The 57,671-nt window shown below is 34.6% G+C and carries 44 protein-coding genes and 4 tRNA genes (1 of these 48 running past the window's edge); 40 read left to right on the forward strand and 8 right to left on the reverse strand.

Features of this window, described 5'->3' with window-relative positions:
• Positions 1–328: 328 nt before the first annotated feature.
• The 6 genes from gyrA to dnaA all read right to left on the reverse strand — a co-directional run bounded on the left by gyrA (position 329) and on the right by dnaA (position 9,324).
• Positions 329–2,836 carry a DNA gyrase subunit A gene (gene gyrA / locus CN601_RS15705; protein ID WP_179865575.1) on the reverse strand — a complete coding sequence of 836 codons (2,508 nt, stop codon included), beginning with the start codon at positions 2,834–2,836 and terminating at the stop codon, positions 329–331.
• A 237-nt stretch (positions 2,837–3,073) separates the two neighbouring features.
• The gene (gene gyrB / locus CN601_RS15710) at positions 3,074–4,993 is read right to left on the reverse strand and encodes a DNA topoisomerase (ATP-hydrolyzing) subunit B (protein ID WP_098119125.1); all 1,920 of its coding nucleotides are present in this window, start codon (positions 4,991–4,993) and stop codon (positions 3,074–3,076) included.
• A gap of 98 nt (positions 4,994–5,091) precedes the next feature.
• On the reverse strand, positions 5,092–6,213 hold the full coding sequence (recF, locus tag CN601_RS15715; RefSeq protein ID WP_098119094.1) for a DNA replication/repair protein RecF: 1,122 nt from the start codon (positions 6,211–6,213) through the stop codon (positions 5,092–5,094).
• Positions 6,214–6,230: 17 nt separating this feature from the next.
• Complete coding sequence (gene yaaA / locus CN601_RS15720) at positions 6,231–6,449, reverse strand: S4 domain-containing protein YaaA (protein WP_098119093.1); 219 nt, start codon at positions 6,447–6,449, stop codon at positions 6,231–6,233.
• Positions 6,450–6,675: 226 nt separating this feature from the next.
• Complete coding sequence (gene dnaN, locus CN601_RS15725; protein WP_098171591.1) at positions 6,676–7,821, reverse strand: DNA polymerase III subunit beta; 1,146 nt, start codon at positions 7,819–7,821, stop codon at positions 6,676–6,678.
• Positions 7,822–7,977: 156 nt separating this feature from the next.
• Positions 7,978–9,324, reverse strand: a complete 1,347-nt coding sequence (gene dnaA, locus CN601_RS15730; protein WP_098119091.1) for a chromosomal replication initiator protein DnaA — start codon at positions 9,322–9,324, stop codon at positions 7,978–7,980.
• A gap of 739 nt (positions 9,325–10,063) precedes the next feature.
• Here dnaA and rpmH point away from each other — a divergent pair.
• From rpmH to CN601_RS15780, 10 genes are all read left to right on the forward strand, one after another.
• Complete coding sequence (gene rpmH / locus CN601_RS15735; RefSeq protein ID WP_098119090.1) at positions 10,064–10,198, forward strand: 50S ribosomal protein L34; 135 nt, start codon at positions 10,064–10,066, stop codon at positions 10,196–10,198.
• A 141-nt stretch (positions 10,199–10,339) separates the two neighbouring features.
• Positions 10,340–10,720: a ribonuclease P protein component gene (gene rnpA / locus CN601_RS15740; protein WP_098119089.1), complete on the forward strand. Its 381-nt coding sequence runs from the start codon at positions 10,340–10,342 to the stop codon at positions 10,718–10,720.
• 60 nt (positions 10,721–10,780) lie between these two features.
• Positions 10,781–11,545 (forward strand): YidC family membrane integrase SpoIIIJ, encoded by a 765-nt coding sequence (gene spoIIIJ / locus CN601_RS15745; RefSeq protein ID WP_098119124.1) that lies wholly within the window; start codon positions 10,781–10,783, stop codon positions 11,543–11,545.
• Positions 11,542–12,177, forward strand: coding sequence for an RNA-binding cell elongation regulator Jag/EloR (gene jag / locus CN601_RS15750; protein WP_098119088.1), 636 nt, complete (start codon positions 11,542–11,544; stop codon positions 12,175–12,177). The genes spoIIIJ and jag overlap by 4 nt, the downstream gene beginning before the upstream one ends.
• Before the next feature lie 165 nt (positions 12,178–12,342).
• The gene (mnmE, locus tag CN601_RS15755; protein ID WP_098119087.1) at positions 12,343–13,719 is read left to right on the forward strand and encodes a tRNA uridine-5-carboxymethylaminomethyl(34) synthesis GTPase MnmE; all 1,377 of its coding nucleotides are present in this window, start codon (positions 12,343–12,345) and stop codon (positions 13,717–13,719) included.
• A gap of 20 nt (positions 13,720–13,739) precedes the next feature.
• Entirely contained in the window at positions 13,740–15,626 is a 1,887-nt protein-coding gene (gene mnmG, locus CN601_RS15760) for a tRNA uridine-5-carboxymethylaminomethyl(34) synthesis enzyme MnmG (RefSeq protein ID WP_098119086.1), read from the forward strand.
• A 21-nt stretch (positions 15,627–15,647) separates the two neighbouring features.
• Positions 15,648–16,367 (forward strand): 16S rRNA (guanine(527)-N(7))-methyltransferase RsmG, encoded by a 720-nt coding sequence (rsmG, locus tag CN601_RS15765; RefSeq protein ID WP_098171592.1) that lies wholly within the window; start codon positions 15,648–15,650, stop codon positions 16,365–16,367.
• A gap of 85 nt (positions 16,368–16,452) precedes the next feature.
• Complete coding sequence (gene noc, locus CN601_RS15770; RefSeq protein ID WP_098119084.1) at positions 16,453–17,310, forward strand: nucleoid occlusion protein; 858 nt, start codon at positions 16,453–16,455, stop codon at positions 17,308–17,310.
• 127 nt (positions 17,311–17,437) lie between these two features.
• A complete protein-coding gene (locus CN601_RS15775; protein ID WP_025568951.1) occupies positions 17,438–18,199 on the forward strand; it encodes a ParA family protein in 762 nt (253 codons plus the stop codon).
• Positions 18,192–19,028, forward strand: a complete 837-nt coding sequence (locus CN601_RS15780) for a ParB/RepB/Spo0J family partition protein (protein WP_098119083.1) — start codon at positions 18,192–18,194, stop codon at positions 19,026–19,028. Before CN601_RS15775 ends, CN601_RS15780 begins: the two co-directional genes overlap by 8 nt.
• Before the next feature lie 99 nt (positions 19,029–19,127).
• On the opposite strand, the gene yyaC is transcribed toward CN601_RS15780, so the two are convergent.
• Positions 19,128–19,715 carry a spore protease YyaC gene (yyaC, locus tag CN601_RS15785; protein WP_098119082.1) on the reverse strand — a complete coding sequence of 196 codons (588 nt, stop codon included), beginning with the start codon at positions 19,713–19,715 and terminating at the stop codon, positions 19,128–19,130.
• A 193-nt stretch (positions 19,716–19,908) separates the two neighbouring features.
• On the opposite strand from yyaC, the gene CN601_RS15790 reads away from it, so the two are divergent.
• The 25 genes from CN601_RS15790 to CN601_RS15910 all read left to right on the forward strand — a co-directional run bounded on the left by CN601_RS15790 (position 19,909) and on the right by CN601_RS15910 (position 41,133).
• Positions 19,909–20,805 (forward strand): mechanosensitive ion channel family protein, encoded by an 897-nt coding sequence (locus CN601_RS15790; protein ID WP_098171593.1) that lies wholly within the window; start codon positions 19,909–19,911, stop codon positions 20,803–20,805.
• Between the two features lie 37 nt (positions 20,806–20,842).
• Positions 20,843–21,040, forward strand: coding sequence for a DUF951 domain-containing protein (locus CN601_RS15795; RefSeq protein WP_098119080.1), 198 nt, complete (start codon positions 20,843–20,845; stop codon positions 21,038–21,040).
• 159 nt (positions 21,041–21,199) lie between these two features.
• Entirely contained in the window at positions 21,200–22,300 is a 1,101-nt protein-coding gene (gene ychF, locus CN601_RS15800; protein ID WP_098119079.1) for a redox-regulated ATPase YchF, read from the forward strand.
• A gap of 129 nt (positions 22,301–22,429) precedes the next feature.
• Entirely contained in the window at positions 22,430–22,720 is a 291-nt protein-coding gene (rpsF, locus tag CN601_RS15805) for a 30S ribosomal protein S6 (RefSeq protein ID WP_098171677.1), read from the forward strand.
• A gap of 33 nt (positions 22,721–22,753) precedes the next feature.
• Positions 22,754–23,239, forward strand: a complete 486-nt coding sequence (gene ssb, locus CN601_RS15810) for a single-stranded DNA-binding protein (protein WP_098171594.1) — start codon at positions 22,754–22,756, stop codon at positions 23,237–23,239.
• A gap of 81 nt (positions 23,240–23,320) precedes the next feature.
• Positions 23,321–23,554, forward strand: coding sequence for a 30S ribosomal protein S18 (gene rpsR, locus CN601_RS15815; RefSeq protein ID WP_056467298.1), 234 nt, complete (start codon positions 23,321–23,323; stop codon positions 23,552–23,554).
• A 131-nt stretch (positions 23,555–23,685) separates the two neighbouring features.
• Positions 23,686–24,612: a YybS family protein gene (locus CN601_RS15820; RefSeq protein WP_179865576.1), complete on the forward strand. Its 927-nt coding sequence runs from the start codon at positions 23,686–23,688 to the stop codon at positions 24,610–24,612.
• An 85-nt stretch (positions 24,613–24,697) separates the two neighbouring features.
• On the forward strand, positions 24,698–26,674 hold the full coding sequence (locus CN601_RS15825) for a DHH family phosphoesterase (protein ID WP_098119076.1): 1,977 nt from the start codon (positions 24,698–24,700) through the stop codon (positions 26,672–26,674).
• A complete protein-coding gene (gene rplI / locus CN601_RS15830; RefSeq protein WP_098119075.1) occupies positions 26,671–27,114 on the forward strand; it encodes a 50S ribosomal protein L9 in 444 nt (147 codons plus the stop codon). The genes CN601_RS15825 and rplI overlap by 4 nt, the downstream gene beginning before the upstream one ends.
• 27 nt (positions 27,115–27,141) lie before the next feature.
• Positions 27,142–28,503: a replicative DNA helicase gene (gene dnaB, locus CN601_RS15835; protein WP_098119074.1), complete on the forward strand. Its 1,362-nt coding sequence runs from the start codon at positions 27,142–27,144 to the stop codon at positions 28,501–28,503.
• Positions 28,504–28,723: 220 nt separating this feature from the next.
• Entirely contained in the window at positions 28,724–30,013 is a 1,290-nt protein-coding gene (locus CN601_RS15840; RefSeq protein ID WP_098119073.1) for an adenylosuccinate synthase, read from the forward strand.
• Between the two features lie 146 nt (positions 30,014–30,159).
• Positions 30,160–30,232, forward strand: a tRNA-Lys gene (locus CN601_RS15845).
• A gap of 17 nt (positions 30,233–30,249) precedes the next feature.
• Positions 30,250–30,321, forward strand: a tRNA-Glu gene (locus CN601_RS15850).
• Between the two features lie 21 nt (positions 30,322–30,342).
• Positions 30,343–30,418: transfer RNA gene (locus CN601_RS15855), tRNA-Asp, on the forward strand.
• A gap of 6 nt (positions 30,419–30,424) precedes the next feature.
• A tRNA-Phe gene (locus CN601_RS15860) sits at positions 30,425–30,497 on the forward strand.
• 355 nt (positions 30,498–30,852) lie between these two features.
• Positions 30,853–31,557, forward strand: a complete 705-nt coding sequence (yycF, locus tag CN601_RS15865) for a response regulator YycF (RefSeq protein WP_098119072.1) — start codon at positions 30,853–30,855, stop codon at positions 31,555–31,557.
• Positions 31,557–33,392, forward strand: coding sequence for a cell wall metabolism sensor histidine kinase WalK (gene walK, locus CN601_RS15870; RefSeq protein WP_098171596.1), 1,836 nt, complete (start codon positions 31,557–31,559; stop codon positions 33,390–33,392). The genes yycF and walK overlap by 1 nt, the downstream gene beginning before the upstream one ends.
• Entirely contained in the window at positions 33,389–34,741 is a 1,353-nt protein-coding gene (locus CN601_RS15875; RefSeq protein WP_098119070.1) for a YycH family regulatory protein, read from the forward strand. The genes walK and CN601_RS15875 overlap by 4 nt, the downstream gene beginning before the upstream one ends.
• Complete coding sequence (locus tag CN601_RS15880; RefSeq protein ID WP_098171597.1) at positions 34,728–35,528, forward strand: two-component system regulatory protein YycI; 801 nt, start codon at positions 34,728–34,730, stop codon at positions 35,526–35,528. Before CN601_RS15875 ends, CN601_RS15880 begins: the two co-directional genes overlap by 14 nt.
• On the forward strand, positions 35,528–36,322 hold the full coding sequence (locus CN601_RS15885) for an MBL fold metallo-hydrolase (RefSeq protein WP_098171598.1): 795 nt from the start codon (positions 35,528–35,530) through the stop codon (positions 36,320–36,322). The genes CN601_RS15880 and CN601_RS15885 overlap by 1 nt, the downstream gene beginning before the upstream one ends.
• A 69-nt stretch (positions 36,323–36,391) precedes the next feature.
• A complete protein-coding gene (locus tag CN601_RS15890) occupies positions 36,392–36,583 on the forward strand; it encodes a CxxH/CxxC protein (protein ID WP_373604984.1) in 192 nt (63 codons plus the stop codon).
• Between the two features lie 59 nt (positions 36,584–36,642).
• Positions 36,643–37,122 (forward strand): 23S rRNA (pseudouridine(1915)-N(3))-methyltransferase RlmH, encoded by a 480-nt coding sequence (rlmH, locus tag CN601_RS15895; RefSeq protein ID WP_098119067.1) that lies wholly within the window; start codon positions 36,643–36,645, stop codon positions 37,120–37,122.
• A 134-nt stretch (positions 37,123–37,256) separates the two neighbouring features.
• Positions 37,257–38,030 (forward strand): MurR/RpiR family transcriptional regulator, encoded by a 774-nt coding sequence (locus CN601_RS15900; RefSeq protein WP_098171599.1) that lies wholly within the window; start codon positions 37,257–37,259, stop codon positions 38,028–38,030.
• Positions 38,031–38,153: 123 nt separating this feature from the next.
• A complete protein-coding gene (locus CN601_RS15905) occupies positions 38,154–39,755 on the forward strand; it encodes a PTS transporter subunit EIIC (RefSeq protein WP_098171600.1) in 1,602 nt (533 codons plus the stop codon).
• A gap of 52 nt (positions 39,756–39,807) precedes the next feature.
• Complete coding sequence (locus CN601_RS15910) at positions 39,808–41,133, forward strand: 6-phospho-alpha-glucosidase (RefSeq protein WP_179865577.1); 1,326 nt, start codon at positions 39,808–39,810, stop codon at positions 41,131–41,133.
• 154 nt (positions 41,134–41,287) lie between these two features.
• On the opposite strand, the gene CN601_RS15915 is transcribed toward CN601_RS15910, so the two are convergent.
• Complete coding sequence (locus CN601_RS15915) at positions 41,288–42,775, reverse strand: DNA/RNA non-specific endonuclease (RefSeq protein ID WP_098171602.1); 1,488 nt, start codon at positions 42,773–42,775, stop codon at positions 41,288–41,290.
• Between the two features lie 850 nt (positions 42,776–43,625).
• On the opposite strand from CN601_RS15915, the gene CN601_RS15920 reads away from it, so the two are divergent.
• The 5 genes from CN601_RS15920 to CN601_RS15940 all read left to right on the forward strand — a co-directional run.
• Complete coding sequence (locus tag CN601_RS15920) at positions 43,626–44,312, forward strand: response regulator transcription factor (RefSeq protein ID WP_098119065.1); 687 nt, start codon at positions 43,626–43,628, stop codon at positions 44,310–44,312.
• Positions 44,287–46,365 (forward strand): HAMP domain-containing sensor histidine kinase, encoded by a 2,079-nt coding sequence (locus tag CN601_RS15925; protein ID WP_098171603.1) that lies wholly within the window; start codon positions 44,287–44,289, stop codon positions 46,363–46,365. The genes CN601_RS15920 and CN601_RS15925 overlap by 26 nt, the downstream gene beginning before the upstream one ends.
• 119 nt (positions 46,366–46,484) lie before the next feature.
• Positions 46,485–47,981, forward strand: coding sequence for a WD40/YVTN/BNR-like repeat-containing protein (locus CN601_RS15930; protein WP_098171604.1), 1,497 nt, complete (start codon positions 46,485–46,487; stop codon positions 47,979–47,981).
• Between the two features lie 459 nt (positions 47,982–48,440).
• On the forward strand, positions 48,441–56,690 hold the full coding sequence (locus CN601_RS15935) for a S8 family serine peptidase (RefSeq protein ID WP_098171605.1): 8,250 nt from the start codon (positions 48,441–48,443) through the stop codon (positions 56,688–56,690).
• A 569-nt stretch (positions 56,691–57,259) separates the two neighbouring features.
• On the forward strand, positions 57,260–57,671 hold the beginning of the coding sequence (locus tag CN601_RS15940; RefSeq protein WP_098171606.1) for a malate:quinone oxidoreductase. It continues 1,088 nt past the right edge of the window; only the first 412 of its 1,500 coding nucleotides appear in the window; its start codon is at positions 57,260–57,262; the stop codon falls past the right edge of the window.

The raw sequence follows: 57,671 nt of genomic DNA on the forward strand, positions 1-57,671 counted from the left end.
TAGTTTTCAAAGTTCATTTTGTCGCGATGTCTCTTGGCGACTTCTATATAATAACAAATCCACTAGCCTCGGTCAATAGTTTTTATAATATATTTTTAAAAAAAATTAAACTAATTTCATTTAAGCAAAAACCTTACTTAATATTCTTATTTTCCTAGCTTTAGATTTAATAGAACTAAGGAGTTAATACTCCCCATAAAGATTAAATGAACAAAACTGACAAACCTAAAATAAAACCCTACTATCTTCAATTCAAAGAAACATTAGTATCCTCACATAGAAAAAAAAGAGAGAACAAATATGTTCTCTCCTTAGCATTATTTAAAAACTACTCTTCAGTTGTTTCAGTAATATCTTCATCTTCCAGAATCGGCATTTCATCATCGTTTTCATCTTCTGACTCAATTTCCTCTTCTTTTGCTGCAATTGCAACTGTAGCAACATGACCTTCTTCGTCTAGTCTTATTAATTTAACACCTTGAGTAACTCGTCCTAGACGCGAGATTTGTTCAATTGGCATACGAATAATAACACCGGATTCAGTAATTAACATTAAATCCTCTTCGTCACTTACACATTTTAATGAAATCATTTTACCGTTTTTCTCTGTAACATTCAGTGTTTTTAATCCTTTACCACCACGACTTTGAATACGGTATTCTTCCTGTGCAGTTCGCTTACCATAACCAAGTTCCGTAACAACAAGAATATCTAAGTGCTCCTCCACAACTTCCATTCCTACAACATAGTCATCTTCAGAAAGTGTAATAGCTTTAACACCTGTTGCTGTTCTTCCCATTGATCTAACATCATCTTCATTAAAACGGATCATCATACCTTTTGAGGTACCGACAACAATATCTTTCGTTCCGTCTGTTAAACGTACTGAAATTACGTCATCATCCTCTTTTAAATTAATTGCAATTAATCCATTCGTTCGGATATTTGCAAATGCAGATAAAGGTACACGTTTCGCTATTCCTTGTTTCGTCGTAAAGAATAGGTACCAATTCTCTAAAAATTCACTTACTGGAATAATAGCGTTAATACTTTCACCTCTATCAATTTCAAGTAAGTTTACGATAGGTAGTCCTTTAGCTGTACGGCTAAACTCCGGAATCTCATAACCTTTTGATCGGTATACTTTCCCCTTATTCGTAAAGAATAAAATTGTATCATGAGTTGAAGGTGTCAATAAGTGTTCTAAGAAGTCATCATTATTAGTACCCATTCCCTGAATACCACGTCCACCTCTTCTTTGAGATCGATAAGTAGAGACCGGAAGACGTTTAATATATCCATTATGAGTTAAACTTACAATGATATTCTCAACTGGTATTAAATCTTCATCTTCAATGATTTCAACTCCACCAGGAACAATCGCTGTTCTTCGTTTATCATTATATTGCTCTTTTAACGCAGTTAACTCTTCACGAATAATTTCAAGTACTCGTTCCTCGTCTGCAAGAATTGCTCTTAGTTCTGCGATTAACTTGATTAGCTCTTGGTATTCTTCTTCAATTTTTTCACGCTCTAACCCAGTTAGGCGTTGTAATCTCATATCTAAAATTGCTTGAGCTTGCTTTTCAGATAAATTAAATGTTTCCATTAAGCCATTTTTAGCGACTTCTGCTGTTTGAGAAGCTCTAATTAAGCTAATAACCGCATCTAAATGATCAAGAGCAACTTTTAAGCCTTCTAATATATGTGCACGTGCTTCCGCTTTTTCCAATTCAAACTTTGTTCTACGTTTAATAACAACAATTTGGTGGTCTAAATAGTGTTTCAAGCAACTCTTTAGAGATAGCACTTTTGGTTCACCATTTACAAGTGCTAATAAATTGATACCAAAGCTCGTTTGAAGCGCGGTTTGTTTATAAAGATTATTTAAAAGTACATTTGCGTTTGCATCTCTTCTTACTTCAATAACAACACGCATACCGGTTCTGTCAGACTCATCACGCAAATCAGTTATGCCTTCAATCTTTTTATCTCGGACTAGTTCAGCAATTCGTTCAACAAGCTTAGCTTTGTTTACTTGATATGGTAATTCAGTAACTATAATCGTTTGTCTTCCATTTGCTTTTTCTTCAATTTCGACTTTAGCTCTAATAATGATAGACCCTTTACCAGTTTCATAAGCTTTACGAATACCACTTTTCCCTAGAATCATACCCGAAGTAGGGAAATCAGGTCCTTGAACATACTCCATTAACTCTTGGGTAGTAATCTCAGGATCTTTACTTAGTGCAAGTACACCATCAATTACCTCGCCTAATTGATGTGGAGGAATATTTGTAGCCATCCCTACCGCAATACCTGTTGCCCCATTTATTAACAAGTTAGGAAATCTTGCAGGAAGAACGATCGGCTCTCTTTCAGAACCGTCATAGTTATCTTGAAAATCAATCGTATTTTTATTAATATCGCGAATTAATTCCATCGATATTTTGGACATCCTAGCCTCTGTATAACGCATTGCCGCTGCAGCGTCTCCATCGACAGATCCAAAATTCCCATGGCCATCTACTAACATATATCTAAAGTTAAAGTCTTGAGCCATACGCACCATTGTTTCATATACAGCAGAGTCACCATGCGGATGGTACTTACCAATTACTTCACCAACGATACGCGCTGACTTCTTATAAGCTTTATCAGCTGTCATACCTAAATCATTCATTGCATATAAAATTCTTCTATGTACAGGCTTTAAGCCGTCTCGTACATCTGGTAACGCTCGAGAAACAATTACACTCATTGCATAATCTAGGAAGGAATTACGCATTTCATGACTAATATTAATTTCTTTGATTTGTTGATTTTCGCTCAACATCGGCACCTCCCTTTAGTTTTCGTATCATGTAAGAAAGGGAGCTAAAAAGCTCCTATCAGACTTTGACAAACGCTTAACTTCTCCGGTGTTTTACTTGATCAAGATTCAATAATAAATCCAATATCTCGACAAATTTCACACAAAAAAGAACAAACATTTTCTATTAGTCTAAATTTGTATCCGTTCAGACTACATCTATACACTGAAAGGAGCATAAAAGCTCCTTAATATTAACTATTAAATATCTAAATTCTTTACGTACTTAGCATTATCTTGGATAAAGTTACGTCTTGGTTCTACCTTTTCGCCCATTAACGTTTCAAACGTTTCATCTGCTTCAATAGCATCTTGAAGGTTAACTTGCAATAATGTTCTAGTTTCAGGATTCATTGTTGTTTCCCATAACTGTTCAGGGTTCATTTCACCTAGACCTTTATATCGTTGAATAACTGGTTTTGGTACAGCATTAATGGTCGACATAATTTCTTCCATTTGTCGATCATTGTAAGCATACTGTATTTTTTTACCTTGTTGAATCTTATATAAAGGTGGTTGAGCAATATAAATATAACCACTTTCTATGATTTGACGCATATAACGATATAGGAACGTCAACAATAACGTACGAATGTGAGCACCATCTACATCGGCATCTGTCATTAATATAATTTTATGATATCGGGCTTTCTCAATATCAAAGTCATCACCAATTCCAGTACCAAAGGCAGTAATCATCGAACGAACCTCATTGTTTGATAAAATCTTATCAAGTCGAGCTTTTTCTACGTTAATGATTTTTCCACGTAAAGGAAGGATTGCTTGGAAGTGACGATCACGACCTTGTTTAGCACTTCCACCCGCTGAGTCACCCTCAACGATGTAAATTTCACTAATTGAAGAATCTTTCGAAGAACAATCTGCTAATTTCCCAGGCAAACTTGATACTTCTAAAGCACTTTTTCTTCTTGTTAATTCACGAGCCTTTTTAGCAGCAACACGCGCTCTAGCTGCCATTAAACCTTTTTCAACGATTTTTTTAGCTTCAGTTGGATTTTCTAATAAAAACTTTTCAAGTTTCTCTCCAAAAACTTGCTCTGTAATCGTACGAACTTCACTATTACCTAGTTTAGTTTTTGTTTGTCCTTCAAACTGAGGATCTGGATGTTTAATAGAAACGATAGCTGTTAATCCTTCACGCACATCCTCACCAGATAAGTTACTATCTTGATCCTTAATTAACCCATTCTTACGACCATAATCATTAATAACACGAGTCAATGCTGTTTTGAACCCAACTTCATGAGTTCCACCTTCATGTGTATTAATATTATTTGTGAATGAGTATATATTACTTGTATAGCTCTCGTTATATTGAAGTGCAATTTCTACACTAATTCCATCTTTTTCACCAATCACAAAAATTGGCTCGTCATGAATTACTTCTTTTGAACGATTTAAGTGTTCAACATAAGATTTAATTCCACCTTCATAGTGGAACTCTTTCTTTTGCTTATTTTCTCTACGATCTTCTATTGTTAGGCGAATACCCCTGTTAAGGAATGCTAACTCTCTTAAACGATTTGCTAATGTATCAAAGTCATAGACTATTGTTTCAGTAAAAATCTCTCGATCAGGTTTAAAATGAGTAATTGTACCTGTAGTATCCGTTTCACCTTCGATACTCATATCTGCAACTGGTATACCTTTAGCAAATTGTTGGTAATAAATATTTCCATCACGATGAACATGAACTTCAAGTAAAGTAGATAATGCATTTACTACTGAAGCCCCTACACCATGTAGTCCACCAGATACTTTGTATCCGCCACCGCCAAATTTACCACCAGCATGGAGTACTGTCATAATTACTTCTAATGCCGGTCTACCCATTTTTTCATGAATACCTACCGGGATACCACGACCATTATCTTTAACTGTAATGCTATTATCTTCTTCAATAATTACATTAATCTCATCACAGTATCCAGCCAATGCCTCATCTATACTATTATCAACGATTTCCCATACTAAGTGATGTAATCCTTTTCCGCTTGTAGAACCGATATACATACCTGGTCTTTTACGTACAGCTTCTAAACCTTCAAGAACCTGTATCTGATTTTCATCATAATTATGTTCTTGCATCTTTTGATCCATTGTCATGAACACTCACCTACTTTTTTTATTTTACATAAAAGAATTAGTAAATTTCAGCTTTGCTTATTAGGCGGCGTAGTAGAAATTTCATAAATTATTTATTGAGAAGTGCTTATAATTGTTCCATGTGAAACATTTATAATATTAGCTTGCTTTATCGTTTCGTGCTGAATTCCGTCAACACTAGTCGTTGTAACAAACGTCTGTACTTTATTTTGAATTGCATTTAATAAATGTGTTTGACGATAGTCATCTAACTCTGAAAGAACATCATCTAATAAAAGTATAGGATATTCTCCAACTTCCTCTTTAATCAGTTCGATTTCTGCTAGTTTCAATGAAAGAGCTGTTGTCCGCTGCTGTCCTTGCGATCCAAATGTCTGAACGTTTTTATCATTGACCATAAAAACTAAGTCATCTCTATGCGGACCAAGCAATGTAGTACCTCTGGATACTTCACGCTCTTTTTCAGCTTCGAATTGTTTTATGTACTCATCTTCCATTTTCGTCAAATCTGTTAAATCTGATACATTAATGCTTGGTTTATATATAATTTCTAGTTTTTCGGTCTCTCTAGAAATTTGACTATGAATAGGCGAAGCCCAACTTTGTAATAATTTAATGAACGAAATTCGCTTTTCGATTATTTTTATTGCATGTTTCACTAGTTGAGATGTAAGGACTTCAAGCATTAAATAATTCCGATCACGACTAGTTTGTAATGTTCGTAGTAGTGAATTTCGCTGTTGGAGGATTCGTTGATACTGACTTAGCTCATGTAGGTAAACAGGCGAAACTTGTCCTAGTTCCATATCTAGAAATTTACGACGCACTTGTGGACTACCTTTTACTAAATGTAAGTCTTCTGGTGCGAACATAACGACATTCATCACGCCTATATATTGACTTAACTTCATCTGTTCTAGATGGTTCAGCTTTGCTTTTTTACCTTTCTTTGAGAGGATTAGCTGTAGTGTTACTTGCTGGTTTTTCTTTTGTAACGTACCTTTTATTGTACCATATTCTTCATCCCAACGTATCATTTCTTTGTCATTGCTTGTACGATGAGACTTTGTTAAAGCTAGCACATAAATGGATTCCATTAAATTTGTTTTACCTTGAGCATTTTCACCAATAATGACATTAACATTATTTTGAAAATTCAACTCAAGGTTTTCATAATTACGGTATTGTTTTAGTTGTAAATCTTTAATATACAATGGGATTCCCCCAAAACTTATGAAGTTATAATATACGAACCTATTCCAGTGATTGAAACTGTATCATTTAGAACTAATTTTTTTCCTCTTCTATTTTCAGGTTCATTGTTTACAAAGATTTCATGCTCCGCTAAAAACCATTTAGCCATTCCACCTGTATCAATCACTCCTGCAAGCTTTAAAAATTGACCTAATGTAATATATTCTGTTTTTATTTTAACTTTTTCGTTTTTCATTTTTTTACCACCCTCAAATATCCATTCCTTAATTGTACTAAACTTCTGTAAGAAAAAAAACAGTTAACCCTTATTTTGTCTATTAAGTAAAAAAAAGACTGACCTAAATGTACTATGCACTCCCCAAACAAAATTTGTAGAATAAATTTTTTATTTATTCTCTAGATCCATTGGAGATTGCTAGTACATTCTATTTAGGACAGCCCCTTTCTTTAGAATTTACTAATTAGTATGTGCGAACTGGTAAAATTAATTGCAATGTTCTTGAGTCATTTACCGTACGAATTAAAAACGGTCTCATTGCTCCAGTAAATTGAATATAAATTTCTGGACTCTCTATTGCTTTTAATGCATCCATTACATATTTAGCACTAAAAGAAATTTTTAGCTCTTCACCTTTAATATCCTCACAAACAATTTCATCTACTACTTTACCGATTTCTGGAGAATAAGAAGATATATTAACAGTTGAGCCGCCAACTGTTTCCAAGTGAACAACATTATTTCTTCCTTCTCTAGCTAATAATGAAGCACGATCAATTGCTTGTAAAAATTCTTTTGTCATTACAGTAAGCTCAGTTTTGCTCTCACTTGGAATTAATTTTGATGTATCTGGATAATTCCCTTCAAGTAAGCGTGTAAAGAATAGTATATGTTTTGTTTTAAATAAAGCTTGGTGTTCAGTTAAAACAATTTCTACTTTTTCACTATTATCATCAAGTATTTTGCTAAACTCGTTTAGGCTTTTACCAGGAATTACGACGCTAGCTTTAAAATCACTTGAAATTAAACCACCATCAATTTTAGCTTGTCTTAAAGCTAGTCGGTGGCTATCTGTTGCAATACATGTTAACTCGTCATTCTCGATCTTCCAGTTAACACCCGTTAATATTGGTCTAGTTTCTGAAGTTGATACTGCAAATACTGTTTGGCGAATCATAAACTTTAATAAGTCTGCAGAAATAGAAATCGTTTCATGTTCTTCAATTTGTGGAAGTAATGGATACTCTTCTGAATCAAAGCCATTTAGACTAAACTCAGTTTTTCCAGCTCTAATAGTCGTAACATAATTACTGTCGGATTCTAATTCGACAAAATCAGCAGGTAATTTTTTTACAATATCACTAAAATATCGAGCATTTAATACAATACTTCCAGGTCTTTTTACATCAACTAATTGTTGATCATCTAATACAGTTGGTAAATACGATTCTATTGAAATATCTGAATCACTACCTGTGAAAGTTAGTCCTTCGTTTGTAACTACTAATTTAATACCAGTTAAGATTGGAATTGTTGTTCTAGATGAAACAGCTCTCATAACATCTTGTACAGCTTTAACAAGATGATCTTTTTGTACAGTAAATTTCATAATTTGTACTCCTTATATATTTTATAAAATAATATAGTAATAGTAGTAGGGCCTGTGAATTTGTGGATAACTGTATTTTAGTAAAGAAAAATAAGTCTATCAACATGTGGATAGACTGTGTAAAAGGTTTGGTGAGTTATACACAAGTTAACGACTCTACTGATTTAATTTTTCATTAATCTCTTTAATTTGAGATTGCAGTTGTGAGTCAGTATCAACTAATTTTGAAATTTTTTCGTGTGCATGAATAACAGTTGTATGATCTCGTCCTCCAAACTCTTCTCCTATTTTAGGTAAAGAATGGTCTGTAAGCTCTCTTGATAGATACATTGCAACTTGTCTTGGGAATGCTACGGATTTCGTACGTTTTTTTGCTTTAAAATCCTCTAATTTAATATTATAAAATTCTCCAACCGTTCGTTGAATATCGTGTATTGATAATGTTTTAGGCTTCGTCGCTGTAATTAAGTTCTTAAGAGCTTCAGCGGCTACACTAGCGTTAATATCTTTATTAATTAACGATGAATAAGCGACTACACGAATAAGTGCTCCTTCTAACTCACGAATATTCGTATCAATTTGATTTGCTATATATAACATAACCTCATTTGGAATATCTAACCCTTCAGCCTTAGCCTTTTTGCGTAAAATCGCAATCCTAGTTTCCAAGTCTGGAGGTGTAATATCCGTAATAAGGCCCCATTCAAATCGCGAACGAAGTCGATCTTCTAATGTAGGAATTTCTTTAGGCGGTCGGTCACTTGAGATAATGATTTGTTTACTTTCTTCATGAAGAGTATTAAAAGTATGGAAAAATTCTTCTTGTGTTTGTTCTTTTCCAGCTAAGAACTGAATATCATCTATAAGTAGAACGTCTACATTTCGGTACTTATTTCTGAACTCTATCGCTTTATTGTCACGAATTGAGTTAATAAACTCATTTGTAAATTTTTCTGATGATAAATAAACTACCTTGGCATTCGGATTATGCTCTAGCACATAATGTCCGATTGCATGCATTAAGTGGGTCTTTCCTAATCCTACGCCTCCATATATAAACAATGGATTATAGGCCTTAGCAGGTGCCTCTGCAACAGCAAGTGAAGCTGCATGAGCAAAACGGTTACCTGAACCAATTACGAAAGTATCAAAAGTATATTTAGGGTTTAACATACTTTGGTTGAACTCTACTGGCTCCTCAAATTTAACTTTAGCTTTAACTGCTGGGATATTCATCTCTATTTCTTCTACGTGATTTTGAGGAAGGATAAATTTGATTTCTAGTTCCGCTCCAGTTATTTCTAAAACAGTATCCATTATTAATGATGAATACTTTGACTCAAGCCAATCACGGGCGAATTCATTTGGGGCAATTATTGTTAGCGTATCATTTTTTAACGAAAATGCCTTTGTTGATTTTAACCACGTTTCAAAGCTAGGTTTACTTATCTTTTTTTCTATTTCAGTCAGAACCCTAGACCACAGATCCCCTATATTCTCCAAACAAAAATCCCTCCTTACAAAGCTTGTTCAACTTTTGTACAAGCGTCTTTCTCGACTATTTATTTTTATTCATCTCATTGAATATGCTTATTTTTAAAAAGCTGCAAAAATCCACTTTATTTGACAGTATTCACCTATGTGGATAACTTTAAAATGGTACAAGTGTAAAACCTGTCCACAAGTTATTAACATCTGTGGACAATTAATAATAAAAAACAACTTGTCCAAAGTGGAAAACAAATTAATAATATCAAAAATCGTTAGCTATTTCAATGAGTAGTTAATGTTATCCACATGCTAATCCACTTGTTTAAAAAAATTGTCCACAGAAAAATAACTTGTGTAAAAATTGTCGATAACTGTTGTGGGTAAAAAAAGTACAGAAAAATCTTATCCACAGAGCCTTTAACAATTTCTTAAAAAAAGGGAGCAGCGGTTTTTAAACAATTTTCTTATTCATTTAAAAGTCGATAAAAAAAATCTTTCGACACCATCATTTTTAGTATGTGCTTAGCTGTTTATAAATTCGTTGGAAGGAAAAGATAGGAGTAAAATGATTACTATATTTAAATGAGTAACTCCATTTTTTATTTAGAAATCTTAATGGATCAGCTATTCTTCATAAAATGGAAATATTTAATGATTATGTTTTAACATCTTACATTGACATTCTTAGTAGTTATTCTTTATAATTTATAGGACTGTCTATTACAGTAATTCCTCAGGGAGGTGTCATATAATGAAAAGAACATTTCAACCAAACAAACGTAAGCGTAGCAAAGTACATGGTTTCCGTAGCCGTATGAGCACTGCAAATGGACGTAAAGTTCTAGCTGCTCGTCGTCAAAAAGGAAGAAAAGTATTATCTGCGTAGGCCACTGTCAACAGTGGTCTTTTTCACTAATAAGAAGGCCTTTTTTGCTTTTATGTCACAATTTGTAAGTAAAAAAGGCCTCATTTTTTATAAAAAAATTGTTATGATAATTGAAGGAATCATTTGAGGTGTCGGTGGAACATGAACAAGAAAAACAGAATAAAAAAGAATGCAGATTTTAGTCGCGTTTTTCGAGGGGGATCATCAACTGCAAACCGACAATTTGTAATCTATACTGTAAAAAAAGAAGACCAAACTTCCTTTCGTATAGGATTATCTGTCAGTAAGAAACTCGGTAATGCTGTTGTGAGAAATCATATAAAGCGATATATAAGACAAGCTCTTACTGAATTGAGTAATGATCTTCATTTAAATATGGATTATGTTGTTATTGCAAGAAAGCCCTGTACTGAGCTACCTTTTAATGAGTTTAAAAAGAGTTTAATTCACGTGTTGAAAAGGGCGGAAGCGCTTAAAATACGTGATTCAAAAAATAAATTAGATAAAAAACAAATTAAGTAATTACATATTTAAATGTAACATCTTAAAGGAGGAACTAGTTTGAAGACTAAGAAGTACCAAATGCTAGTTACAGTTCTTTTCTTAGTAGTCGTGTTAGCGGGATGTTCACAAACAAACCAACCGATTACTTCTGAAAGTACGGGGATTTGGAATGAGTATTTAGTTTATCCACTATCATGGTTAATCACAGCTGTGTCTAAAATTTTTGGTGGAAGCTATGGAATGGCGATTATTGTTGTAACACTTTTAATCCGTTTAGCTTTATTACCATTAATGATCAAACAAATTAGAAGCACTAAAGCAATGCAGTCAATTCAGCCTGAAATGAAGAAACTTAAAGAAAAGTATTCTTCTAAGGATCAAAAAACTGTTCAAAAATTAAATGAAGAAACAATGAAGTTGTATCAACAACATGGTGTGAATCCATTATCAGGTTGTTTACCAATTTTCATTCAAATGCCAATCTTAATTGCTTTCTACCATGCAATTATGAGAACAATGGCAATTAAAGCACATGATTTCCTATGGTTCCAATTAGGTCATCCGGATCCGATTTATCTTTTACCGATTATTGCTGGTATCACAACTTTCATTCAACAAAAAGTTTCAATGAGTACTGGTTCTATGGAAGGACCTGCAGCTCAACAAATGAAAATTATGCTTTATGTAATGCCAGTCATGATTTTAGTATTTGCTGTTAGATTACCATCTGCGTTAGCTTTATATTGGGTAGTTGGTAATACATTTATGATTCTTCAAACATTATTTGTTAATAAAGGTAGCAATACCGTAAAAAATAAAAATGTAGGAGGGGCTAGTAAGTGAGAGAAGTAACTGCTACTGGTCAAACAATCGAACAAGCAGTTCAAATAGCACTTCAGCAACTTAGTTCAACAGAAGAAGAAGTAGAAATTAAAGTGATCGAAGACGGCAAAAAAGGTTTTTTAGGATTTGGCGCTAAACCTGCAAAAGTATTAGTTGTAAAAAAGCAAACTTTAGTTGAAAAAGCTTTTGACTACCTTTCGAATATTGTTAAAAGTCTTGATGAGACTGCAGATGTTCTATATGAATCACAAGAAAAAGAACAAACCTTCTTATTTACAATAAAAGGTGAAAAGGTTGCTCTTATTATCGGAAAAAGGGGTAATACTTTAAATGCTCTTCAATTCTTAGTTCAAACATTTGTAAATCGTCATTCAAAACAGTTAATTCATGTTGTAGTTGACGCAGAGAACTATCGATTAAAGCGCAAGGAATCGCTTGAAATTCTTGCAAGGAAAACTGCTCAAACAGTTTTAAAAACAAGAAAAGCTGTTTCTTTAGAGCCAATGCCTTCATTTGAAAGAAAAATAATACATCACATACTGACAGATATGCCAAATATCTCTACAAAATCTGTAGGCCAAGATCCACATCGTAAATTAGTTATAGATATTAAGAAACCAATTAGGGGTTAATCCTTAATTGGTTTTTTTATGTCCTACATTCAAGTCATATGAGTTTACTTGTACTTTCGTACGGTTATAATATAAAAACATTCATTTATAAAATTCTTTATGCTATGCTATAGATTTAGAAGTAACATGTTGACTTTCGTTTAACATGCTCCGAGGTGATTTTTTATGGAATTCGATACAATTACAGCAATATCGACGCCAAAAGGCGAAGGTGCTATTGCCATCGTTCGTCTAAGTGGTGACGAAGCTGTTCAAATAGCAAATAAGTTATTCAAAGAAAAAGATTTAAATATAGTTGACTCACATACAATTCATTACGGCCATCTAGTTGATCCTACTTCTGGTAATACTGTTGAGGAAGTTATGGTCTCGGTTTTAAGAGCGCCAAAGACGTTCACACGTGAGGATGTTGTCGAAATAAATTGTCATGGTGGAATTTTTTCGGTTAATAAGGTACTTGAGTTAGTACTTTCGCAAGGGGCTAGATTAGCTGAGCCCGGTGAATTTACAAAACGAGCATTTCTAAATGGCCGAATCGACTTATCTCAGGCTGAAGCGGTAATGGACTTAATTCGTTCTAAAACTGATCGAGCAATGGCCATTGCAATGAACCAAGTCGAAGGTCGTTTATCAAAGCTAGTGAATAGCTTAAGACAAACATTGCTAGAGATTCTTGCTCATATTGAAGTGAATATAGATTATCCTGAATATGATGATGTTGAAGAAATGACAAATACTGTTTTAATTGAAAAAGCTAAAACAGTTCGAATTGAGATACAGAAACTTTTAGAAACATCGAGACAAGGTAAAATTTTACGTGAAGGACTTTCTACTGTCATTATAGGAAGACCAAATGTCGGAAAGTCTTCTCTTTTAAATACGCTTGTGCAAGAAAGTAAGGCAATTGTAACTGATATCCCTGGTACAACACGCGATGTAATTGAAGAATATGTAAATGTAAAAGGTGTACCACTACGACTAATTGATACAGCGGGTATTCGTGAAACGAAAGATGTTGTAGAGGCGATTGGTGTCGAAAGGTCGAAAAAGGTACTAAATCTGGCTGATCTTGTTTTATTTGTATTAAATAATAACGAACACTTAGGTGAAGAGGACCGTAATTTATTTGCTGAAATGAGCAATAAAGATGTAATCATTATTATTAATAAAACGGATTTGTCACAAAAGCTTGATATGAATGAAGTAAAAGAATTAGTTGGCAATGCTACAATTGTAACAACTTCTTTAAAAGAGGAAAAAGGAATTGATGATTTAGAAAAGGCGATTGCAGACTTATATTTTGAAGGCCAAATTGAAGCGCAAGATTTAACTTATTTATCAAACGCTAGACATATTGCACTACTAAAACAATCGGAACAGACGATTAATGATGCGATTGAGGCAATGAATAGTGGTATGCCAATTGATTTAGTACAAATTGACTTAACAAGAGCTTGGGAGTTGTTAGGTGAAATTGTCGGAGATACAGTTCAGGAAAGTTTAATCAACCAGCTATTTTCTCAGTTCTGTTTAGGAAAATAAAATGGTTAGGAGGAGAAAAAATGAGTTTTGAAGCAGGCAATTATGATGTAATCGTTATTGGCGCTGGTCATGCTGGATGTGAAGCTGGATTAGCGTCTGCTCGTATGGGTGCAAAAACATTAATGCTAACAATAAATCTTGATATGGTAGCATTTATGCCATGTAATCCATCGGTAGGTGGACCTGCCAAGGGGATCGTTGTACGTGAAATTGATGCGCTCGGTGGCGAAATGGGTCGAAATATCGATAAAACGCATATTCAAATGAGAATGTTAAATACAGGAAAAGGCCCTGCTGTACGTGCTTTACGTGCACAAGCAGATAAATTTGCCTATCAACATGAATTAAAGAAGACGATTGAAGATACGGAAAACCTAACACTAAAACAAGGACTAGTTGAACGACTAATTGTGGAAGATGGACAATGCACTGGAGTAATTACACAAACTGGGGCTATCTATCGTTCGAAGACAGTTGTTATTACAACTGGTACATTCTTACGCGGAGAAATTATTGTAGGAGAATTAAAATACTCAAGCGGGCCTAATAATCAACAACCGGCGATTAAGCTTTCTGAGCATTTAGAGGAATTAGGAATTGAACTTGTTCGTTTTAAAACAGGTACGCCTCCACGTGTAAATAGTCATAGTATTGATTACTCAAAAACAGAGATACAACCAGGAGATGAAGTGCCTCGCGCGTTTTCGTTCGAAACAGAACCAGTTGAAACTGAGCAAATTCCTTGTTGGTTAACATATACGAGTGAAAATACACATCAGATCATCGACGATAACTTACACCGTTCGCCGATGTATTCTGGTATGATTAAAGGAACAGGACCTCGTTATTGTCCTTCAATTGAAGATAAAGTTGTCCGATTTAATGATAAACCGAGACATCAAATTTTCTTAGAGCCAGAAGGTAGAAATACTCAAGAAGTGTATGTTCAAGGTTTATCGACTAGTTTACCTGAAGACGTACAAGAAAAAATGCTGCGTTCGATTGCAGGTCTAGAAAATGTTCAAATGATGAGAACTGGATACGCAATTGAATATGATGCAATTGTTCCTACACAATTATGGCCGACATTAGAACTTAAACCAATTAAGAACTTATATACTGCAGGTCAAATTAACGGTACATCAGGTTATGAAGAGGCAGCTGGCCAAGGTTTAATGGCAGGTATTAACGCTGCATGTCGTTCTTTAGATAAAGAAGAGTTAATTTTAGATCGCTCTGAAGCATACATTGGCGTTTTAATAGATGACCTAGTAACGAAAGGGACAAATGAACCATACCGTCTTCTTACTTCTAGAGCGGAATATCGCTTATTACTACGTCATGATAATGCAGATTTACGTTTAACGAAAATAGGTAAAAAACTTGGCCTAATATCTGATGAAAGATATGCTGAATTTGAACAAAAGAAAATGTTAATTGAGGAAGAAATAGAACGTTTAAAAACTACTCAATTAAGACCAACCAAAGAAGTACAGGAATTAATTGCTCAAAATGGTGGTAGTGAACTAAAAGATGGAATTAAAGCGGCTGATCTTCTACGTCGACCTGAAATGCTTTATGGACATATAGAAACTGTTTCTCCATCTGAAAAAGAGTTACATTCAGATGTAAAAGAGCAAGTTGAAATACAGATTAAATATGAAGGCTATATTGAAAAGTCACTTAATCAAGTAGAACGTATGAAGAAAATGGATTTAAAGAAAGTCCCTGAAAATATCGATTATCAAGCTATTCATGGCCTTGCTACTGAGGCAAGACAAAAGCTTGAGCAAGTGCGTCCATTATCAGTTGGTCAGGCTTCTCGTATATCTGGTGTTAATCCTGCAGATATTTCAATCCTACTTGTTTATTTAGAACAAGGAAAAATTGCAAGAATATCGAACTAATAATAGATAGGGGAATTACTAGTGAATAAAGAACAATTTATCGCTGCACTTAAAGATAAAGGGATTCAATTATCAGAATTTCAATTAAAACAATTTGATATATATTTCCACACATTAGTTGAGTGGAACAATAAAATGAACTTAACTGCTATTACAGAAGAAGAAGAAGTGTATTTAAAGCATTTTTATGATTCGATTAGCGCTTCCTTCTATTTCAATTTTGATGATGAGATGACTATATGTGATATTGGTGCAGGAGCGGGCTTCCCTTCTATTCCAATTAAAATATGTTTCCCATCTATCCGTCTAACAATCGTTGACTCCCTTCAAAAAAGGATTACATTTTTAAATCATTTAGCGAAGGAATTACAATTAGAAAATGTAACATTTATTCATGATCGAGCTGAAACTTTTGCTAAAAGACCTGGTATGAGAGAATCTTTTGATGTTGTAACAGCCAGAGCTGTTGCTAGAATGTCAGTTTTAACTGAACTATGCTTACCACTCGTTAAACAAGATGGCTACTTTGTTGCACTAAAAGGTGCTGCGGGCCATGAAGAGTTAGATAAAGCGGAGTATGCAATTAAAACTCTTGGCGGAAAAGTTAAATCTATTAATCATTTTACTCTTCCAGGCGAAGATAGTGATCGAAATATTGTTATAGTAGAAAAGAAACGTAAAACACCAACTAAGTACCCTCGCAAACCGGGTACTCCAGGTAAAGAACCGTTAGAAATTTAATATGATAAACTAACAAATGTTTCACGTGAAACATTTGTTATGTTTATTCTATTGTGAACGAAATTCTAAAAGGGTGGGAATCACATTGAAAAGCACATTATCTAGGTTATTTGGCTTATCAGAAAAGGAAAATGATGATATTCAGGATTCTGCTTCAAGTAATGAAGTTATACGCCAAATTCCAGTATCAGAAATTGTACCGAATCAGTATCAGCCTAGAACATTCTTTGATGATGAAAAAATTAAAGAATTAGCGCTAACGATTCGAACTCATGGCATTATTCAACCAATTGTCGTTAGGGAAATTAGACCAAAATTTTATGAAATAATTGCCGGGGAAAGAAGATTCAGGGCAGTTTCATCTTTAGGTTGGGACACAATTCCTGCAATTGTAAAGGCGTTTAATGACACAGAGACCGCTTCTGTTGCTCTGATCGAAAATTTACAACGTGAAGAATTATCTCCTTTCGAAGAAGCTGTCGCTTACCAAAAATTAATTGATTTACATAACTTAACCCAAGAAGCACTAGCTCAACGATTGGGCAAAGGTCAATCGACTGTTGCAAATAAATTAAGATTATTGAAACTTCCCGGGGAAATACAACAGGCCTTATTGGACAAGTCAATAACGGAACGTCATGCTCGAGCTCTTATTCCATTAAAGCTACCACAATTACAAATAACTCTTCTTCACGAAATAATTGAAAAACAATTAAATGTAAAACAAACGGAAGATCGAGTAGTAATGTTACTTACAGAAACGACAGAAAAAAAACCAAAGCCTAAACGGAAATTCAAAGCTATTAGTAAAGATATTAGAATAGCGATGAATACGATCCGAGAGTCTTTACAAATGGTCACTAAAACCGGTATGAATATTGATAGTCAAGAAGAAGAACATGATGAGTATTATCAAATAACAATTAAAATTCCAAAGAAATAAGATTTAATTCACCCTTTTTCAGTGGTGAATTTTTTTTATCCATTTTTAAATCTAAACACAATGATGATTCTATTCATGGTAAAATAGAAAATAAGAATTGTTTGTTGTGGAAGGAGTAGATTACATAGTGGTTAAAGTAATCTCTATAGCTAATCAAAAAGGTGGTGTTGGCAAGACTACAACATCTGTTAACTTAAGTGCCTGCTTAGCTCATTTAGGAAAAAAAGTATTACTGGTCGATATAGATCCTCAAGGTAATGCAACTAGTGGTATTGGAATTGAAAAAGCTGATGTTAATCAGTGTGTGTACAATGTATTAGTTGATGATGTAGAGGCGAAAAATGTCATTTTAAACACTGCTATTCCAAATTTCGATATTATTCCAGCAACAATTCAACTTGCTGGAGCAGAAATTGAGTTAGTACCTACTATTTCAAGAGAAGTACGATTAAAACGTGCCTTAGATACTGTAAAAGGTAACTATGATTATATTTTAATAGATTGTCCTCCGTCATTAGGGTTATTAACTTTAAATTCGTTAACCGCATCTGATTCTATTATTATTCCAGTACAGTGCGAGTATTACGCACTTGAAGGATTAAGCCAATTATTAAGTACAGTCCGTTTAGTTCAAAAACATTTAAATAAAAATTTAGCAATCGAAGGCGTGTTATTAACAATGCTAGATGCTCGTACAAATTTAGGGCTTCAAGTTATTGAAGAAGTAAAAAAATATTTTCAAGATCGCGTCTATAAATCAATTATTCCAAGAAATGTACGCTTAAGCGAAGCACCAAGTCACGGTAAACCGATCATTACATATGATCCAAAGTCTAGAGGTGCAGAAGTTTATCTCGATCTAGCAAAGGAAGTGATTGATAATGGCTAAAGGTTTAGGCAAAGGTATTGGAGCATTTTTTCAAGATATTAATCAACAAGAAGAGTTAGTTCAAGAAATTGAACTTAAAGAACTTAGACCTAACCCATATCAGCCTCGCAAAGTATTTGACGAAGCAGCGATGTTAGAGTTAACTCAATCTGTGATTGAACATGGAATTCTTCAACCAATCATAGCTAGAAAAAGTATAAAAGGTTTTCAAATTGTTGCTGGAGAAAGACGATACCGTGCAGCAAAAAACGCAGGTCTAAATACAGTACCAGTTATTGTTAGAGAACTTTCCGAAGAACAAATGATGGAGTTAGCTGTATTAGAAAATTTACAGCGAGATGATTTAAATCCTCTAGAAGAAGCTGAAGCATATCAAACCTTAATTGAACAATTACATTTAACTCAAGAGCAATTGGCAAAGAGACTTGGCAAAAGTCGACCTCATATTGCCAACTATTTAAGAATCTTAACATTACCCAACTCTGTTCAAAAGATGGTTGAGGAAGGCACTCTCTCTATGGGACATGGAAGAGCACTTCTAGGCCTTAAGCGAAAAGGATTAATCGAAAGTACTGCATTAAAGGTAATCGAAAAAAATCTTAGTGTTCGTGAGGTTGAAGCACTAGTTAATGATTTAAATGAAAATGTTTCACGTGAAACACCAAAGAAAACTTCAAATAAGAACGTATTCTTTAGTGAGTATGAAGATGTTTTACAAGAAAAGTTTGGGACCTCAGTTAAAATAAAGTCAGTTAAAGATAAAGGGAAAATAGAAATTCAATTCTTTAATAAAGAAGATTTGGAAAGAATCCTTTCAATTATAAAATAAGTCATTATTAGGGAATATTAACTGTGTTGGCTCATCCGATGCATTTAATATTCCCTTGCTTTTTATTGTTTTATAATTGAAAGTTATTATTCTATTACACTAAAATTCTAATTGGCACGCATGTCTTGTTTCAGTTTCTTTTATTGAATTTGCAATAAACTTAGCCATCTTCATAACGAGACTTAGCCTAGTGTTTTGTAGAACATAGAATTCCATAAACCCACTAACATTTACTACTCCAGTTAAATTAATCTCACCAACCAGAGGTAATTCTTTCTTCATAGCGGCGCCAGGTTTTAGTGGTCCATTGGATAAACGTACACTGCCAATACTTTTCACGCGACCTAAGCATGCGTCTACAGCAACAATAAACGGATTGTTATACTTCCCTTTAATTCTTTCGAGCTGTTCTGAAAGATTTAACGCATGAATTGGCTCATCGAGAGTACCATAATAACGAAACCTACTTAAGTTTAATTCTCCTAACATAGTTCCAACTAGAGGACCTAGTGAGTCTCCAGTAGAACGGTCAGTTCCAATGCAAACAAAAACAATTTCCTTATTGTGTAAACTTGGAAGCGACTTACATAAACGATCTGCAAATCGATTAATAGCGTTATCATCATCTAAAAACACTGAATAGTCATCCTTAAATAGGTTACGCAAAGGATTTGCCGAAAATTGCATAATATCGCCTACTTTTCATTTAAGAGAGTAGTATTAGTTTATGCAAAATTTAAACAATTTATACTTTAGTCACCAAATCTTTGTTATTAAATTAAACTATTATTACATTTGTTTATATTTGTAGTTTTAAAATGACAATTCGTTTAGTATTACGTTTGAAGTCATTTGAAATAAAATAGGGGGAAAGCATAAAATGAATAACGCGGCGGATACAATAGAGACAGCCGAAAAGACAATTAAACAAAGTATGTTAACGCCAGAACAATGGGACACCATTTTTCGTTCGTCAATAAAAATAGCCTTAATTATCATAGCTTCAGTTTTGGCTGTGAAACTCGGAAGAAAGTTAATCCGTAATCTATTAAAGGTCAATGCTAGGGGTCCATTACAAGTATCAGAAAGAAGATCTGTAACACTTATAAAGCTGATGGAAAATATAATTGCCTATGTAGTATTTTTTATTGCTGCCTTGACCATTCTTCCGATATTTGGAGTTGAAATTAAAGGGCTTTTAGTTGGGGCCGGAATTGGTGGTGTAGCAATCGGTTTTGGTGCACAAAGCTTAGTAAAAGATATCATTTCTGGATTTTTCATTTTGTTTGAAGATCAGTTTTCAGTTGGTGACTATATAAGAATTCAAACCTTTGAAGGAACGGTACAATCAATTGGATTAAAGACAACAAAAATTAGAAGCTCAACTGGTGAACTTCATATTATTCAAAATGGAATGATTACGGAAGTAACCAATTTTTCATTACATAATGCAGTTGCCTTAGTAGATATTAGCATTTCATATGAAGGCGATATTGAACACGCGCAAAGTGTAATTGAAGAACATTTAGAAACAATGCCAGATCGATATGAAGATATGGTAAAGGCTCCAGAGTTTCTTGGAATACAAAATTTAGGGCCAACAGAAGTAACATTACGAATCGCTTCGGAAGTTAAAGCTATGACACAGTTTAAAATTTCTAGAGCAATTCGAAAAGAAATTAAGGAAGTACTTGCAAGAAATAACATAGATATGCCGTATCCAAAAATGGTATTATATAAACAACCAGAAACTAAAAATGAAAATGCGAATGTATAGTTTGTATGCTACTATTTTAAGGATGTGAAATTTTAGCGTGGAAGAAAAATCTTTTAATCTAAACGATATAGTTGAAATGAAAAAACCTCACCCATGTGGTGAGAACAGATGGAAAATTATTCGAATGGGTATGGATATTCGTTTAAAGTGTGAGGGGTGCGAGCATAGCGTGTTGATACCACGCCGAGAGTTCTCCCGAAAATTAAAAAAGGTTTTAGTTCGAGCTGAAGAGTAGGCCGACTTTTAAAATCAAAGGGGTATCTAGTAGAGCAATTTTAAGGAATGCTCATATTAGATACCTTTCGTATGTTTAGAAATAATATTTCCTTGTTATTTTTTTTCGAAATCAATATAATTGTGAAAGATTAACTAAGTTCGTATAGGAGTGGAAAATATGCCATTAACAGCAGGTATCGTAGGTTTACCAAACGTAGGAAAGTCGACATTATTTAATGCAATTACACAAGCTGGTGCTGAATCAGCAAACTATCCTTTTTGTACAATTGATCCAAACGTAGGTGTAGTAGAAGTACCGGATTATCGTTTAGACAAATTAACTGAATTAGTTCAGCCTAAAAAAACTGTTCCAACAACTTTTGAATTTACTGATATCGCAGGAATCGTAAAAGGTGCAAGTAAGGGTGAAGGTTTAGGAAACAAGTTTTTATCTCATATTCGTGAAGTAGACGCAATTTGCCAAGTAGTTCGTTGTTTTGCAGACGATAATATTACTCACGTATCCGGAAAAGTTGATCCAATTGCAGATATTGAGACAATTAACTTAGAGTTAATTCTTGCAGACTTAGAATCAGTTGAAAAACGTATTGATCGTGTAGCAAAATTAGCAAAGCAAAAAGACAAAGATGCATCTTATGAGCATGAAATTTTAGTGAAATTAAGAGATGCATTTGAAAGTGATAAGCCAGCTCGTTCAGTAGAGTTTACAGAAGAGCAAATGAAATTAGTAAAAGGATTACACTTATTAACGACAAAACCAATGCTTTACATTACAAACGTTGGCGAAGATGATCTTGCAGATTCTTCAGATAACGAATATGTTGAAAGAGTAAAAGCATTTGCAGCAGAAGAAGGTTCACAAGTAATTGTAATTAGTGCGAAAATTGAAGAAGAAATTGCTGAGCTAGATGACGAAGAAAAGCGCACATTCCTTCAAGAGCTAGGGATTGAAGAATCAGGTTTAGATCAATTAATTCGTGCAGCTTATTCTTTAATAGGACTAGCTACTTATTTTACAGCAGGTGTACAAGAAGTAAGAGCTTGGACATTCAAAAAAGGCATGAAAGCTCCACAATGCGCTGGCGTAATCCATACTGACTTTGAACGTGGGTTTATCCGTGCAGAAACAGTTTCATATGAAGATTTAGCGAATTACGGTAACATGACTTCAGCAAAAGAAGCTGGTAAAGTACGTTTAGAAGGTAAAGAGTATATTGTTCAAGACGGAGATGTAATGCACTTCCGTTTCAATGTTTAATAAATAAGCAACTCAATTATTGATTTGCTATCTAAAAAAAACTATGCTATAATTTTAACTCGTGAGTGATTAATAAAATTGCTCCTTGCCCTTAATTGGGCCGTTAGACCAAAAGGAGGTGACATTGTGATGAATAAATACGAAATCATGTACATCGTTCGTCCAAACATGGAAGACGAGGCACAAAAAGCATTAGTTGAGCGTTTCAACAGCGTTTTAACTGAACAAGGTGCAGAAATCACAAACGTTAAAGAGTGGGGTAAACGTCGTTTAGCTTATGAAATTAACGATTTCCGTGATGGACACTACATGCTTGTAAACGTTTCTGCTAAATCAGAAGCTGTACAAGAATTCGATCGTTTAGCGAAAATCAGCGAAGATATCATCCGCCACATCGTTATTCGTGAAGAAGAAAAATAATATTTTTAAAAGCTTTAGGGAGGTAGGAATCAGATGATTAATCGTGTTGTACTTGTAGGTCGCCTAACAAAGGATCCAGATTTACGTTATACGCCAAGTGGGGTTGCCGTGGCAACATTTACTCTAGCGGTGAATCGTACCTACTCAAATCAGCAAGGCGAAAGAGACGCAGATTTTATTAACTGTGTAATCTGGAGAAAACCTGCTGAAAACGTAGCAAACTTCTTGAAAAAAGGAAGTTTAGCTGGTGTTGAAGGTCGTATTCAAACTAGAAGTTTCGATGGTCAAGATGGTAAGAGAGTATATGTAACTGAAGTTGTAGCCGACTCTGTTCAATTCTTAGAACCAAGAAATGCGTCAGGTAACCAAGGTGGTTCATTCGGTTCGAACCAACAAAATCAAGGTTTTAACGCTGGAAATCCTTTCGAAGCACCATCTCAAAAGCCTAGCTTTAATGATGATCCATTTGGTGGGACAAGCAAAACGATTGATATTACTGATGACGATCTTCCTTTCTAAATAATAAAAACAAGGTAATGCCGAACGAAAAGCATTACTAAAAAACAAATTTTTAAGTAGAGGAGGGAAATAACAATGGCAATGGGTGGACGTAAAGGTGGACGCGCTAAACGTCGTAAAGTTTGTTACTTTACTTCAAATGGCATCACTACAATCGACTTCAAAGATACTGAGTTATTAAAACGTTTCGTTTCTGAGCGTGGTAAAATTTTACCTCGTCGTGTAACTGGTACTTCTGCGAAATACCAACGCAAATTAACGATCGCGATCAAACGCTCTCGTCAAATGGCTTTATTACCATACGTAGCTGAATAAGCTGCATAATAAAAAGTACAGCATTCTCGTGCTGTACTTTTTTTGTATTTATGAAAAAATAAATTTTATGGTAAAATAAGAAATAGTATGCTTATCGTAAATAAGTAGAAGTAGTTGAAAGGAGCTAAATTTTGAAATCAACCCGCTTTATTACTGAAGGTGCAGTACTCTTAGCAATCTATTCAGTACTGTTACTAATATTTAGGTTCGTACCATTTCTCTCATTAATAATGGCTTTCCTTATGCCACTGCCATTTATTATTCTTAGTATTAAATATACAATCAAAGAGTCACTTCTAATATGTTGTGTGGCACTTGGATTGACACTTGTTATTACTTCCTTCTCTTTACTCCCTGTTACTTTAATGTATTCGACAGTTGGAATTGCAATTGGGTATTTAATAAAGAATGAGAGAAGTAAAGGCGAGATTTTACTTACTAGTACCTTTTTATATTTAATACATACCGTACTTCTGTACATACTATCTAAAGCAGTTTTTCATATTGACATAGTTAAACAGAATATTGATCTGCTAACGGAAGCAATTGAAAAAAGTAAGGAACTTAGTGCCAGCCTTGGTACAAAAACTAATGATGATGCTTTAAATAATCTTATTAATACTATTAAGTTAGTCCCTACATTGCTCCCTTCGTTACTATTAATGACTAGTTTTATACTTGCCTTCTTAACTCAGTTAGTAACCTTTCCATTAATAAGAAGACTTGGTTATAAAATTCCAAAATTCAAACCTTTTAGAGAGTTTAGGCTCCCTGTAGGATTTATGTGGATCTTTTTAATCGTAATGTTTGTTTCATTTTTTCAGTTAACACCAGGTAGTTTCCTCAATACCGCAGTCACTAACATGATTTTTGTTCTTCAGATTTTACTTGTCATTCAAGGGTATGCATCAATATATTATTTTAGTTATTTAAAACAGTTTTCTAAAGCGATCCCAACGACTATTTTGATTGTGAGTCTTTTTGTCCAAGCATTAACTAGTATAGTTTTATTAATTGGAATCGTTTCAATTGGAATATTTAATAGAAGAAGAAATTAATATTTCACATGTGCTATTTAACTGATTATGTGCGAATAATCTTTAATATGGAAGTTAGATTTTATTTGATTTAGGGGTTGAACTTATGCAAGATTTTCATAAGAAACAGATGTTTCTTATACCCGTCTATCTTTTAACTGCTCTTTCAATATTTCTCATCGGAACTGTAGTCTATATAAAACCTAACATAGGGATCATTTTTATCATTATTTTTTTATGCGTGATATTTCTGGTTGTTAAATTAGAGATAAAATATCGCTATGTTTTAGATATGTATATAGAATCAATTATGTCGAGAGTAAGGAATTTAAGTAACGAAGCAATTACAGAAATGCCAATTGGAGTATTACTTTACGATAGAGAGTACCATATTGAATGGGGCAACCAGTATATTTTAAATATTTTAGACGATCGTTCACTGATTGGTAAACACATATATGATCTATCTGAAGGTTTAATGGCTTTAATTTCAAAAAAAGAGAAAAAAGAAGATGTATTAATAATAAATAAAAGAACGTACCGTGTAGTAATTAAAAGAGAAGCGCGTTATATTTATTTATTTGATGTAACTGAACAGGCCCAGTTGGAAAAATTATATGAAGATCAAAGAACAGTAATCGGAATTATTTTACTAGATAATTACGATGAAATGACACAGGGATTAGATGACCAAGAGCGTTCAAGTGTAAATGGTGCAGTAACAACTATGTTAAATAGTTGGGCTAACAACCATGGGATTTTCTTAAAGAGAGTGTCATCAGATCGATATAGTGCAGTCTTAAATGAAGGTATTCTTGGCGTATTAGAGAATAATAAATTTTCCATTTTAGATCAAGTAAGAGAAGAAACAACTAAACGAAATTTACCACTTACGCTAAGTGTTGGCGTCGGTGTTGGAAGTTTAAACTTAACGGAGCTTGGCCAACTTGCACAATCTGGTCTGGATTTGGCACTAGGGCGTGGGGGGGACCAAGTAACTGTTAAAAACATTAATGGAAAAGTAAAATTTTTCGGTGGGAAAACAAACCCAGTCGAGAAGAGAACAAGAGTTAGAGCAAGAGTGATCTCTCATGCTTTAAGAGATTTAATGAAAAGTAGCGCTAATGTTATGATAATGGGTCATAAGTTACCGGATATGGATGCACTTGGTTCAGCGGTCGGTATCTTGAAAATGGTCATGCATAATGAAGTGGATGGCTATGTCGTAATTAATAAAGACGAAGTAGATCGAAGTGTTAATCGTTTGATGAGGGAAATGGGCAAAAACGAACAATTTATGTCTTGTTTTATTTCATCTGAAAAAGCAAAGGAACTTATTTCTGAAGATACATTAATAATCGTAGTGGATACTCATAGACCAACAATGGTTGAAGAAGAATCACTTTTAGATAAAACAGATAAAATAGTTGTTATAGACCATCACCGAAGAGGCGAGGATTTCATTAAAGACGCAATTTTAGTCTATATGGAGCCATATGCTTCCTCTACTGCAGAATTAGTTACTGAGTTATTAGAGTATCAGCCCAAGAAAATTAAATTGAATATGCTTGAGGCAACAGCTTTACTCGCAGGTATTATTGTTGATACAAAAAGTTTCACTTTCCGAACAGGGGCTAGAACATTTGATGCAGCGTCATACTTGCGAACTAATGGAGCAGATACAATTCTAGTACAAAATTTACTAAAACAAGATATGAATGAATATATACGCAAAGCAGAATTAATTGAAGAGGCCTATATGTACAAAAACGGCTTTGCAATTAGTTATGGAAAAGATAATGTGAATTACGAACAAGTATTAATTGCAAAAGCTGCAGACACCTTATTAACGATGACTGATGTCATTGCGTCGTTTGTAATTGCAAAAAGATCGGATAATATTGTTAGCATTAGCAGTCGTTCATTAGGTAATATAAATGTACAATTGATAATGGAAGAGCTAGGCGGAGGCGGTCATTTAACCAATGCAGCCGCACAAATTGAATCTTCTTCAGTTAAAGAAGTAGAACAGAGCTTATTGGAAATAATTGATCAATACATTGAAGGGAGAACGAACAAATGAAAGTAATTTTCTTAAAAGATGTAAAAGGAAAAGGTAAAAAAGGGGAAACTAAAAATATTGCAGATGGCTATGCGAGCTTCTTAATCAAAAATGGAGACGCAGTTGAGGCTACTGCAGGTAACGTAAAAACGCTTGAAGCGAAAAAAAATAAAGAAGTAAAAGATGCACAAATTGAATTAGAAAATTGTAAAAAACTAAAAGAGAACATTGAAGCATTAACTGTTGAGTTAAAAGCTAAGTCTGGTGAAGGTGGTCGTCTTTTTGGCTCGATCACAAGTAAACAAATTGCAGATGAGCTTCAAAAAGTACATGGTATTAAATTAGATAAGCGCAAGTTTGAAATGAATGATGCAATTAGAGGACTTGGCGTTACAAACATTAAAGTAAAATTGCATCCTGAAGTTAGTGCAACTTTAAAAGTACACGTAAAAGAACAATAAGAAAAACAAGCATCTGGAGGACTATAAATGAGTGATTTGCTAAATGATCGTACTCCACCACAGAATATAGAAGCTGAACAGGCAGTATTAGGGGCCATATTGTTAGACTCAGAGGCTTTAATCTCAACTTCAGAACGGCTTTTACCAGATGACTTTTATCGGGCTGCCCATCAAAGACTATTTGAAGCGATGCTTAAGATTGCTTCAAGAAATGAACCTCTAGATGTTATTACACTAACTTCTGAACTGGCTAATCAAGGAGTGCTAGAAGAAGTAGGAGGAGTATCATACTTAAATGATTTGTTGGCTTCAGTACCAACGGCATCTAACGTTGAATATTATGCGAAGAGCGTTGAAGAAAAATCTACTTTAAGAAAATTAATTAGAACGGCTACAAATATTGTGACGGAAAGCTATGCGCCAGATGTCCCAGTAGATGTCGTTTTAAATGAAGCTGAAAAAAGTATTTTACAAGTATCACAGCGCACAAGCGTTTCAGGCTTTCAAAGCATTAAAGATGTAGTATTTACTACATTTAGTAAAATTGAGACATTGTTTAATCAACGTGGTGAAACCACAGGTGTGCCAACAGGCTTTACTGATCTAGATCGTATGACTGCAGGTTTTCAGCCAAATGATTTAATCATAGTAGCAGCCCGACCTTCAGTAGGTAAAACAGCCTTTGCGTTGAATATTGCACAAAACGTAGCAACAAAAACAGATGAAAACGTAGCTATCTTTAGTCTAGAGATGGGGTCAGATCAACTTGTTATGCGTATGCTTTGCGCAGAGGGGAATATTAACGCACAGGCATTGCGTACAGGTAATCTCGAACAAGAGGACTGGAATAAGCTCACAATGGCTGCTAGTAGCCTTGCAGGAACAGGTATCTATATTGATGATACACCTGGTATAAGAGTAAATGACATACGAGCTAAGTGTAGAAGATTGAAACAAGAGCATGGTTTAGGTATGATCTTAATTGATTATTTACAGCTAATTCAAGGTAACGGAAAAAGCGGCGAAAATCGTCAACAAGAAGTATCCGAAATTTCGCGATCACTTAAAGGACTGGCGAGGGAACTAAAGGTGCCACTAATAGCCTTATCTCAGCTGTCACGTAGCGTAGAATCGAGACAGGATAAACGTCCGATGATGTCTGATATTCGTGAATCGGGAAGTATTGAGCAAGATGCTGATATTGTTGCATTCTTATACCGTGACGATTACTATGATAAAGAATCAGAGAATAAAAATATTATTGAAATCATTATTGCTAAACAAAGGAATGGTCCAGTAGGTACCGTTTCATTAGCATTCGTAAAAGAATATAACAAGTTCGTAAATCTAGAACGAAGGTTTGAAGATGAGCATGCACCTGGTGCTTAGCGGAAACCATCTAAAAAATAATCACATAGTGAATCTATGTGATTATTTTTTTTTGTTAGGGTAAACTATTTTTATTAAATTCTTTATTTAAGTAATTACGAACAAATAAAACTTAGAAAAGAAATAATTCAAGAGATTTATTGACAAATTCCGTAAGTTTGATATACTAGTTTTGGTTTTAGTTCGGAAATAGCGTATTTTTAATCGGAGGTGCAGTACATTGTCATCAGTAGTAGTAGTTGGTTCTCAATGGGGAGACGAAGGAAAAGGAAAAATTACTGACTTTTTATCACAACAAGCAGAAGTAGTTGCTAGGTATCAAGGTGGTAACAATGCAGGTCATACAATCGTTTTTAATGGTGAAAAGTACAAACTTCATTTAATTCCATCAGGTATTTTCTTCTCAGATAAAATCTGTGTAATTGGAAATGGTATGGTTGTAGATCCTAAAGCTTTAGTTCAAGAGCTAGCATACTTACATGATAAAGGTGTTTCAACTGATAACTTACGTATTAGTAACCGTGCTCACGTTATCTTGCCTTATCATTTAAAACAAGATGAGCTAGAAGAAGAGCGTAAAGGTGATAATAAAATTGGTACTACTAAAAAAGGTATTGGACCAGCTTATATGGATAAAGCTGCTCGTGTAGGAATCCGTATGGCAGACCTTTTAGATAAAGAAGAGTTTTACGATAAATTAAAGCGTAATCTTGAAGAGAAAAATAACTTATTTGAAAAAATGTATGATTCTAATTCATTAAATATTGAAGACATTTTTGAAGAATATTATGAGTTCGGACAACAAATTAAAAAATACGTTTGTGATACTTCTGTTGTATTAAATGATGCAATTGATGGTGGAAGACGTGTATTATTTGAAGGTGCTCAAGGTGTAATGTTAGACATTGACCAAGGTACATACCCATTCGTTACTTCTTCTAACCCAGTTGCAGGTGGAGTAACAATTGGTTCTGGTGTTGGCCCAACAAAAATTAATCACGTTGTTGGTGTATGTAAAGCTTATACTACTCGTGTTGGTGAAGGTGCTTTCCCAACTGAGCTATTCGATGAAATCGGAAATACAATTCGAGAAGTAGGTCGTGAATACGGTACAACTACTGGAAGACCAAGACGTGTTGGTTGGTTTGATAGCGTAGTAGTTCGTCATGCTCGTCGAGTTAGCGGTATTACTGATTTATCACTTAACTCTATTGACGTATTAACAGGTCTAGAGACTGTGAAAATTTGTGTAGCATACAAATTCCGTGGAGAAACAATCACTGAGTTCCCAGCTAGCTTAAAACAGCTTGCAGAATGTGAACCAGTTTATGAAGAACTTCCAGGTTGGACAGAAGATATTACAGGAGTAAAAACACTTAATGAACTACCAGTAAATGCGAGACATTATGTAGAACGTGTTTCACAATTAGTAGGTATTCCGTTATCTGTATTCTCTGTAGGTCCAGATCGTAACCAAACTAATATCGTACGTAACGTTTACGGAGCTTAATATAATAAAAAAGCCCTTAAATAAAACTTTTAAGGGCTTTTATTATTTTATTTTAAAAAAACTATTGCAAATTTATTAGAAAGTATGATAAGATAAATCTTGTCGTCATGACTAGTACTTAGTTTATGAAGTTTATATATAATTGTGAGCCATTAGCTCAGTTGGTAGAGCATCTGACTTTTAATCAGAGGGTCGAAGGTTCGAATCCTTCATGGCTCATCTTTTCAAATTAATGTGGCCCGTTGGTCAAGCGGTTAAGACACCGCCCTTTCACGGCGGTAACACGGGTTCGAGTCCCGTACGGGTCATCCTTTTATAAAACAAATATTGGTCCCGTGGTGTAGCGGTTAACATGCCTGCCTGTCACGCAGGAGATCGCCGGTTCGATCCCGGTCGGGACCGCCATATAATGGCTCGGTAGCTCAGTCGGTAGAGCAGAGGACTGAAAATCCTCGTGTCGGCGGTTCGATTCCGTCCCGAGCCATCATAAAAACTACTGTATATACAGTAGTTTTTTATTTTATCCTCAGTTTTTTATAAAAATGAAAAATTTTAGGTTAGTTAAAAACAGTTCGATTTTACAAAAAAACATACTTAATTTAAAATAGAAATAAGTGGAATAGGCCTCTAGCAACAAGCTAGAGGTTTTTTTCAAAAAAAACTAGTGTAGATATGGATATAAAATAACACTAAGATAGTAGTCTTTTTATATTTAGAGAGAAATCCACAAAACGAAATTACTATGAATAGTTTATTTGTTGCCTAATTTAATAGTAAATTGCAAAAGATATGTATAGAATTGATGGCGGCAAAAACTGACTAGAAAAGGAGTGCGGGGAATGAATAAGAAAATATTAATAGTCGATGATGAAAAACCAATTGCTGATATACTAAAGTTTAATCTAGAAAAAGAAGGTTTTGAAATTGTTTGCGCGTATGATGGAGAGGAAGCATTACAAAAAGTAGATGAATTCCTTCCCGATCTAGTTTTATTAGATATCATGCTACCGATTAGAGACGGTTTAGAAGTGTGTAGAGAAATTAGAAAGAATCACGAAATGCCAATCATTATGATTACAGCAAAAGATTCTGAATTAGATAAAGTATTAGGTTTAGAAATGGGAGCAGATGACTACGTTACGAAGCCTTTTAGTACACGCGAACTGCTTGCTAGAGTAAAGGCCAATTTAAGAAGACATCAAGCTGGAACTACATCTGAAAAAGAAGAATCAGTTGAAGTAGTTATTGGTTCACTTGTTATTAATCCAAACGCTTATATCGTAACAAAACGTGGTGAGAAGATTGAGTTAACCCACCGTGAGTTCGAATTACTTTATTATTTAGCAAAACATATCGGACAGGTTATGACGAGAGAACACCTATTACAAACGGTGTGGGGCTATGATTATTTCGGAGATGTTCGAACTGTTGACGTTACAATTCGTCGACTTCGTGAAAAAATTGAGGACAATCCAAGTTATCCACTATTTATTGTAACAAGACGAGGAGTAGGATATTACCTGCGTGATCCGGAGCAAGATTAATGGCAGCTTACAATAAAGTTGGTTTATTTAAATCAATTGTTTTTAAATTTGTACTTGTTTACATCTTACTAATATTGGTCGCTATGCAAATCATCAGTGTTTATTTTTCAAGAGAACTTGAAAAACAACTGGTAAATAGTTTTACTGTGGCGATAAATGAACGAGCTAAGCTATTGGCTTACAATATTAAAATTGAGTATGAAAAAAAGAAAACGTTAGATGATCCTGAGGTAAAAGCTAATATCCAAAAAATCGTTTCTGACTTTGGAAAGAATATTGGAATATCAGAGGTAAAAGTTATTAACCAAAATAGTGAAGTAATCGCTACTTCTGATTCAAATAATCGATCAATAGTGGGTAGAAGAACAACTGATATTTTAATTAAAAGAGCACTGTTAGTAGGTACTAGAACTGAAAAGGTATTAATTGATCCGAAAAATGGTCATCGAATGAAAATCATTGTTACACCCGTAATGGAAGGCGACGAAATTGTATCGGCCATTTATACGAGTGCATCGATGGAAAGCACATATGAAAGAATGGAATTAATTAACCGTATCTTTTCAACTGGAACACTTATAGCAGTGGCAATCACATCCATTCTAGGTATATTATTAGCTAAAGCTATTACAAAGCCGATTTCTGAAATAAGAAGACAGGCTCAGGAAATGGCAAAGGGGAATTTCTCTCGTAAACTAAAAGCCTATAGTGAAGATGAGATTGGGGAGTTAACAATATCATTTAATAATCTTTCACGCAATTTACAACAAGCCAGAGCATCTACGGATGGAGAAAGAAGAAAACTCCAATCTGTTTTGGAGCATATGACTGACGGAGTAATTGCTACTGACCGTAGAGGTAAGATTATTCTCTTAAACGATCCAGCCGAAACGATGCTAAATGTTTCACGTGAAACGGTATTAAACAAATCAATATTAGAAGTATTGGGAATCGAAAAGATTAATGCTTTAGATGATTTATACGATGAACCAGATTCAATTATGTTGGATTATAGTGATAATAAAAGACCTATGATTTTACGTGCTAGTTTTTCAATCATTCAAAAAGAGTCTGGTAAAATTAACGGTCTAATTGCTGTTCTCTATGATGTGACTGAGCAGGAAAAAATAGAGCAAGAACGTAGAGAGTTTGTTGCTAACGTTTCACATGAATTAAGAACACCGTTAACGACAATGAGAAGCTATTTGGAAGCTTTATCAGACGGGGCTTGGGGGAATAAAGAAATTGCACCTAAGTTTTTGCAAGTAACCCAAGATGAAACCGAACGAATGATTAGGCTAGTAAACGATCTATTACAACTATCTAAGCTTGACAGTACTGAGTATCGTTTAATGAAGGATTGGGTTAATTTCACAGAAATGTTTAATCGTATAATTGATCGATTTGAAATGAGTAAGTCTCAAGAAGTACTATTCAAACGAGAATTTATTAATAAAACAAGATTTGTATTTATAGATGAAGACAAAATTACACAAGTGTTAGATAATATCATTTCTAATGCATTAAAGTACTCACCCGAGGGTGGCTCTGTAACTTATCGTATTAAGGAGTCTAGAGATCAAATTCTAGTTAGTATTACTGACGAAGGTATGGGAATTCCAAAAGAAAACCTATCAAAGATATTTGATCGTTTCTATCGAGTAGATAAGGCTAGATCAAGACAAGTAGGGGGAACAGGCCTAGGCCTTGCATTAGCAAAAGAAATGATTTACGCGCACGATGGTCATATTTGGGCTAAGAGTGAAGAAGGAAAGGGCACTACTGTCTATTTCACACTTCCTGTGGCTGATGATCAAGAGGATGAGTGGGAATGAGAAGAGAACATATAAAATCAGTTATATTAACTACTCTTGTTTTAGTAAGCTTAGTTCTTTCATATAGCTTATGGTCATATCAACCAACATACGATGTTATTGAAAATCCAGACTATGTGCAAAAGGTTTCTATAGGTGCGAAAAGGGACTTTAAAGACATCGTAATCCCTAATTTATTAGTGGTTCATGAATCAAGTAAAAATTATGTAACAACTAAACAAGATAATATCTCACCAATTTATAGAGCATTGCAGAAAACTGAAATTAAAAATTTCGAAAACTTAACAAATAAAACGTCCGCGCTTTCTTTCGAGTCGATTACAAAAGGGAAAAATAAAATAGAAATTATCTTTCCAACTGTGGTACCAGTTGAGACTTTAAGCAAAGTTCTTAAATTAGACGCGAAGAGATTACAAAATGTTCTATTTGACCGAATTATAATCACTTTATCTGCTAAATCAGATACTACAGCTAGAATATATTTTTCGAATGAGGCACAAAACATTCTTTATGAGGCTTCTTTTGATAACTCTTCGATTATTTCATCTGTTGAAAATTTAAGAGATAGTTACCATAGCTTTACTGATAGCGTTAAGTACAAGCTAGAATCGGGTAAAATGGTTTATTTACCGAAAAAACCAATTAAGTTAACAACAATGGAGTTCCTAACAACAGATATCGATGTAGATAAATTAAAAGATGCTATTTTTAGTGATCCATCAAACGTTCGAAAAGAGGGCTCTGATTCAGGAGACACATACACGGACGGTACTAGATTGATGACAGTTTCACCTTTAAATCGTTCGATTGCATTCGTTAACCCGACAGCGACTGAGAATAATAATAACCAAAGTCCAAATATATTAGTTCAAAGAAGTGTTGATTTTATCAACGCTCATGGTGGATGGACCGACGGATATATTTTGACGAGAGTCAGACCAGAAAATAATGAAGTTTCTTTTAGACTTTTTGTAAATAATTTACCGGTCTATAATAATGCAACACTTACGACGAATTGGGGCGTAGATGATATTGAAACGTTTAAGCGTCCGTTGTACAAATTTAGAATTCAAGCGGATAAAAAAGAAAGTGAAATAGAGTTATTGTCTGGTTCTCAGATTATGGAAGTAATAGCAAATAACAAGTCAATCAATAAATCTCTCATTAAAGATATTAGTCTAGGCTATGAGACGGTATTTGATGATTTTAAAACGACAATAAATCAGCCTTACTATAACAGAGCGATTCAATTGAAGCCTGTTTGGATCATTAATTACGGTGATTCATATAAGAAGATCGATCAAGATATGCTTAGCAGAACTGGGGTGAATATTGTTGGATTGGAGTAGAATCAAAACAATATTTATTTTAACTTTTTTAGTTTTAGATATCTTTTTAGCGATTCAATTTTATCAAAAGAGAAGTAGTGATCAGTTTGATACGATGGCGGAGTCAAGTATTGAGGAGCAGTTGAAGGAAAATGATATCACATATGTGACATTACCAAAAAATACTTTGAAGGAATCCTATATTTCCGGCAATAGTAAGGACTTTTCGAAAAAAGTAATGGCAGATCGAAAAGGACAAGATATACAAATTTACAAAGATGTATTACAAAGTCAGTTAAAAAAACCAGTTCCAATTGCAGAGAATAATAGAACTCTCTTCTTGGAGAATTTTGTAAAAGAGTATGTTTGGAATGGAAATAGCTATCACTATTGTCAAACAGATCAAAACACTAAAACAATTTATTTCTGTCAAACCTATAAAGATCGGCTTATTTATAATATCTCAAGCTCAGTAGTTATATTAAATTATAACGATAAAAATGAGATTTACGGATATAAACAAAAGTTTCTAGAAAACTTAAAAGAAATGGTCGATAAAAAAAATGTACAAGAGGCTTTACCAGCAATTAAAGCAATTGAAAATTTATATGTTAAAGATGAGTTAAAACCAAGTGATCGCATTACAAAAATTGATTTTGGTTATTATACAGTAATCCCATTATCAACTGGAGTAAAATTCATCGCGCCAGCATGGCATATCGTTGTAAACGAACACCAGGATTACTTTGTAAATGCAATCGAGGGACAGATAATAAAGATGGATAAAAAACAATGGAGTGAGTATTGATGAGTTTGCATTTTAGTGTACTTGCCAGCGGAAGTACCGGAAATGCGTTATACGTTGGGACGGAGAAAACTAAGCTTTTAGTTGATACGGGGCTAAGCGGAAAAGCGATGGAGTCTTTATTTAATGAAATCAACAAGGACATAAAAGAAGTTTCAGGAATTCTAGTCACACATGAGCATAGTGATCATATCAAAGGTCTTGGAGTTCTTGCCAGAAGATATCAAGTTCCTATCTACGCAAATGAAAAAACTTGGAAAGCAATGAACCACTTAATCGGAGAAATTCCAACAGAACAAAAGTTCATTTTTAACATGGAAACGACGATTCAGTTTGGGGATATAGAAGTTGAATCATTTGGTGTATCACATGATGCTGCTGAACCAATGTTTTACGTATTTCATCATAATGGTAAAAAATTTGTTACAATTACCGATACAGGCTATGTAAGTGATCGAATGAAAGGGATCATTTCGAACGCAGATATGTACATTTTTGAAAGTAACCATGATGTAGAGATGTTACGCATGGGTAAATATCCGTGGAGTATAAAACGTCGCATATTAAGTGATGTCGGCCACGTATCAAATGAAGATGCTGCACTTGCAATGGCAGATGTAATTGGGGATAAAACAAAACGTATTTATCTTGCTCATTTAAGCCAAGATAATAATATGAAAGAGCTTGCCAAAATGTCTGTTACACAAACGCTCGAGGGAAAAGGATTTGATGTCGGAATGCAATTTGAGCTTCACGATACAGACCCTCAAAAGCCAACAGATATAGTGTATGTATAATAATAAACGTACAAAGGGGAGATTTTGCTTTCTCCTCTTTTTTTTGCTAAAAAAAGGAGCTGTGTATAAGTGGAAAAAATAATTTTAAGCTGTGATGAGCATGTAGAATGGGCTCTTGACGATTTTGTGGATAAGTATAGTGAAACACCGTTGTTGAATAAAGTCGAAAAAACGCATAATATATCCACAACCTGTGAATATTGTCAAAATGATGCCATATATATTGTATCGAACATAGATTCCCCCACTAAATGTGGATAGAAATTGTGGGTATGTGGATAACTTTTGTGTATAACTTGTTTGTAAAGTGAGGATATAGTGTGAATATCTCAATTATCAGTGTAGGAAAGCTAAAAGAAAAATATTTAAAGATGGGTATAGATGAATACATAAAGCGATTATCAAGTTATGCCAAAATAGAAATAATTGAAGTCGCAGATGAAAAAGCACCAGAGAATTTAAGCGAAGCTGACATGCTAATCGTAAAGGAAAAAGAGGGCGAGAGGATTTTAAGTAAAATAGCAGACGATTCATATGTGATTGCACTTGCCATAAAGGGGAAGGAGCACACGTCTGAATCACTTGCCAAGAAAATAGATCAACTCGCTACATATGGAAACAGTAAAGTTGCGTTTGTAATAGGCGGATCATTAGGTTTAAGTGATGCGGTGATGAAAAGATCGGATGATACATTATCGTTTTCAAAAATGACTTTTCCGCATCAATTGATGAAATTAATCTTAGTGGAGCAGATTTATCGAGCTTTTCGAATTAATAGGAACGAGCCATATCATAAGTAATTGTCTTTTGTTAGGGTTAATTGGAATTCGATAAATGGAACGCATAACGGTTATTTGCAGTGAGACCCAATACTAGGGGAAATGATTGTGGTTTTATCCAGAATTGCTCCGATGATAAAGTGAGAGATGAAACGATGATTGACATTAGTAAGATTGTTCAAGGAAAGAACCTGACAGAAATAGAAATCCAAGTTGTGCAATATATCATTACTAACATCGATACAGTTTTGCAAATGGGAGTTCGTAAGATTGCGAAGGAAAATTTTACTTCTCCTGCGACGGTAATTCGCTTGTCAAAAAAATTAGGGTATTCAGGTTTTGTAGATCTGTATTATCAACTGCTGCCACTAGTGAAAAAAGCAGCAGTATCACAAAGTGATGTAGTTGGAGATTTCTTAGAGATAAGTGAAAAAGATTTTTTAGACTATAATTCGATGGAAGATGTTCAAGAATTTATACAGAATGTACTAAACCTGAGACAAAGTTATATTTTTATTTATGCTACCGGTTTTTCTGCTATTGCAGCTGAGTACTTGTATAAAAAATTATTGGTATTGGGAAGAAAAACAATATTTGCAAGTGGGATGGACTCTATTGGAGTGTTTGAAAATAATATGGAAGATATCGGCGCTTTAGTCGTTATCTCAAAATCTGGCGAAACACAACTAATCATTGATAAATTACAAGCTGCAAAAGAGAACAACATTTTTACGGTGTCGTTCACGAAAGAAATAGAAAACCGGATTGCAAGACTTTCTGATTTAAATTTTAAAATCATTGATCATAATAAGCTGGACGACCGAAACGTTCTACCAAATAGCTTTTTTCCAAGTCTCATGCTAATGTTCGAGTTTATTATTAAGCAGTATGTTGAAACAATTATTACAAAAAAAGACTTGAATGAGTGAAACGTGTTTCAATATGTGAAACACGTTTTTTATATTGTTGATTCTATCGACTATAAAAGGGCTTACATTGTATTCTAGACCTGTAATCAAAAACAAGTACATACACAGGAGGGGATAGGCAAAATGAAAGTGAAGATCATGGAGGCTATGCAGCGTTTTTCAAAAGCGATGTTCATTCCAATTCTTATTTTGCCGATTGAGGGGATCTTAATTGCTTTCGGTAATTTATTTACTAATCCAAAGTTAATGGAAGTTTTCCCATTTTTAAATAATCCGATTACTACCGGATTTGGGACAATTTTAACTGGATCATTGGTTTCGATTCTCGCCAATTTAGGGTTGATTTTTTGTGTGGGGATTGCAATTGGCTTGGCTAATAAAGAAAAAGCAATTGCTGGTTTTACAGCTTTATTAGGTTATTTAGTATTTGTAAATGCGATGAATAAGTTTATGCAACTCAGCGGTATTCTTTATGAAGGAGATACCTTGCAGGGAACGGGACAAACCTCAGTATTAGGTGTACAAATTCTTGATATGGGTGTGTTTCTTGGTCTTATACTCGGAATTGTAACCGCTGTCGTACATAATAAATTTGTTGATAAAGAGTTTAAAGGTGCGTTTCAAATCTACGGTGGGTCACGATTCGTTTTCATCGTATTAATTCCAGTTGTTGTACTTTTATCTATTGCTCTTACGTATATTTGGCCAGTTTTCCAATCTGGAATTAACGGTCTCGGAACATTTATTCAACATAGCGGAAGCTTCGGAATCTTTTTATATGGAGCACTGGAACGTTTATTAATTCCAACGGGACTTCACCATTTAGTTTATACGCCATTTTTATATACATCATTAGGTGGTGCCGAAGAAGTTGGTGGAAAAGTACTAGAAGGGGCAAGAAATATTTACTATGCGGAAATTATTGATCCACATGTGAAAGAGCTTTCTCCAAGCGTTGTTTGGGATGCACGCGGGATTTCAAAAATGTTCGGTTTAATCGGTGCATGTTTAGCGATGTACCATACAGCAAAACCAGAGAACAAAGCAAAGGCAAGAGCGATTTTAATCCCTGCCGCTATTACATCTTTTATTGCAGGAGTTACAGAACCGATTGAATTTTCATTCATGTTCGTTGCGCCATTATTGTTCGTTGTACATGCTGTATTAAGCGGTCTGGCTATGGTGACATTCCACTTATTTGATGTTAGAGCGATTGGACCAAACGGTATGATTGACTTTCTATTGTTCAACGTTCCGCTTGGAGTCGGAAAAACTCACTGGCCAACGTACATTTTAATCGGACTAATCTTCTTTGTCATTTACTATGTTGTCTTCCGGTTCCTAATTACAAAATTTAACTTCAAGACAATCGGAAGAGAAGATGAAGGCGTAGAGACGAAATTATATACGAAGAAAGATTACAAAGAAAAGCAAAGCCAAGGAAAAGCAGAAACTGCTGCTGCGCAGGGGAATGACGGAATTGCCTCGGTGATCGTCAATGCATTAGGCGGTGCTAGTAACATTACTACTGTAACTAACTGTTACACAAGACTTCGATTAACACTGGATCATCCAGAAAAGGTAAACGAAGAGATATTGAAGAGAGAAACAGGCGCAAACGGAGTTATTATTAGCGATAAAAATGTTCAAGTTGTCTATGGCTTACAGGTAAATAACATTCGTAAAGCGGTCGATGAGTATTTAGGATTAAGTGCAAACGAATAAGAAATAAAATAAAGATTAAAGAGAATCTACAGATTAGAAGGGAATGGAGAACATGAAGAAATTTTCAGTCGTTATTGCAGGTGGAGGAAGCACATACACACCAGGGATTGTAATGATGTTATTGGATAACCTTGACCGTTTCCCACTTAGAAAATTAAAATTATATGATAATGATGCAGAAAGACAAGCGGTATTAGGAGAGGCAATCGAAATTGTCCTAAAAGAGAAAGCACCAGACATTGAGTATTGCTTTACAACAGAACCAGAGGAAGCTTTTACTGATATAGACTTCTGTTTTGCCCATATTCGTGTCGGCAAATATGAAATGCGCGAAAAAGATGAAAAAATTCCATTAAAGTATAATGTTGTAGGTCAAGAAACATGTGGACCTGGTGGGATCGCATATGGAATGAGAAGTATTGGCCCGATGATTGAAATGATTGATCTTATGGAAAAATACTCACCGGAAGCTTGGATGTTAAACTATTCAAATCCTGCAGCAATTGTAGCGGAGGCATGTCGTGTACTTCGTCCGAACTCTAAAGTATTAAACATTTGTGATATGCCAGTAGGGACACTACGCCGAATGTCACATATCATTGGAAAAGAACCACAAGATTTAGAAGTACGTTATTTTGGATTAAACCACTTTGGCTGGTGGACAAGCATAAAAGACAAAGAGGGTAATGAATATCTTCCTCAAATTCGTAACTATGTTGCAGAAAATGGATATTTAACTAAAAAAGAAGTTGATACCCAACATACAGATGCAAGTTGGCAAGAAACGCATAAAAAGGCGAAAGACCTTTTAGCGATTGATCCAAGCTTCTTACCAAATACGTATTTAAAATATTACTTCTATCCTGATTATGTGGTAGAAACTTCTAATCCAGAGTACACGAGAGCAAATGAAGTTATTGCTGGTAGAGAAAAGGAAGTCTTTTCAATGGCAAGAACCATCGTCGCAAATGGAACTTCTGAGAACTGTGAATTTGAAATGGGAGCACACGCAACTTTTGTTGTTGATCTTGCTCGTGCAATTGCTTTTAACACACATGAAAGAATGCTATTAATTGTGGAAAACAACGGAACAATCGCTAATTTTGATGATGATGCAATGGTAGAAGTTCCATGTATTGTTGGAACAGACGGGCCAGAGCCATTAAGTCAAGGCAAGATCCCTGAATTCGAAAGAGCATTAATGTATCAACAGGTTACCGTTGAAAAATTAGTTGTTCAAGCTTACATCGAAGGCAGTTACCAAAAACTTTGGCAGGCATTAATCCTTTCAAAGACTGTACCAAGTGCAAAGGTAGCGAAGGAAATTTTAGATGAACTAATCGAAGCAAATAAAGAGTACTGGCCTGTGTTAAACTAATATAATGGGATGCCTTAAGAATTTTTAAAAAGTTACATTTAAAATAGTAAAGGGAATGTGTTACCGTAAGTTGTTTGGAACACATTCCCTTTTTATTTATTTAATTGTTAGAATATCTTTCTTTTCCATCAGAGTTGAAAATAGTTTTCTTGATTTAATTTGTAGCACCACTATCAACCTTAGATTCAATAGCATTTTGAACGCTAGCAGGAACTGAAGATAGGAAGTCATAACCAGTGAGTGACTCTATTGAATCAACACTTACCCTGTAGTAACTCCAAGGATGGCTAGAAGCTGTTTGATCATTTGGTAATAATACAGCTATTACTCTTGTAGATGATGTAACTCGGCTTATATCATCACTCCCATTAGGTAATACAACAATTACCTTCCAAGTTTGTGCTGGTACAACGACACCATTACCTACAGTCGTTTTATACCCATTAGATCCAGTCCCGCCTGACCCGTAACCACCAGATACTACATATAATTCGTTTCCAGCTGATACAAGTGAACGACTATAATCTTCTAAATTTGCCCAAGTAACCTCATTGTTGTTTGGAGCTTGAGGAATCATATTGCTCATTAAAAAAGTTGCTGAGTTGTTGGCAACTGTAGAAGTGCGATCAGCAGAAGGACACATATGGCCTCTGTCAAATCCGCTACCTGAAAATTCACTAGCAGTAACCTGGTACCATCCTGAAGGTAATGTTGTATCAGCACGGAAGTCGTCCTGACGAGCGGCACTTCCAAGATCAGAAGAACCTATATGCCAGCTAACCCAGTTTGGTTCGTGTTTACTATTATTGTAGGATAAATCGTATTGTGGTTTAACCATTAGATAATTATTTGAATTGGATGTATTGCTCGTAGCACCACTTGGATTTCCTAATCCCATATGATCATTATCTGTGCCTGTTTGTCCTTGTGAGCTAGGTTCAGCAGCAGAAGATGAATTTTGAGGTACCAAACTGCTCGTAATGACAAAGTCACTAGCATTATTATTTGTGTCCCAACCATTACCATTGCCTTGTGTAGTTCCGCCATTATTATCTTTACGTTCTGTACTTGTTGTGGCAGAAAGAGTACCAGTAGGCGAAGTTTCTGAATCATTTGCAGAACCAAAGCCAACAAAATCCACAACATTTGAACTCGTTGAACCTGATACTGAGGTAGTAACATTTGCTAGTGCAACTTTTCCGCTGCTTGCACTTAAGTTAATTGTACCTGTAACATCAGATGTTGGTAGGTCAACAGTACCGCCACCGCCGCTTGCTTCTTTAACTAAATAATATTGATGTGAACCTATGCTACCAGTTAAATTTGTAATGCTGCTGAATGTACCAGTAGAAGAGGCATATTGAATGGACCATCCAGACAAACTAACGCTTGAATCTGTTGGATTGTAAAGTTCAATATAATCATTTTTATAAGAAGAACCACTATTACCGCCACCACCGTAAACTTCACTGATAACAACGTGAGTTCCAACAGCTGCCTGTGCAGGTTTATTAAATAAGTTCCCAAAAGCACCACCAAAAAAGACTAAACTAGAACATACAAGTATGGTAGTCTTTCTTTTGAAGTTTTTCATAACTCTTTTAGATAAAACTGTATTTTGTGCCGATCTGCTATGTAACATATAACAAAATCCTCCTACTTAATTTTTATATTATGAAATCAATCGAAAAATAATTTAATATAGACAAAAATAAGATGCTTAAACGTGATTGTGTATGGCTAAAGATTATGTGAAAAATATGTTAGTCTTGAGGTCCCAAGATAAAATCTAGTTGAGGAATCTTGTAGTTTTGCATAGTCACTGATTGTAGAGAGATTAAATAATTATTTGTACAAGGTAAGGGTAGTAGGATATTTACTTAAATAAGGCAAAAAAAAATCATTACTAATGTAAAGTAAGATTGATCTACATGAAGGAATCTAAAACTTCTTTAGCACCTCCTCAAAATATAGTTTAAAGCCATCATTTCTTTTAGCGAGCTTTAGAAAAAACTCCAACTAAAAATATGCATCCCTTTCACGTTCACACAACATACTCACTTCTACTTGCTCGATAGATTTACCTTGCCTATTTACACAATATCATAATATTTTTTTGAAAAGTTTTAATTTTAAGTAAACTTTTGTACTTCTTTTATTAAGTAAATTAATGTGGACACTGCCTATTTTTACGGCGAAAAATAGAATGAGATTCATCAAGAAGGAGTAACAACTTCTTTAATAATAAAGCAGTGATTTTAACCTAGTAGGCTATGAGCAAAAGTAGGGAGTATGGCAACAATCAGTAGTGTGTGGAACCTCTTAGTAGTCTAAAGAGATTTTTAAATGGATAAATCTATTTTTTTTAATAATCATAAGAAAATCTTAAGATTTGCATCGAGAAGTTATTAAGATTTAGCTGATATCATCTTCTTAACATCTAAAATAAAGAGGTGATACAAACTTTAAAATATAGATAGGAGAGAACTTATATGAACATATTAGTTTGCGACGATGATCAGTCAATTGTAGAAGCTATTTGCATTTATTTAGAAAACGAAGGTTATCGAATGTTCAAGGCTTACAATGGAGAAGAAGCACTAGAAGTTATCGAAAACCAAGAAATTCAACTCATTATAATGGATATTATGATGCCTAAGCTTGATGGAATTAGAGCAACGATGAAGATTAGGGAGAATTTTAAAGTACCTGTCATTATGCTCTCGGCAAAATCTGAGGATTCGGATAAGATTTTAGGCTTAAATTTAGGTGCGGATGATTATATAACAAAACCGTTCAATCCTTTAGAGCTAATTGCAAGGGTTAAATCGCAACTACGAAGATACACGAGCCTAGGAAGTTTTGAGGCAAAAAGTAATATCCATCAAAGCGGTGGTCTTGTAATTGATGATGAAAGTAAAATCATTACAGTTGATGGTGAGGTTGTTCATCTTACTCCAGTTCAATATAAGATTGTTAAGCTCCTGACTAAAAATGCTGGTAGAGTATTTTCTATTGAGGAAATATATGAGCGAGTATGGAACGAAACAGCCTTTAATCCAGAAAATACAGTATCGGTCCATATTCGAAAAATTAGAGAAAAGATTGAAATAAATCCTAAAGAACCAAAATATTTAAAGGTGGTGTGGGGAGTTGGATATAAGGTCGAAAAAATATAGTCACTCACTAACAACAAAAATAATCGTTTTTGCAATTGTTATTCTATTTTTTTCAGGCATACTTAAGTCTATCGCGAATGTAGCGGCTTTAACTGATGAGGATTTTGGAATCGTTTTTGAAGAAAATTACTTTCTTAGTAAATCTTATATACAAGAAGTTGAGCCAATTTATAGTAGCCTGACTCAATTAGTTAATAAGTATAAAAGTGAAGAGAATATTTTAAAGGGTGGAGCAATCAGTAATGAGGATCTAAGGTCGATCGAAGAATCTTTATATTCAGATTTTACGGCGCGATCGAACATATATAACCCAAATTTAAGTGAAGAGGAAAACTTTAAAAATTTTCAAAAAGCCGATGCAAAAGAAATTAATCAAGTAAAGAGCCAGATGATAACAGATGGTTTACAAAATTATCATAATTTATTGCAAGCACTAGCTGAGAAAGAAGACTTACTATATTACGGTAGTGATGGTATTAACGAATTCACAAATAATACGTTAAAAGGACAATTCAAAACAAATCCTTCCTATATAATTTACAAGAATTATAAAAGAGAAATTTATCCGACTACAATTGAACAGAATAAACGTTTTAATTGGATCAGTGAGGATTTCAGTCAGTTAAATCCCAAAAATACAGTAGTATCGATAGGATTCACACAAAGTGCACTAGATCAAAAAATAAAAGAGTGGAAAGAAAATAAAGCAATTGCGACGAAATCCTTTTATTTTTTCATAAGCTCTTCTATAGGATTTCTAGTAGCATTCGTTTATTTAGCACTCATTATTGGTAGAAAGTCATTTAAAGATCGCGAGTTACATTTAAATGTAATCGATCGAATGTTTAATGATATTAATATCGTGCTTCTTGCATCCTTAATTATATCCTGGTTTGCATTAATAGAGCCTTTAACAATAACGGTTATTAATAAATTGGTTTTCTATTTAACGATTCCATTCTCAATCATAGCGCTTCTTTTGATTTTATCGATTATAAAGCATTGTAAAAACAGAACAATCATTAAACACACGTTAATTTATTTCTTATTAAACAAACTTTTCCTATTTATCAGGGATGTATATAGCAATGGGAGTATGGGTGTTAAAACTGTATTACTTGTAATTGGTTATCCAATTTTAATTGCCGTAACTTTTTTTATGTTCCCGATTACAATAGGAGTTGCAGCATGGTTTGCGAATAAAAAAATTAAAAAATTTAATGCGATAAAAGAGGGCGTCGAGCAAATAAAGGCAGGCGATTTTCACCACCGCATAGAGATAGATGGAAAAGGTGAGTTTGCAAATCTTTCTAGTAATATTAATAGCATTACGGATGGTTTGAAAACAGCTGTTAATCGAGAGTTAAAGAGTGAGAGGATGAAGACGGAACTAATTACAAATGTTTCACATGATATTAGGACGCCTTTGACTTCCATAATTACGTATGTGGATTTATTGAAAAAGGAAAAGGATCCGGCAAAAATTGAAGAATATGTTGAAGTTTTAGATCAAAAATCGCAAAGATTGAAGTTGTTAACGAATGATTTATTTGAGGCAGCGAAGGCTTCTAGCGGTACAATTCCGGTTAACCTTGAGCGGATAGATGTCTTATCACTTATAACCCAAGGATTAGGCGAAGTTAATGCAAAAATTGAGGCATTAGATTTATCGATTAAAATAAATCATCCTCAAGATAAACTATATGCCGCAGCGGATGGGAAACTATTATGGAGATCCGTGGAAAATTTATTATCTAATATCTTTAAATATGCATTAAGAGGATCCCGAGTATATATTGATCTTGAAGATTTAGGTAATGAGATTCTTCTTACCTTCAAAAATATATCGGCATATGAATTAAATATATCTGCAGATGAACTAATGGAACGTTTTAAAAGAGGCGATGAATCAAGAAATAGTCAAGGAAGTGGACTAGGACTTTCAATCGCTAAAAGTCTAATTGAAATTCAAAAAGGACAGTTCTCAATTCAAGTTGACGGCGATTTATTTAAGGCGATGATTAAAATCCCTAAACATAATAATTTAAAGTAAGATTTAGCACTCCATAGGTTAATATGGGGTGTTTTTTTGTTATTCAATGTGACAACACAATAATCGCGAATCATGCAAACGACTCGGAAAACAAAGTATACTTAAAATGGACGAATAGAATGACTAAATTCAGATATAGGGGGACGTACATATTGAGGAGAAACGTAAAAAAAATACTTAGGTCATTACTAACAAATCCAGTTTTCTTAATTGGATACTGGATGTTTGGAAAAAAACTGGCTTTAATATGCAAGTTCGGCAGTCTCAATAAAAATCTACCTGTTTTCGTTCTCTCCATAATCATTTTACTATCGACCATTGTATTTACTACTATTAAAGTGATAAAAAATAGCGAATATCAGCCTAATAAACTGACTACTGTAAAGTTATGGACATACTTGTCTCTCATCTTGTTTATTTCAATTACATTATTATATGGAGTAAACATATATAAAAGCGGAACAAATTATAACGGTAAACTGGCATGGTATATAGAACGGCTAAAAAATCAAAGGTCAGTTAAATTTGATAATAATAATCTATATAAATATGGCGTAAAAGGTATTTTTGAAGACATAAACAAAAAGCAAAATTTACCCAAAAAATTATATATGGTAAATAATTTTTCCCTTAAGTTTAATTCAGATGGAACAATTACTTCTTTTGATTCATTTGTTCATGGGAAAAATGACAACGGAAAAGAAGAGAGCTATTTAATATCTTACGATCAAAACAAGTCAGACAGGATTACAATACATTTAAACGGATATGCAGGTACTAATTATAATGATGACAAACTGTTAGAGCCATTAATTGAAACCGTTAAAGTGATTCCAATTAAACAAGCAGTTAGTAAATGGAACGAAAGTCAGTACGGGCTGGTCTATTATGGCAAAAGAAATTGGGGATACAATTTAAACGGAATCATCAATATTGATAAAGATGGAAAAGAGTATAGTTTGGAAAATACAAGTTCCGAAATAATAGGATATACGGTATCTCTATTTGTACCTGGGATGGATAAAGTGATTTTACCCGCTAGATATAATCTAATCGGTAATCCAGATTGGAGTAAGCCAACTATTACTCCAAACCAGGCTTCTCCTAGTGAGAAAAAAGATGAACGAACGAATACAAACGAACAATTCTTCCAATCGAAAGAAGTAGGTTATAGATTAAATGTTGCAGATAAAGCATTAGGAAGCACGTTTTATTCATTAAGCAAAACTACAAATGGCGGAAATACATGGACTGTTATTAATTATGATCCATACAGTGGAACAGTTGGAGGAGCTTCTGGTATCGTTTTTTTCGATGATAAGCTCGGATTTTTAGGAGCAGTTAATCCTTCTGGTAATGAAGGTGCTTTGTATCGAACGGACGATGGGGGTAATTCTTTCAAAAAAGTAAATTATACACTTCAAGAAGTAAAGTTAGATAATGGGCATCCTATAAAACCTTTTGATACGCCAAGTATGCCTTTTAAGACGAATGGAGTTTTAAATATGCTAGTTGGTCAAGGTGCAGATGGAGATTATAACGGTAACAGTAGTGAACTTTATCAATCAGAGGATAAAGGGCGAACATGGAAGTTTGTGAAAGAAGTTAAAAAATAGATTGTAGTAGATATATTAAACATGCGAAAAGACCTCTCATAAAAATTGAGAGGTCTTTTCTTTTTTTGAGAGTAGATCATGACGTGAAATACGAAAGAAAGGGCAAAAGGAAATTAATAATTACTAATTTAATCCAAATAATGTAAGTCTAAAAAATTTGTAGAATAACATCTGACGAATTCCCCCAACCCCATTACATGTATATAAGCAATTAAAACAATGAAAAAATGGGTACTACTCAAATTTTTTAACAAAATATGACAAATTTTTCTTTTTGTTTTACACCAAATTACCCCAATTTACTGTCTATAAATCGCCCAATTATAATGAAGAATGGCAGATAATTTGTCGTAATATTTTTAAAAATATTAAGATTCAGTTATTAAAGGGGGAGAAGTGGTTAGGGGGAGTAGAGTTTAACTCTATAAATTATAAAAAAAGGAAGGAAATGATAAAGGAATGAACCATCATAAAATGAAAAAGATGATCATGTCAACGTTTCTTGCAACTTCTACGTTGCTAGGCTACACAGTACCGACGTTTGCCATGACAGGTGGATCGGCTGAAAAAACAATTCAGACTGCGTTAGAAGGCACGGGTAGCAAGGCTGAATTAACTCAAGGTCAAGATCTGCAAAATTTATATTTAGAAAAACTTCAGTTTGATCCAAAACTATTAACTTCATCTAAACAATTAGATTTGATTGTCCAATTTAATGTAAATCCAGCTCCGGTTCAAATGGTGAATCAACAAAAAAGTGCGTCTTCTGGAAAATCGATTAATCAACAAAGCGCAGATGTAACATTAGAAAGTGCTCAAGCAGCCGTTGACTTGACTCATAGTAGTTTTAAAAGTTTCGTAAACAATGAGTCTAAAAAAATAAAAGCTACTGGTGATACTAGTACCTTTAAGTTGGGTAAAGAGTTTTCACAAGTATTTAACGGTGTAGCCGTAAAAATTCCAGTAAGCTCACTTAATGATTTATTGGCACTCCCATATGTAAAGAGTGTTTATCAAAATATTAAATATGCACCGATTCCTGCTTCCGAGCCAGTTGAGGCTTCAGCAAGTGTGACTGGTGACGGAAAGACTTCAGATAAAAAAACAAATTCAAATGTATTACCATCAATAAGTTCAGATCGTACAAATGCAAAATCAACTGGCAATGCTGCTTCTGAAAATAAATCTGTATCAGGAAATTCAGTTGAACAACAGTCAGGTACAGTTCCACCTCCAGGTCCAGAGGGCCCACAATCAGGTGAAACGCCAGTTCTTGATTGGTTAAAAATTCATGATTTACAAAATGAAAATATTACAGGTAAAGGTGTTAAAGTCGGCGTTATTGACACTGGTATTGACTATAACCACCCTGATCTTGCTGGCGTGTACCAAGGTGGTTACGACTTTGTAGATAATGACAATGACCCAATGGAAACAGTTTATTCTGACTGGTTAAAAGCGAAGCAAGCAAATGATGCACTTCCACCTAATCAACAAGACCCAGACTTTCCAACAGATTACCATAGCTATATTACTTCTCACGGTACTCATGTTGCGGGTACGATTGCGGGTCAATCAAGAAGTAGCTCTCCATACGCAGTTAGGGGTGTTGCACCAGAAGTACAATTATATGCTTACCGAGTTTTAGGTCCTCACGGCGGAAGCGATGAAGCTGTTATCGCTGGAATCGAACAATCGTATAAAGATGGGTGTAAAGTAATTAACTTATCACTTGGTTCAGATTATAACGATTCATTGACTTCAAATGCAGTTGCGATAAACAATGTTACCGACCTAGGTGTAACAGCTGTTATTGCTGCTGGTAATAGTGGTCCGTCTGTAGGAACATTAGGAACTCCAGCTGCTTCAGCAAAGGCAATTACAGTAGGAGCAATTACTTATCCAAAACAAGTTCCTACCTTTGACATACATTCTTATGGAGCATCAGGACAAGATTCATATTCAATCGTGAATTCACGTATAATCGGAAGAGATTTCACGGAAACGAATACGAAGCTTAGTGGTACAACGAAATATGACCTAGTAGATGCTGGGTATGGTACTCCTGCTTGGTACAATGATTTAAGAAATAAAAACATCAGTGTTGCAGATAAAGTTGTATTAGTTAAACGTGGTGGCGCAGCCATGAACGAACTTATGTCGTATGCAGCTGCAGAGCATGTTAAAGCTATGATTGTATATACACCAAATGATAATCCAGATCTTCTTGTCGATGACCAAGGTTATTATCCATTTTATTTTGGTACTGTGGGTGGTGTAGTTTACACATTACAATTAAACTCAACTGAAGGTACGAAATTCTATAATGCATTTAAGAGCGGTACGATTAAAACAATCTCTGTTTCAAACGCTGGAAACTTCGCAATGGGTGGTAATACACTTGCGGGCTTTAGCTCGACAGGTCCTGTAACAGGTTCAGTAGCGATTAAACCTGACATTGTTGCGCCTGGCGTAGATGTTTTCTCAACAGCTCCTTATGATATTTGGGAACCAAATAGTAAGGATTATACAAATAATTACCAAACTTTATCAGGTACATCAATGGCAACTCCTCACGTTGCTGGTATGGCGGCATTAATTTTGTCAGCTCATCCGAACTATAAGCCTGAGGATGTTAAAACAGCTCTGATGGCAACTGCAGATCCTATCAGTACACAACAAAGTGTATTCCAAATCGGTTCTGGTAAATCAGATCCATATCAAGCTGTTCACACGGATATGCAATTTAAAGTTAAAGATTATGTTCAGTCCCGTACATCAACTGATACATCATCTAGTTCTAATATCGTTAGTATTTCAAATACAACGGGTTCATTTTCGTTTGGCTACACGTCCCGTTCAGTAGACGGATCTGTTACGAAAACAGGTGACTTGTATATAACTAATAATGGTTCTGCTGCGAAGACTTTTAATTCATCTAGTGCTTTCTTTAAAGATACGTATGTCAGTGAAGGACAAGATGGTGCAAAAGAAGGCGCGAAAATTAGCATAAGTAACGCAACATCACCTGATACAGAAATAAATTCAATCACTGTTCCTGCAGGTGGAACGGTTCATCTTACAGTGAAATTCACAGCCCCTGCTTCAGCAGCAAGTGGATACTATGAGGCGTATATTAACTTTGGAAATTCAGCAAGCCCTTCTGAAACTTATCGTTTACCTCTTGCTATTAATATTCAAAGTAGAGGTGTAGATTTCAGAGTTGAAAGAAAGGCATTTACACTTAACGGGGACAAAGAATTTAATCCGAATACGTTTGCTGTTACCCCACAATCTTGGGGAGAAATAAAAGTAAAAAGTCCAATTGACCCTTCTTTTGGCCTTAAGCTTTACGTAATGGATATAACTGGAACTAAATATGTAGGGTTTATTGGTACTTTAAATCCAAATCTTTTAACTCTAGGAAATACAGTTTTTGCACCATTTTTACTTAATGGAGCTTACTACCCTTATAGTGCTCCTATTTCTAAAGATGATCCGAACCTTACTACTAAGCTTACTCAAATATTATCAACTCAAAAAGTAGTAGAAGAAGGTGGATACATCATTCAAGCTCGTGCAATGGACGCTACAAGTGGACAGCTATATGAGAAAAATAGCACAGTTTATGTAGATAACCACGCTCCTACATTAGATATGGATAAAGGGAGTGAACCAGGAATTTATGAAATAGATGCTGATGGTCCTTCGACTGACGGTGCTTTAAAATGGTTCTCAGGAAAAGCTTACGATTCAAACGTTGATTATATGAAAAACGTTGGACATGATACACAGGTTCCTGCACCACCGAATTATGATACAGATACAAAAGTAAGCCAAGCTTTAGGGAAAATTGATGGAATGCTAGGGGACTCAAACTCTGCACCATACGTCAATTATTTTACTCCCTTGAAGGATGATGGAACATTTAAATTTGGTGTATCTAAAGAAGATCTTGTGAATACTTCTGATGACCCTTATAAAGAAAACTACGGTGTACAGTTCAGAATTTACCCTGAAGATTATTCATTTGCAGGTAATCTTGAAACTCAAGGTAAATATTATTACTTTGTTAAAAAAGGTAACGAGTATGTAGTTAATCGATTTGCGCGTCTTGATTCACCAGGATCAACAACATTAAATGGGGTTGACCCAGCGTTCCTTACTGATAAGACATTGGTCGCTAAAGGTGATAACTTTAAATCAACATTATCTGTTAAATATCCTAAAAACCTTGTTGGAGCAAAGTTCTATGTCGATGAGCTTCCATTTGCAGCTGTTCAGGATATTGACTTTAGTGATGAATACAAAGCATTCTTAACATCAAAAGGAATTACGACTGATAAAAACTGGATTCATAAAGATACTGATATAAATGATGACTATATTTTCAGTTTCAATCTACCAGAAAGTGTTCAAGCTCAAGGAGTATTAAACTCTTCAGATACGATGAGAAATGGTATTGCTCAAGAAATGCCAATTTTTACAATTAAGTACAAAGTAACAAATGACGCTGGATTAGATACAATGTGGCTGCAAGGATCTGCTTTAATTCCGGAAATCACGACATACAGTGGTGGTAAAATTGGATCAGACCGAGTACCAACTTTCCTAGATAAACACCTATTCGTTAAAGGTGGGGCATATGTTAGTGGAAGTATTAGACCAGAAGGCTTTCAAAATTATGCTACAGCGGCTGTATTTGGTAGATCAACCCCTATAACGACAGATGGATCTGGCGTAGAGATTAAATTTGAGGATCCTAACAATGGTGGAGTTACTTCTAAAATACAGAATATTCAAGATGCAACAACTAGTCCTTCAAGTGCAAATCCAGGTATAAATCAGGTTGGTTTATTCGGAACTGATTTACCTATACAGGCTGGCACGAAACCTTACAACTTTACAATGAAAATGCCAGGTCATTTAACGTATTATGGAACATTAGCTATAAACGCAGCAGGTCAGTATGGATATGCAGCAGGAGGAAATTATTCTGTCCCTAATGCTATTATGCTAGCTGGTGACGTAAATGGCGATGATGTGATTGATATGAAGGACATTGAAGCAGAAAGCAATGCTTACAACGCTTATGTTGCCACACCATCAACTTATACAAGGTCAGCGGACATTAATTTTGACGGTTCAATTGATTATTCGGATTTTGAATATATCGTTAAAAACATGGGCAAATACAACACAACTGCTCCAAACGCAACAGACTTAGCAGGGAAAATAGCAACAACTACTAGCAAAGATATTACTTTAACAGGATTTAGTAAGATACCAAGTGGTTCTGATTTAACAGCATTTAACACAGTTGTAAAACCAGTACCATATATCAAAACAAACGATAGTACAGCTTTTGTTTATTACGGTAAAGTAAATCCGTTCCAATTATTCTCTGTTAGTTATAAAACTCCAGACCTTACAACTGGGGCTACTACAATTACACAAATAGATGATACAGCTTGGAGAGCAGCAATAGACGGCAATGGTGGAAAAATCTTAATTGATGGCGTTGACCGTAAAACAGCAACGAATACTTACAACGGGATTTCCACGAATTCAATTTTTGAAAATGTTGTCTCAAACAAAGGACAATATGAATTTGATCCATCGCTATTCGCAAAAACAGGAGTTCACACAATTGTGTTTAAGGCTCCGGGGTATATGGATCGAGTAATGAAATTCAAGATGCAAGATGGCACAGGTAATAGCTTTTCATTAACTGCACCGAATAATGTTAACACAATTGGAAAAGCTTTAACATTTAGTCGTGCAGATGGTACAGGATCAACAGCTGCACATTATCGTGATAGTTGGCAGCCTAACATTACTTCAATCACTATAACTGCTCCAAATGGTAATGTTGCTAAAACCTATAAGGGAGCTGAACTTGCTGGACTATTTAATCAGGTGACACCAGCAAATGCGACAACATTTAACTTTACAATTCCGACAGGCGTTTTCTCATCACCATCAATTGCGAATCCAAGTGGAGGATTCAGTGATTGGAAGATTGAGATTGCGGCAGACAATTACGCATCTTATTTATTTACACAAAGAATTAATGCGTTCGCAGCTCCAACATTAACAGCTGATCCAAATCGATACTTTAATGATAGTAATTTAAACCCGATTTCGATTGGAGTTGGCGCTACAAACGATACACAAGCGTGGAGAGACGCAATTTCAGCTATTCAAATTGGTAGCACTACGATTAATAGAGCAGACTTTGAAGCTAGTCATATTACAGTGGGTGCACCTGGAACGCCAATAAAGATTGATAAATCACTAATTACGGCACCAGGAAGTATTACTATAAGTGTTATAGCTGCAAATTATACTACAATGTCAGTTGCTCAGCCTTTTTATAAACAAGGTGTAACACTTACAAGTCCTACAGGTACAATTTATGCAGGTAAAGACTTAGTAATGAAATTTAATCCAGGGACAGTTGCATCCGATTGGATCGCTGCAGTGAAGTCCGGTGGTACGATCAAATTTGGTAGTTCATCAACACCGTCGATTAAAACAAGTGTTGTCATCGATGAGACTGCGGGAACATTGACGATTCCGTATGATTTAGTAAGAACAAACGGTGGATCTGCAGTTTCAAGGAGTTTAATTATTTCAGCTCCAGGTTACGCAGACAATAATTCAAATGTAACTGTTACGCCTCAAACTGCACCTGCACTTACGCTTTCGGCACCTGCAGGAACACCACAGTTTGGTGATAGCATTTCTTATTCAATAACTGGTGATGATAATCCATTATGGAGAAGTTCAATTTTACTTGCACCAACATCTGATCAATCAATTGATAATGGTGACGTTACTGTTCAAATGTCATCAGTTACATCAGTAAAACCTTATGTAACATCTACTGTAAAAAATGGTACTGGGACAGTAACAATTGACGGATATGCTACTCAGTCGAATACAGCTGCAGGTAATAAGAACGTTAAATTCGTATCGCCTTACTTTGCACCAATTGCAATCGCACAACCATTTGTTCAAAGAACGGTTCCAACGCCTAATTTGACACCAAGTGGAGTTGGCAAGTCAGTCATTATGACTGTACCTAACAACGCTGAAAACATGAGATGGGCAAATGCTACAAAAGCAGCAACAGGTGATATTTCTGTAGGCGGAGTTTCAGTTAAAGCGGATTCGACGATTTCTTCAGATGAGAAGAATATTACGATTACACTTCCAGGTAGTGCATTCCCGGCAACTGGAAATAAAGAAATTAAGTTTACAGCATTCTGCTACCCAGATACGACGGTAACACAAGTAGTTAAGAACAATCCACCAGCGTTTGTTTCAAAAATTGCTTATATACAAGAAGATACACCGATTACAATTAGTCATGGTCAAGATTCAGATTGGCTTGCGGCATCACCAGTTGTTTCATTAAATGGAAAAGTGGTTGATTCTAGTAAGTACACACTTACAGCTAATGAATTGACATTTGCTGACAGATCTTTATTTAAGGATCTAGGTGATTATAAGTTTACAATTTCAGCAAATGGGTATGTAGATGCTTCATTTACAATTATCATTAGTGATGATTTATCACACTTGATTTCGGCAACAACAGATAGCAATGGAACAATCGATCCAAACGGCTTCGTTGCGGTAAAACATGGTAAGGATCAAACGTTTAAAATCACACCGAATACCGGGTTTGAGATTGGAAGCGTTAAAGTAGATGGACAAGAAGTAAAATTAACAAATAACGAGTTCACATTTACGAATGTAACGAAGAATCATTCAATTAATGTAACGTTCAAGCAAATCGTTCATATCATCACAGCAACAGCTGGAAGCCATGGAACAATTAGTCCAAATGGCAGAATTACAGCGAATTATGGAACAGATCAAGCGTTTTATATTACGCCTAACGAAGGCTATGAAGTTGCAACATTTAAAGTAGATGGTGAAGATGCTAAATTAATCAACAATACGTACACATTTATGAAAGTAACTACAGAACATTCAATTAGCGTAACATTTAAACAAATTGTACACACGATCAAAGCATCAACAGGAAGCAATGGCACAATCAGTCCTAATGGAAATGTCTCTGTGAATTATGGAGCGGCTCAAACATTTACAGTTACACAGAAAAAAGGCTATCAAGTAGCTACGTTTACTGTAGATGGTATGAGTGCAAAATTATCAAACAATACGTACACATTTATGAATGTAACAAAGGATCATACGCTCAGTGTAACGTTCAAGCAAATCCTACACTCAATTACAGCATCTGCAGGAAGCAATGGATCAATCAGTCCGAATGGTAGACTTGCAGTTGGTGAAGGAACAGCTAAAACATTCAAAATCACGCCGAAAACAGGTTATGAGGTAGCTACATTTAAAGTTGACGGAGTGAATACAAAACTAACAAACAACACATACACTTTTAATAACGTGACGAAAGATCATACAATTAGTGTAACGTTCAAGAAGAAAGTCCATACTATTAAAGTCACTTCAGGTGAGCACGGAACGATTAGCCCAATCGGAAAAGTTTCAATAACTGATGGATCAAGCAAAACGTTCAAAATTACACCGAAGAAAGGTTATGTAATTTCTTCATTAAAAGTAGACGGTGTTAAAGTAAAAGTAACGAATAACACGTATACGATTAAAAATGTAACAAAAGACCATTCAATCTACGTAACATTTAAGAAAAAATAAGAGTATAATTTGAAAAAAATTTTCAAGAGAAGAACAAAACGGCTCTTTTGAGTCGAATAAGGCTGTCGGGACCTTCTCGGCAGTCTATTTTTTTATACAGTTTAATTCATAATCGGCACGAAATTAAACTGAATTTAAGGTTCATTAAATGATTCTGAAATAATAAGCAACACATTTATGGGATAATTGAAACCGTATGCAAGTCATATGATGGATATGCGATACTATTTATATACTCGAGGAAATAAACAGTAGGACTTTAGAATTTATTTTTGTAAGATAAGACCTTAATAATAGATATTTAACTTTTGTACATTCTTTAAATAGTTTATAATTATCAGATAAAGATAAAAAAATTTTTTTTAGCAAATAGTAATAGAAATATACTATTAATGCGATATAATTAAATAGTGATATACTATAATTAAAATTCCAATTAAATGTGTTATACTATTACTAAAATATGATTCAGACAGAATAGGTATGTTCCTAGGTGGTGCCTTGCTTTTTGTGACACCTAAGCAGGAAAACCTACTTTTTTGCAAATAAAGGGGAAAAGGAAGGTTATTATGAGCAACAGACAAACTAGAACAGACATTATCTTAATTGGTGCCGGAGTCATGAGCGCGACTTTGGGATCATTACTAAAAGAATTAGCACCGGAATGGGAAATCAAAGTATTTGAGAAATTAGACAAAGCAGGCGAAGAAAGCTCTAATGAATGGAATAATGCGGGTACGGGACATGCTGCATTATGTGAACTTAACTATACATCTGAGAAAGCAGACGGATCTGTAGATATTAGTAAGGCAATAAATATAAATGAACAGTTTCAACTATCAAGACAGTTTTGGTCTTATCTTGTAAATAGCAATTTGATTCGTAATCCACAAGACTTCATCATGCCAATCCCTCATATGAGTTTAGTACAAGGTGAAGAAAATGTGGAATTTTTAAAGAAACGATTTGAAGCGCTTTCTA

The organism is Bacillus sp. AFS017336 (assembly GCF_002555445.1).
In the GTDB taxonomy this organism is placed as follows: domain Bacteria; phylum Bacillota; class Bacilli; order Bacillales; family Bacillaceae_G; genus Gottfriedia.

Excerpts from the sequence above, each read along its gene's own strand:
- dnaB (WP_098119074.1), top strand. The coding sequence starts at position 27,142 with ATGAGTGATTTGCTAAATGATCGTACTCCACCACAGAATATAGAAGCT.
- spoIIIJ (WP_098119124.1), top strand. The coding sequence starts at position 10,781 with ATGCTAGTTACAGTTCTTTTCTTAGTAGTCGTGTTAGCGGGATGTTCA.
- CN601_RS15790 (WP_098171593.1), top strand. The coding sequence starts at position 19,909 with ATGAATAACGCGGCGGATACAATAGAGACAGCCGAAAAGACAATTAAA.
- yycF (WP_098119072.1), top strand. The coding sequence starts at position 30,853 with ATGAATAAGAAAATATTAATAGTCGATGATGAAAAACCAATTGCTGAT.
- rpsF (WP_098171677.1), top strand. The coding sequence starts at position 22,430 with ATGAATAAATACGAAATCATGTACATCGTTCGTCCAAACATGGAAGAC.
- ssb (WP_098171594.1), top strand. The coding sequence starts at position 22,754 with ATGATTAATCGTGTTGTACTTGTAGGTCGCCTAACAAAGGATCCAGAT.
- CN601_RS15905 (WP_098171600.1), top strand. The coding sequence starts at position 38,154 with ATGAAAGTGAAGATCATGGAGGCTATGCAGCGTTTTTCAAAAGCGATG.
- rpmH (WP_098119090.1), top strand. The coding sequence starts at position 10,064 with ATGAAAAGAACATTTCAACCAAACAAACGTAAGCGTAGCAAAGTACAT.
- CN601_RS15920 (WP_098119065.1), top strand. The coding sequence starts at position 43,626 with ATGAACATATTAGTTTGCGACGATGATCAGTCAATTGTAGAAGCTATT.
- CN601_RS15825 (WP_098119076.1), top strand. The coding sequence starts at position 24,698 with ATGCAAGATTTTCATAAGAAACAGATGTTTCTTATACCCGTCTATCTT.
- gyrA (WP_179865575.1), bottom strand. The coding sequence starts at position 2,836 with ATGTTGAGCGAAAATCAACAAATCAAAGAAATTAATATTAGTCATGAA.
- rplI (WP_098119075.1), top strand. The coding sequence starts at position 26,671 with ATGAAAGTAATTTTCTTAAAAGATGTAAAAGGAAAAGGTAAAAAAGGG.
- mnmG (WP_098119086.1), top strand. The coding sequence starts at position 13,740 with ATGAGTTTTGAAGCAGGCAATTATGATGTAATCGTTATTGGCGCTGGT.
- dnaN (WP_098171591.1), bottom strand. The coding sequence starts at position 7,821 with ATGAAATTTACTGTACAAAAAGATCATCTTGTTAAAGCTGTACAAGAT.
- mnmE (WP_098119087.1), top strand. The coding sequence starts at position 12,343 with ATGGAATTCGATACAATTACAGCAATATCGACGCCAAAAGGCGAAGGT.
- rpsR (WP_056467298.1), top strand. The coding sequence starts at position 23,321 with ATGGGTGGACGTAAAGGTGGACGCGCTAAACGTCGTAAAGTTTGTTAC.
- gyrB (WP_098119125.1), bottom strand. The coding sequence starts at position 4,993 with ATGGATCAAAAGATGCAAGAACATAATTATGATGAAAATCAGATACAG.
- CN601_RS15900 (WP_098171599.1), top strand. The coding sequence starts at position 37,257 with ATGATTGACATTAGTAAGATTGTTCAAGGAAAGAACCTGACAGAAATA.
- walK (WP_098171596.1), top strand. The coding sequence starts at position 31,557 with ATGGCAGCTTACAATAAAGTTGGTTTATTTAAATCAATTGTTTTTAAA.
- CN601_RS15910 (WP_179865577.1), top strand. The coding sequence starts at position 39,808 with ATGAAGAAATTTTCAGTCGTTATTGCAGGTGGAGGAAGCACATACACA.
- CN601_RS15875 (WP_098119070.1), top strand. The coding sequence starts at position 33,389 with ATGAGAAGAGAACATATAAAATCAGTTATATTAACTACTCTTGTTTTA.
- CN601_RS15885 (WP_098171598.1), top strand. The coding sequence starts at position 35,528 with ATGAGTTTGCATTTTAGTGTACTTGCCAGCGGAAGTACCGGAAATGCG.
- yaaA (WP_098119093.1), bottom strand. The coding sequence starts at position 6,449 with ATGAAAAACGAAAAAGTTAAAATAAAAACAGAATATATTACATTAGGT.
- CN601_RS15780 (WP_098119083.1), top strand. The coding sequence starts at position 18,192 with ATGGCTAAAGGTTTAGGCAAAGGTATTGGAGCATTTTTTCAAGATATT.
- CN601_RS15935 (WP_098171605.1), top strand. The coding sequence starts at position 48,441 with ATGAACCATCATAAAATGAAAAAGATGATCATGTCAACGTTTCTTGCA.
- yyaC (WP_098119082.1), bottom strand. The coding sequence starts at position 19,715 with ATGCAATTTTCGGCAAATCCTTTGCGTAACCTATTTAAGGATGACTAT.
- ychF (WP_098119079.1), top strand. The coding sequence starts at position 21,200 with ATGCCATTAACAGCAGGTATCGTAGGTTTACCAAACGTAGGAAAGTCG.
- CN601_RS15930 (WP_098171604.1), top strand. The coding sequence starts at position 46,485 with ATGACTAAATTCAGATATAGGGGGACGTACATATTGAGGAGAAACGTA.
- rnpA (WP_098119089.1), top strand. The coding sequence starts at position 10,340 with ATGAACAAGAAAAACAGAATAAAAAAGAATGCAGATTTTAGTCGCGTT.
- CN601_RS15915 (WP_098171602.1), bottom strand. The coding sequence starts at position 42,775 with ATGTTACATAGCAGATCGGCACAAAATACAGTTTTATCTAAAAGAGTT.